Genomic DNA, 55,435 nt, shown 5'->3' on the forward strand with positions numbered 1-55,435 from the left:
AGCTGCCCAGAAGCTGCCCGTCGTCGTGGTTGACCAGGATGGCAGCGCCCTCAGTAGAGCGATGATCGTCGACCTGGACGCGACGCGCGCCATCCGGGTTGCCGAGGTCGTCCCGAACGTGGCCACGGCCAGGCAGATCATGCGAATCGGCAAGGCTGACGGGATCATCCTCATTTCCGATAATCTGGAGCGTCAGCTTCGCACCGGAACGCCCGGCGCCGGCGTCGCCGTGTGGGTCAATGCAACCTACCTCCTGCGCGCCAGCACCATCGGCGAAGCTGTGACGGCTGTCATCCAGAACATCGCCACGTCACGGCTGATCCCCGGAACCCAACTCAGTCGCGGCGGGCTGCCCGTCGCGGTCACCACCGAACCGTTGTTCAATCGGACGGGTGGTTACAAGGGCTATGTCTTTCCGGCCGTAGCGGTGATCATCGTTCAGCAGACGCTGCTCTTCGGCGCCGCTACCTTCATGGGCGGGCGACGCCGCTCCGGCGCATGGCGGATGGGTGTCGCGGAGTTCTGGGGTACGCTGGCGGCGTTCGCGTCGGTGGGCATCCTGGGGTGTTATTTCCTCTTCGGGTTCATCTTCTGGCTCCAGGCTGTGCCCGTCGATGGCGACATTACCGGCATGATGGTGATGGTCCCTGTCTTCGCCACGGCGGTTGCTGCCCTAGGGCTGCTCATCGGCAGCGTGTTCGATTGCGCCGAGCGGGCAACCTACATCCTGGCACCGACCTCGGTGCCGTTCTTCTTCCTCACCGGGACCGCCTATCCGCTCGATCAGATGCCGCGTTTCATCGCCGCTCTCTCTCACTTGATCCCGGCCACCGCCGGCGTCCACACGTTCGTCCCGTTGAACCAGATGCATGCGAGCCTGGGCGAGGTCACGATCCCGGCCCTGACCCTTGCAAGCCTCGCCATCGGCTATGCCATGCTGGCGTATTCGCGCCTCGTCGGCTTCGGCGCGATGGTCGGGACGTCCGCCACCGAGGCCTGAATGGAGGGCAATCCTCGCCAAGGAGCGCAAGCTCCACCGTTTCCGCGGCTGTAGTGTATCGCGCACTCCTTCTAGCCGCTCGTAGTGGCTGCGACCTCGCTTCGCATGGCCACGAGACTTCGTGTCGCTGATCGCTGCCACCTACATCGATAGTTGCCTCACGTAGAGACCTGGTCGAGTCAGCAAGAAAGGGAACCATTCGGTTCCCCTAGTGTTGTTGGTGGGTAATTGCCGGGAAATGGCTGGGCCAAGCGGCGCCGCGACCGGCGTCGGGACATGGGCAACAGACGAGGTCAGGCTTTGAAAGCACCGCTTCTCTATTCGTCCGACATCGAGACGATCGCCGAGGATGAAGAGCGCCTGACGGCCGAGATCGTCGAGCAGATGGCGGCCGGCAACCGCTGCGCTTTCGAGCATCACCGTCACGCGATCCGCGACGCGCATGCCAAGTCACATGCCGTCCTGAAGGGCACATTGACGGTTCACGACGATCTGGCGCCGGAACTGCGGCAGGGTATCTTCGTGCGCCCAGCCACGTATGGTGTGGTCGCACGGCTGTCCTCGGCACCCAGCGACATTCATTCGGACGCGATCCCTGCGCCGCGAGGCTTCGCGATCAAGGTGATCGGCGTCGAAGGAGAGCGGTTGTCGCCCGATATCGGGGGCGCCAACCAGGATTTCCTGATGGTGAACTTTCCCGTCCTCGCCTTTGGCACCATCGCCAAATACAAGCTGATGCTGAGCCTTCTCGAGGCGAATGCGCATGCGCCCGACACCTTCCAGCGGCTGATCGCGGGCACTGCGCGGGGTGCCAAGAAGACAGTGGAGGCGTTCAGGATGACGCCGGGGGCGACACTCGAAGGTTTGGCGCGCGACAACCATCATCCGCTCGGCGAGAGCTACCATACGCAAGGTGCTATCCGCTTCGGTGACCATGTCGCCAAGCTGGCGCTGTCCCCAGCTTCCGATAACGTCCGGGCCTTGACGGGACAGCCGGTGGGCAAGACGGATTTCTCCACGATGCGGGATGTTATGGTGGAGCATTTCGCCGGCCAGGGCGCGGAATATGCCCTGTCGGCGCAGCTCTGCACCGATCTGGCGGAGATGCCGGTCGAGGATGCGGCGGTACGCTGGGACGAGAAGGTGTCGCCGCATCGCCCGATCGCGACGCTGCGGTTCGCAGCGCAGGACGCTTACGCCCCGGCACGCCAGGTGTATGGCGACGACGTCCTGTCTTTCAATCCATGGAACGGCGTAGAGGCGCACCGCCCACTCGGCCAGATCATGCGCATCCGCCGGGCGGCTTACGAACGCTCCACCAGCTACCGCCATCGGATGAACGCGCGCCCCCGGATCGAGCCTGACCGGCTCGATGACATTCCCGATTGAACAAGCAGGAGGTCGTGATGACCACAGACAACAAGGACCCGCGCCTCGCGGATGAGAGCAAGCTTCAGGAAATCCGTCGCCGGGTGGAGGAAGTCGCCGCCGATGCACCCCACCTCGCCAAGATCGCGCTCGAGGCGATGATCCGCAAACATAATCCGGACCTGAAGGGCAGCGCCCGGTCGGCCGGCCGCGCCGGCAAGCAATCCGGCAACGTGTCCGAACTCACCGCCATCGCGACGCTCAAGCCGGGCGGCGCGGAGCGCCTGCGACGGATCTTCGATCTCACCGCCGGCAACATGGACGGCGCCCAGCGCGTCTCCACCCTGCACGACATGCGCTTCGTCTTTTTCGACGATGATACGCGCATCCTGTTCGCGACCGCTTACGACGGCGACTGGGACGCCTACATCAATGACTTTGCGACCAAGATCCCCGAGCTCATGGACCTTCTGTTCGCCAACGTCGAAGGCTGGCCGGGGATCGACAGCCCCAAGGTGAAGGATTTCATCGCCGACCACCAGATCGACGCTGCCGGCTGGTTCGTTGCCAATCCGCAGGTGACGGTGGTCGACGTACGCCGCTTCCAGCGAATGGAGAAGGCGCTCAACGTGTTCCTCGATGCAGAGGCCGCCAACATGGGCATCGACCCGACGACCAAGGCGGCGCTCGACCAACTTACAGACGCCATCTCCAAGCCGGAAGGGGTGGATTACTGACATGAGCGTTCTGGCGAACCTGAAGGCGCGCTTCAGCCGGGAGCGGGTCAAGCTGCAGCTCGACGACATCCAGGCCCTGATCCTGCGATCCCGGCCCGAGCCCTATGTCGGCCTGCACGCGATGCTGCACGTCGATGAGGCGGAAGGCGGTCGCGATCTCGTCCGCCGGCTCGCGCCGCACATCCCCTCGGCCCACGATTGGACGGACGACATGGACGCTTGGACCGGCGTCGCGATCAGCCATGCCGGCCTGAAGGCGCTGGGCGTGCCAGAGGCATCGCTGAAGAGCTTTCCCCTGCCGTTTCAACAGGGCATGGCCGCCCGAGCCGAGCAATTGCGCGACTTCGGCGAGAACGCACCCGACCGGTGGGAAGATGCCTTTCGGCCCGGCACCTGCCATATCGCGCTGACGATTTATGCCCGCGACGAAGCCGCGCTTGAAAAGGCGATCGAAGTTGCCATGACCGAGTTGGAAGCCTCGCATGGTGTCACGCTCGTCGGCACGCACAGCTTCGGGGCGGATGCCGATGCCAAGAATCCTTTCGGATTTCGCGACTCCATCTCGCAGCCGACAGTGGCGGGCGGCGGGGTGGACCCGCGGGGCGACGAGCGCGCGATCGCGGCGGGCGAGTTCATCCTGGGCGAAAACAGCGAGACCGGCGCGCCAGTCGCAATGCCCGAACCGGCCCCGCTCGGCCGCAACGGATCGTTCGTGGTCCTGCGCAAATATCAGAGCGCGGTTGGCGCCTTCAACGATTTCATCCGTGCCAACGCCGATAGCGAAGCCGACCAGGAAAAGCTGGCGGCCAAGATGTTCGGCCGCTGGCGCAGCGGCGCGCCGCTGATCCTGGCACCGGATCGTGACGACGAGGCGCTGGGGGCGGATCGATCACGCAACAACGATTTCAATTTCGCGGAAGATCCCAAGGGACTGGTCTGTCCGCATTCAGCGCACATGCGCCGTCTGAACCCGCGCGACAGCCAGTTGACGATCCTGACCGACGTCAACATCCACCGCATTATCCGGCGCTCTTCCACCTTCGGCCCCAAGTGGACTCCGGACGTGACGGCGGCCGACGATGCGAATGGCGATCGCGGCATCTTCTTCATCTTCATCAGCGCGCGGGCGTACGATACGATCGAGTTCCTCCAGCAGGAATGGATCAACCGGGGTAACTTCATCGATCTTGGCACCGAGAGGGACCCGATCGTCGCGCTGCACGAGGAGCCCGGGACCTTCACCATTCCGCAGGAGCAGGCGCGAAGGCGCGTCAACGGCGTGACCACCTTCAACCGTCTGATGGGCGGCGAATATCTCTTCATGCCGTCGCTGACGGCGCTCCGGTGGATCGGTGAAGCAGGCTGGCGCTGAACCGTCCGGCGGGCCCGGGGGGCGCTCGCAATACCGTTCGCATCGGCATGCCATCACCGTTTCGGCGGACGCGATCGACGAACTGGGCCACGTCAACAATGCTGTGTACCTGCAGTGGGTGCAGCAGGCGATAACCGCGTACTGGCGCGCGGTGGCGAGGAAGGAAGATGTCGACCGGCTTCGCTGGATCGTCGCTAGTCACGAGATCTTCTATCGAAAACCGGCCTTTCTCCGCGATAGTCTCGTCGCAACGGTGCAGCTTACCAAGCACACAGCGTCGCGAGCATGGTTCTCGACGAGTATCGGCAGGGACGGCGAGACGGTCGCCGAGGTGCGCTTGACGCTATGCTGTCTCGATGCGAGTTCGGGTCAACTCGTCCGCCTAACTCCGGACCTTGCGCAGCCGTTCTGCCTGTAACACGCCGGGCCTATGAGGGGCGGTTAACCCTGGCGAGCAGCTTGGGTCGGATGGTGCGGCGCAGCCCGCGAGCAAGCTGCGCCACGGCCGATCATGCTCAGCCTCTGGGCAGCGTCGGAACGGCTCGAGCGGTCGTCGCCGACGCTGACCGGGACCGATCAAAGCTCGGAGCGATGTAAGGAAGAGCCGCGATGGTCGGTGAAAAGAGAATGCCGAAAAGCCAACGCGGTCGGATAGGCCGGCCGAGTGCCGAAGAGGCGGCCAGTCTGGAAGACCGGATCCTGGCCGCCACTTGGGACTTGCTGCTCGCAAAGGGTGCCCGCGAACTCTCGGTCGAACGGATCGCACGTGCGGCTGCTGTCAGCAAGAAGACGATCTACACTCGCTTTCATGGCCGCAGTGATCTCTTGATGCGCCTCCTGCGGCGCAAGCTGGAACTGGAAGAAAGCGGACTTCATGAGGACGTGGATGCGGAAGACTTTCGCGATGCATTCTGCAGCGTCGGGAGGCGTATCCTGGCCTTCTTGATCAGCGCGGAGCGTCAGGCGATCGCAGCGGTGCTGGCGGAACTACCGGACGCGCGGCATGATGCCTGGACCTCTACCTATGCTGTCGGTCTACGCGCAATTGATGCCTTGCTAGCACATCCGGGAGCCGCGATCGCGCTAGCGGATCTCGATCTTGCGACGTTCCGTCATGCTTTGTTGCAATGTCTGATCGGTCGGGCGGAGAACATGCTGCGTGCTCCTGAGTCAGATCAGCCTATGAGCGAGGATTGGATGAAGGCCTTGGCAAAGCTCTTCATACGGCATGATTCGTAACCGCGGTGGTGACTGCCATAGCCAATAGCCTTGGCAGGGTAGAACGGCCTCGCCGCATCGCTCGTCTCCATCTGACGAGCTAAGCTACCAATGGCATGATTTCCGGGGAGCAGGTCATCAGGCTTGAACGCACCCAGATTCTTGAGGTGAACCGAACCCAGCACCAAAACCTGCGTCTTCTCCCCGGCCACCTTGGACTTCCAGGCACGCGGATCAAATGCCGGGTCTCGCGCGATAGCTGCACTTCCCAGCGAAAGGCAGACCAATCCCATTATAAGTGCGCGCATCTGTAGCCCCCTGTGCCCCGCGACCAGTGGCACGTTCTGATCGCCAAACACCAGTCGTTATGCCGAATTAGTGATTTCCGCTGCGACGCCTTCCCGATTGGGAACGTGGATCGGGATGGTCGATGGGAGACCTGCACTATGGGCTGCAGAGTGGGTGCCTTTTCTTAAAATGTGTTCCCAATCACCTATTTCCAACCTGACCATTGGACACGGAAGAACGGGAAAGCCATTGCGCACTCGGCTGCAAGAAAAACGGCCGTTTGTTGCACATTGGTATTCACGTCGCCCGGAAGCGGCCCTTGCCGCGGGTCAACGTTCATCAACCCGTTCGGGAAACAATGTGCAGGAAAGGCTGCCTACGTCAGCTATCCGCACGCAGGCGCCCAATAGCTGACCGACCGCAATGTCCCCAGAATCAGCCGTTCCGGGCGCCAACTCGACCTCGCAGAATTAGGCGATTCACCCAAATGAACGAGTCACCGGTTTCCGGCCCTGAATAAGTCCCGCAGAGCGCCGAAAGCGGAGCGCAGTGGAATTCGCGCGGTTCATGACGTTCGCGGTCGTTCGCGGAGAACCATGCGCAAAGTGGGCGTAGCAGTGGGCAAAATGCGCTGATCCGCAAAAAAGTCAGCGATAACAACGAGATTTGGCGGAGACGGAGGGATTCGAACCCTCGGTACGGTTTCCCGTACGACGCTTTAGCAAAGCGTTGGTTTCAGCCACTCACCCACGTCTCCGGGCCTGGCGGAACGGCGCCTATAGCGGGGAGTGCGGAGCCGATCAACTGGCTGCTGCCGGGAAAGCGCCTTCGTCCTGACGCACCGCCGAGTCGCTCCGGCGCGCCGTTCATTGCCGCGCAAGCCGTCTATCCGTTATGGTGCGGTGAAACCGGGCGTGCCCAGGGGGTAAGTGACAATGCGCAAGTTGATGATCGCGATGGGACTGATCGCCACGATGGTGTCGGGCGTCGCGCCGGCGCAGGTGCGTACCATCGACCCCAACCAACAGATCGACAGCGATCTCGACGGCCCGCGCGTTCCGCCCCCGCCGGCGCGCACGCCAGCGCCCGCCGATCGCGACCAGAGCTATCGTGAGCCGACCTATTCCGACACGGCGCCGGCCGATCAGGACTCCCCGCCATTGGAGGCGCCACTCCCCGCGCCGGCCCCTGCCCCGGCACCCAGCCGCTCGGCACCGACCACGGGCAACGTGGACCCGCAGGCGCAGGCGACCACCGACGCCGCCGCGACGTTCAAGCGTGACGACCTGATCGGTGCGGGCGAGGGCGTGTTCGGCAAGGGCGCCGAAGGCTTTGCCTCGCTGATCGAGAAGATCCTGTCGGAGCAGGGCGAGCCCAATGCCTATATCGCCGGCCGTGAGGCGGCGGGCGCGTTCGTGCTCGGCCTGCGCTACGGCTCGGGGATCATGACCCACAAGGTCGAGGGGCAGATGCCGGTTTATTGGACCGGCCCGTCGGTCGGCTTTGACGTCGGTGGCGATGCCAACAAGGTCTTCGTGCTGGTGTACAATCTGTACGACACGGCGGAATTGTACCGGCGGTTCCCGGCGGCCGAAGGCCGGCTGTACTTCGTCGGTGGCTTTGCCGCGACATACCTGCGGCGCGGCAATGTGGTGCTGATCCCGGTGCGGCTGGGCGTCGGCTACCGTGCCGGTGTCAACGTTGGCTATATGAAGTTCACCCAGAAATCGAACTGGCTGCCGTTCTGATTCCCGCGCGCTGATGAGCTGACCGGCGGCGACGCGAAACGAAGCGTCTCTGTTCGGCAGCTTGGGCGCCCTGTGCGGGAGGCCCATATCGTTCCGTGAACCGCGACCGGCCCTGTCCGGGCCGGCGCGATCGGGATGATAACAATGAAGAAGATCGGATTCCTGTCCTTTGGCCATTGGTCGGCCGCGCCGCATTCCGCGACGCGTTCGGCCAGCGACGTTTTGCTCCAGTCGATCGACCTGGCAGTTGCCGCCGAGGAGCTGGGCGCGGACGGCGCCTATTTCCGCGTCCATCATTTCGCGCAGCAACTCGCCTCCCCCTTTCCGCTGCTCGCCGCCGTCGGTGCCAGGACAAAGCGGATCGAGATCGGCACTGGCGTCATCGACATGCGCTACGAGAATCCGTTCTACATGGCGGAGGATGCCGGCGCGGCCGACCTGATCAGTGGCGGGCGGCTGCAGCTGGGGATCAGCCGTGGTTCGCCCGAGCAGGTGATCGAAGGGTGGCGCCATTTCGGCTACACGCCAGCGCCGGGCGAAACCGATGCGGACATGGGCCGCCGCCACGGCGAGGTGTTCCTGGAGCTGTTGAAGGGCCAGGGGTTCGCCAAGCCCAATCCGCGGCCGATGTTCCCCAACCCGCCGGGGCTGCTCCGGCTGGAGCCGTTCTCCGCCGGGCTGCGCGAGCGCATCTGGTGGGGTTCAGGCGCGGATGCGACCGCCGTCTGGGCGGCGCAAAAGGGCATGAACCTGCAAAGCAGCACGCTGAAGGCCGATGAGAGCGGCGAGCCGTTCCATATCCAGCAGGCCAAGCAGATCCGCCTCTATCGTGAGGCGTGGAAGGAGGCCGGCCATGCCCGCGAGCCGCGGGTGTCGGTGTCACGATCGATCTTCGCCCTGGTGAACGATCGGGACCGGCAATATTTTGGCCGCGGCGAGGACAGCGACCAGATCGGCGTCATCGACAATATGCGCGCCGTGTTCGGCCGCTCCTATGCCGCGGAGCCCGACCGGCTCGTCGAGCAGCTGCGGCAGGATGAGGCGATCGCCGAAGCCGACACGCTGTTGCTGACCGTGCCCAACCAGCTGGGCGTCGATTACAATGCGCACGTGCTGGAAAGCATCCTGACGCATGTCGCGCCGGCGCTGGGCTGGCGCTGACCCGATCGGTCCGCGCGCCCCGTAACGACCGTCAGGTCCGCCCATGGGCGGACCTGACAGGCGGTTGATCAGATCTCGACCTCGTCGAGCTTCGCCAGTTCGCGATATTTGGTGCGCAGGCTGACCTTGTCGATCTTCTCCGTGCCGAGGCGAGGAAGCGGATCGTCGGCGAGCCAGATGCGCTGCGGCACCTTGAATGCCGCAATATGCTGCGCGAGAAATGCCCATAGATCCTCGATGGCCACCGCGCCCACCTTGCGCAGGTGGACGACCGCGCCGGGCACTTCGCCATATTTCTCGTCCGGCAGCCCGAACACCGCCGCCTCGGCCACGTCGGGATGCTGGTACAGTGCGTCCTCGACCTCCTGGCAGCTGATATTCTCGCCGCCGCGGATGATGATGTCCTTCTTGCGGTCGACGATGAAGAGATAGCCGTCCTCGTCGAGGTAGCCGATGTCGCCAGTGCGGAAATAGCCGTCGGCGGTGAAGGCCGCGGCGGTCGCTTCCGGATTGCCCCAATATTCCTGGAAATTGGCGACCGAGCGGATCGAGATTTCGCCGCGTTCGCCCTGCGGCACCGGCTTGCCGGCATCATCAAGGATCGCGAGGTCGACGAGCGGCAGCGAGGGCCGGCCGGCCGAGTTCGGCTTGGCGAGGTAATTGGTGCGCCAATTGCCGGTGCCGATGCCGTTCGTTTCGGTCAGGCCATAGCCGATCAGCGGCTTGCCCTCCATTTCCTGATCGATCCGCTTGACGTGTTCGACCGGGCGCGGCGCGCCGCCCGCGGCGATGTCCGCGACGCTCGACAGGTCGTATTTGTGCCGGTTCGGGTGGTTGAGCATCTCGAAGCTCATCAGCGGCACGCCGACGAAATAGGTGATCTTTTCCTTTTCGATGAGGCGCATCGCCTCCTCGGCGTCCCACTTGGGCATCAGCACCAGCTTACGCCCGATGGCGAACGACTGGAGGAACACCGGCACTTCCGCCGTCACGTGGAACAGGGGCACGTTGAGCAGCGTCGAGGGCTGAAGATCGCTCGGTGCCGTTCCGTCCTGCGCGCTGATCGCCAGCATCATCAACGCGGAGCCGAGATAGTTGAACACGCCCTGGGTCACCTGGCGATGGGTCGACAAGGCGCCCTTCGACTGGCCGGTCGAGCCGGAGGTGAACAGGATCGTGGCATTATCGTCCGGGCCGATCTCCGGCATCGTCGCATTGCCCGTGCCGCGATCGAGGATCGGCGCGAGCGCCGCATCGATCGGCTGCAGGTCGTCGAACTCCACGACGGGGGCCGACAGGTTCGGCAGCGCCGCGAGACGGCGGCAGCGCGGCGGATCGGCAAATACCAAAGAGCAGCCGACATCATCGACGCCTGCCTGAAGCTCCTCGGCCTGCCACCAGCCGTTCAGCAAGGTGGCGACGCCGCCCGCGATCAGCACGCCCATGTAGATGATGATCCACGACGGCGAGTTGCGCGCGGCGATGCCGATCCGGTCACCCTTCTTCATGCCAAAGCCGCTTACCAGCGCATCGGCCACCTTCTGCGCGCGGCCATAAACGTCGGCATAGGTGAGCCGCTCATCCCCGGCGATCAGGAACTCCGTGCCGGCATGCTGCTGCGCATAATGAGCGAAATAGGCCGGCAGCGTCGGCGGTGCCGCAGCGATGATGGGCAGTGTCTGGCCGAAACGTTCGATCGTGCCGAGCGCAAGCGGACCGCCCTCTCCCGTCAACGCGGCCATGGTCGCGTCCATCTTGAGGTCCAGTTCGGTCTTCATGCGTCTCTCCGCTTGGTCTTGGTCTTGAGGGCCCTTATGCAGACGTGAAGCCAGAGGGAAAAGCCTTGATCCTGCCCATCTTCGCCGCCGCAGCGAGCCATATCCGGTTCGAGGACCTGGGATTGCACCCGGACGTCTTCTCGATCGGGTTTTTCACGCTGCGCTGGTACAGTCTCGCCTACATCGCCGGAATCGTCATCGGCTGGTGGTATCTGCTGAAGCTGCTGGACCAGCCGGGGGCGCCGATGGCGCGCCGGCATGCCGACGACCTGGTGTTCTACGCCACGCTGGGCATCATCCTGGGCGGGCGGATCGGCTACGTCCTGTTCTACGCGCCCGACATGCTGCTGCACCCGCTGCGCATCCTGCGATTGTGGGACGGCGGCATGAGCTTCCACGGCGGGGTTATCGGCACCAGCCTGGCCATCATCCTGTTCGCGCGGCGCAATGGGCTGAACTGGCTGCGCATCCACGATTATGTCGCGTGCGTGGTGCCGTTCGGGCTGTTCTTCGGCCGGCTGGCGAATTTCGTGAACGGCGAATTGTGGGGCAAGCCGACCGACGTGCCCTGGGCGATCGTCTTCTCCCGCACCGTGCCGGCGGGCGTGCCCGAGCCGGCGCGCCACCCGAGCCAGCTGTATGAGGCGGGGCTGGAGGGCGTGGCGCTGTTCGCGCTCCTCTACTTCTTCTTCTGGCGCACCAATGCACGGTACCAGCCGGGCAAGCTGACCGGGCTGTTCCTGCTCGGCTATGGCACGGCGCGCTTCGTCGTCGAATTCTTCCGCGAGCCGGATTCGCAATTTGCCGGCACCTTCTTCGCCACCACCATCCACATGGGGCAGGTGCTGTGCCTGCCGATGATTGCGGGCGGGCTCTACCTGATCCTGACCGCGCCCGGGCGGCGCCAGCGGGTGGAACCGATCGCTGGCGGGCAGAGCGTCGCCTGATCGCGCGGCGCGCGTGGCAGCACCGCGCGCGCTGGCGAAATGATCGGCAAATGGTGGCGGGGATAGCCAGAGGGACGGGGAGCAGCGGGCTGCCCCCACCCCACGCGCCGGTCAGGCGGTGCGCACCAGCAGCTTGTCGATCCGGCGGCCGTCGAGATCGACCACCTCGAAGCGCCAGCCCTGTTCGACGAAGCTTTCGCCCTCGACCGGCAAGTGGCGGAAGATCGCCAGCGCCAGGCCGGCGGCGGTCGCATAATCGCGGTCCTCGGGAAGCTCGATGCCCAGCCGCTCGGCCAGCGTGTCGGCCGAGGTGGTACCCGCGACCAGCAAGGAGCCGTCGTCGCGCTCGACGATGTTGGGGGCCTCACCCGGTTCGGCATCGGATGCAAACTCGCCCGCAATTGCCGCGAGCAGATTGGCCGGGGTCACGATCCCTTCAAAATGGCCATATTCGTCGTGAATCAGCGCCATGGGCACATCAGCGCGGCGCAGCGCGTCGAGCGCGTCCATCGCGTCGATCTGATCGACCACGAACGGTGCCTTTCGCACCAGCTGCTTCAGGTCGAGCGAGTCGCCGCGGGCGAGCGCCGCCGCCACATCGCGCGCCTGGATCACACCGATCACCGCATCGATCGACCCGTCCGCAACGGGCAGGCGGCTGTGCGGCGTCGCCAGCAGCTTCGCGCGGATCGCGGCATCGTCGAGCCCCGAATCGAGCCAGTCGACCTCAGTGCGCGGCGTCATCACCTCGCGCACCGGGCGATCGGCGAGCCGCACCACGCCGGAGATGATCGAGCGTTCATGCTCCTCGATCACGCCCGACTTGCTCGCCTCGGCGACGATCAGGTGCAGTTCCTCCGCCGTGACATGCTCCTCCGATTCGCGGTTCAGCCCCAGCAGGCGGAAGATCAGGATGCTGGACGCATCGAGCACCCAGACGATCGGCTTGGTCAGGACGGCGAGCCACGTCATCGGCAGCGCCAGCCAGCTGGCCACCGGCTCCGGATTGCGCAGCGCGATCTGCTTGGGAACCAATTCGCCAATGATCAGCGAGGCATAGGTCGTAAGCCCGATGACCAGCGCCACCGCGACATTGTTCGCCAATGCCGTCGGCATGCCCAATGCCTCCAGCCTGGCAGCCGTGGGGGTGCCAAGGCTGGCACCCGAATAGGCCCCGGTGCCGATACCGATCAGCGTGATCCCGATCTGCACTGTGGAGAGAAATTTGCCCGGGTCGGCGGCCAGCGCCATCGCGGCCCGCGCACCGGGCTTGCCGCTGCGCACCATTGCTTCGAGACGGGCCTTGCGGGACGAAACGATCGCGAGCTCGCTCATCGCGAAGACGCCGTTGAGGGCGACCAGCGCAAGAATGATGAGGACGTCGATCCAGGGGAACGGCGGTAGCATGATGTGGAACTCTCTTGGCGGGATTCGCCGCGCTCCACAACCATTCGCGTCATTTGCGGTTCAGCCCGGATACGGAACAACCCGTAGCGGGGCCGGGTTTCAGCCCCGGACACGGAACAAAGGGGTTTTATGATGCGAGTGAAGTCTGCGCTGGTCGGATTGATTGTGAGTGGCGCGCTGGTGACCACGGCGGCCTGCACCACCGACCCGGAAACCGGTGAGCGGCGGATCTCGAAGGCGGCGATCGGCGGCATCGGCGGCGCATTGGGCGGCTATCTGCTGGGCGACCTTGTCGGTGGCCGGCGCGACCGGACGGAGAAGATCGTCGGCGCAGGGATCGGCGGCATCGCCGGCGCGGGGATCGGCGCCTATATGGACAAGCAAGAGCGCGATCTGCGCGCCCGCACCGCCGGCACAGACGTGCAGGTGATCCGCCAAGGCGACGATCTGCTGCTGAACATCCCGAGCGGCATCAACTTCGCGTACAATTCGGCCGCGGTGCAGCCGCAGTTCCAGCAGACGCTGGACCGGGTGGCGAGCGTGCTGGGCGAGTACAACCGCACCTATATCGACGTGTACGGCCATACCGATTCGACCGGCAGCGACGCCTATAACCAGGGCCTGTCGGAGCGGCGCGCGACGGCCGTTGCCGATTATCTGTCCAGCCATGGCGTGCAGCGCGCGCGCATCGGTATTCGCGGCTTTGGCGAGACCCAGCCGATTGCGACCAACGAGACCGAGGAAGGCCGCGCAGCCAACCGCCGCGTCGAGATCAAGATCGTGCCGATCTCGGAGAACGAGCTGGGTTACCGCCAGTAAGCAGATGCGGACCGCGGTCGCCGGTGCGGCCGCGGTCGTCGCTAGCGACGGGCGACGAAGAAATCGCGCAGCAGGTCACCGGCCTCGCGCGCGCCGATCCCGCCATAGACGTCCGGGCGGTGGTGGCAGGTTGGCTGCGAGAAGAAGCGCGGGCCATATTCGACGGCCCCGCCCTTCGGATCGGATGCGCCATAATAGAGCCGCCTGATCCGGGCATGGGCGATGGCGCCGGCGCACATCGCGCACGGTTCCAGCGTCACCCAGAGATCGCAATCCTCCAGCCGGTCGCGCGCGAGCAGCCGGGCGGCGGCGCGGATGACCTGCATCTCGGCATGGGCGGTCGGATCGTGGAGGCGGCGCGGCGCATTGGCGGCGACCGCGACAATCTGTCCTTCCAGCGTGATCGCCGCGCCGACGGGCACTTCGCCCTCCAGGGCCGCCTCGCGTGCGGCAGCCAGGGCGCTGGCCATGGGATCAGGGAGAGGGAACATCGCCGCCGCTATGCCCCGCCGGCGGGGCTCAGGCCATCGCCGATTACAACGCCAGCGACGGAGTCAGCGCGCCGGGCGAATCATTGCGCCGGCGTGGGCGAGGCACCCGGGCGCTGGACCTCGACCTTGGGCACTTCGATGACCTTCCGTTCGGTACCAACGTCGATCTTGCCAACGTCGGCCTTGAATTCAGGTGCCTGCCCGCCCTCGATTCGGGGAAGCTGCGCGGTCTGGGTCTGATCGATATTGATGAAACCCGTCGCCATCCCTGCCAGAATCACGAGTGCGACAATGCCCAGAATGACGAGAATGGCACGCATGATCCTGATCTCCAGTCGTATCGGTGGTGCAACAACGATCAGGTGATCCACTAGGTTGCATGTAGCGATGCTTGACGATTCGGCGGGGTACCGCTAGTGGCGCCGACTTTCCGGGCCAACCCGAAACTCAGGATCTGAACCATGTCGCGCATTTGCGAGCTGACCGGCAAGGGCCGGCAGGTGGGTAACAACGTTTCCCACGCCAACAACAAGACCAAGCGTACCTTCCTGCCGAACCTGCAGAATGTGACGCTGATGTCGGACTCGCTCGAGAAGAGCGTGCGTCTGCGCGTTTCGACTCACGGCCTGCGCTCGGTCGAGCACAATGGCGGTCTCGACAACTGGCTGGTCAAGACCAGCGACGAGAAGCTGTCGCTTCGTGCACGTCGCCTGAAGCGCGACGTGAAGAAGAAGCGCGCTGCCGCGGTTTCCACCGCCGCCTGATCCAGCGGACAGGAACGCGACCATGGCCTGCCGTCCTTCGGGACGGCGGGCCTTTGGTCGTTCAGGGGAAGCGGTGCTACTTTTCTCGTTCTGATCGCGGCCAGCGCAGTTTCAGCAGATAGGTCGGCCGGAGCACCATCGCGTCATTGTCGGTGACGATCCACACCATCGTCTCGCCCCGTTCCTGCGTGATCGCCAGCCCCTCCGCATTCTCACCCAGCACCGGCGGAGCGAGGGTCGCGACCGTCTTCCCCGACACCACGGCATTCGGCTGAATGTCGGCGCGGCTGATCCGGACAAGCTTCGCAGTGAAGCGGAACGGATATTGGAAGCGGCGTGTGAGGACGAGCAGGTCGCCGTCAGGAAGCTCGGCCGCGTCGCTCGGGTCGTAGCGATTGGGCGGCTGGAACAGAAAGCGTATTGGCTTCGCCCCAGGCACGGTCGGATCGCCAGTGAACAACAGTCCGTGGCGGGTGCGGCGATTGGGCTTTCGCTCCGCAAAGGTGAGGAACACGCCGTCGCGTAGCCGGACCAGTGATTCGGCGCCAAGGTTCGGCTCCCAGCGGCGCATCGCAGCGGGGGCGCTGTGACGCTCGGCACGGGCATAACCGGGGGCGTAGCGCCAGATCTGGTTGTGCGTCTCATAGCCGACCCAGGCGTGCCCCGTACGGGGATCGAGCGTCAGCGATTCGCTGTCGCGATCCCGCCGGTCCCACCCCACCCCTGGCCCTTGGCGCAGGACGTGACCCCGCGGTTCACGCACCGTGCCGCCCCGAAGGGCGAGGGTGACGAGATTGCCCCCATCGCTGAGCAGATGCGCACGCCCATCGTGTAGCGCCAGCGCAGAAAAGCCGCCGAACGCCGGATCGCTGCTCGACAAGGTCAATCCGCCCACGGGCGCCAACGCGCCGATGCGATCCGGCCAGCCACCAGCGGGCACGTACGGGTTGGCGGTGACCATCGGGCGATCGCGGATCGTCGGCAGCCGCTCTGCACCATCATAGCGTGGCACGACCAGCAGCACCGCAGCGACGGAGAGGAGGAAGGACGTGGAACGGCGCACCGCTGTGCCCATAGGACCAACGTACCTGAACCGTCGATAACGAGCGCATTCAGGGTCGGCTCAATGCGAATCGCGCAAAACCATGGTCATCGGGATGGCATCAGCCTTCCCGGACGGATTTTGAAACGGGAGTCGAACCCATGTTTAAGAAGCTTTCGCTCGCTGGCGCCGCTCTCGCGATGAGCACGGTTGCTCTGATCCCCGCCGAGGCATCGGCCCAGCGCTGGGGTGGTGATCGTTACGACCGTTATGAGCGTCAGTATCGCGGCTATGACAATCGTCGCAACTATCGCGGCTACGATCGCCGCTATCGCAACCAGCGCTGCAACAACGGCACGACCGGCGCCATCGTCGGCGCGATCGCCGGCGGCCTGCTGGGTCGCACGATCGACAGCCGCGGGGACCGCGCGCTGGGCACCGTCCTCGGCGGCGTCGGCGGGGCAGTGGCCGGCAACGCGATCGAGAAGTCGAACAATCCGCGGTACTGCCGCTGACGAAATGGCCGTTTCGGCCTGCGTATCCCTCGCGTAGCGTATTGAGGGCGCGGGTCCGCCTCTCCTTCGGGAGGGCGGGCCCGTTGTTGTATGTGCGGATGGCGGCGCTTGTTCGCCCGCGGCCTGAACGCTATATTCCGCTCATGCTGCACGATCGTGCCACGACCACTACCACCACCCCGGGCATCCGGGGGCGGTCGGTCACGCGCTGATGCGCTGACGGCCTGCTCACCCGGAACGGGTGGGCCGGCGTCCTCCACTTCGTTCCTGCCAGATACCGGACGCTCTTTTCGTCGCGTTCGCGCTCGCCTAAGCGCATCGGCATTGCAGGAAAGCCTCTCATGACCATGCTCTCGATCACGCTTCCGGACGGTTCGGTACGCGAGGTACCGCCGGGATCGACGCCCGCCGACATTGCCGCCGCCATCGGGCCGGGCCTCGCCAAGGCGGCGATCGCCGCGCGGGTCGATGGCGAACTGCGCGACATCAACCGCCCGTTCGAGGGCAGCTCGCACCTCGCGCTGGTGACGAACCGCGATGAGGCGGACGCGCTGGAACTGGCGCGGCACGATTACGCGCACGTCCTGGCCGAAGCGGTGCAGGAGCTGTTCCCCGGCACGCAGATCACGTTCGGCCCGTCGACCGACGATGGTTTCTACTACGATTTCGCCGCGCCGGCGGACCACGGCCCGTTCACGGAAGAGGACCTGCCGCTGATCGAGGAGCGGATGCGCAAGATCATCGCCGCGGACAAGCCGCTGCGCCGCGAGGTGTGGACGCGCGAGCAACTGATCGAACGCTGGAAGCAGCAAGGCGAGACGTTCAAGGCCGAGTGGGCGGCCGAGCTTCCCGATGACGAGGAGCTGACGGTCTATTGGTCGGGCGGCGACTGGCTGGACATGTGCCGCGGGCCGCACCTTGCCTCCACCGGCAAGCTCGACCCTCAGGCGTTCAAGCTGACTCGCGTTTCGGGCGCTTACTGGCGCGGCGACCAGAAGAACGCGATGCTGAGCCGAATCTATGGCACGGGCTGGCTGAACAAGAAGCAGCTCGATGCGCACCTCCACATGCTGGAGGAAGCGGCGAAGCGCGATCACCGCAAGATCGGGCAGGAGATGGACCTGTTCCACCTCCAGCAGGAGGCGCATGGCAGCGTCTTCTGGCACCCCAAGGGCTATATGATCTGGCGGCAGCTGGAGGCGTATATGCGCCGCCGGCTGGACATGGGCGGCTATGAGGAAGTGAAGACGCCGCAGGTGATGGACGCGCGCCAGTGGGAGCGCTCCGGCCACTGGGGCAAGTATCGCGAGAACATGTTCGTCATCCCGGACGAGGTGCCGAACATCGAGGACGAAGGCGCTCTGGTGTCCGACGACGCCGACTGGATGGCGCTGAAGCCGATGAACTGCCCGGCGCACGTGCTGATCTTCCGCCAGGGGATCAAATCGTACCGCGACTTGCCGATCCGCATGGCGGAGTTCGGCTGCTGCCACCGCAACGAGCCGCATGGCGCGCTGCACGGCATCATGCGCGTGCGCCAGTTCACGCAGGACGATGCGCATATCTTCGTGCGCGAGGACCAATTGGTCGAGGAGGTGGCGAAGTTCATCGACCTGCTCGACGTGGTCTACAAGGACCTCGGTTTCGAGAAATATGCCATCAAGCTCGCGCTGCGCCCCGAAAAGCGGTTTGGCAGCGAGGAGATGTGGGACTGGTCCGAACAGTCGCTGCGTGACGCGGTCGCCGCGACGGGACGCAACACGCCGGAATATGGCTGGGAGGAGCTGGAGGGCGAAGGCGCCTTCTACGCGCCCAAGCTGGAATTCCACCTGACTGACGCGATCGGGCGGACGTGGCAGGTCGGGACGATCCAGACCGACACCGTGCTGCCCGAGCGGCTCGACGCGAGCTATATCGGCGAGGATGGCGAGCGGCACCGGCCGATCATGCTTCACCGCGCCATTTTGGGCTCGTTCGAGCGCTTCATCGGCATCCTGATCGAGCATCATGCGGGACGTTTCCCGCTGTGGCTGTCCCCGGTGCAGGCGGTGGTCGCGACGATCGTGTCCGAGGCCGATGATTATGCGCATGTCGTGCGCGACAGGCTGGCCGCGGCCGGGCTGCGCGTCGAGACGGATCTTCGCAACGAGAAGATCAACTACAAGGTGCGCGAGCACAGCCTGGCGAAGGTGCCGGCGCTGCTGGTGGTCGGCAAGCGCGAGGCGGAGGAAGGCACGGTCGCCGTCCGCCGGCTGGGCAGCCAGGGGCAGGAAATCGTCTCGCTGGACGAGATCGTCGCGCGGCTGGTGAAGGAAGCGACGCCGCCCGATCTGGTGTGATCGGATACCGGCCCGCCCGCGCGATCAGCGGGGGCGGGTCCACAGAATGCGGTCGCGCGGCGTATCGGCGACCGGCCGGCGCACCGCCACCGCTGCCTTCGCCACCCACGCCAGCTTCGCGCCCTTCGACGTGGTGACACGGTGATCCCAGGCGTGCGCGCCGCGCTTCGCCACTTCGCGCGCGATATCGCCATAGATGCCGGCCGCCGCCAGCACTGCCCAGCGCGCGCGTGGCGGCAGCTTCGCCGCGCCGACACGGGCGCTGGCCTCATGCAGCGCAGCGCGATCCGCCAAGCGGCGCGCGAGCACCACCAGGCGATCACGGAACGGCGGCTTCATGTGCTGGCCGGGCGGAATGTCCATCTCCGCCAGCCATTCGTCGGGCAAATAGCAGCGGCCGATCCGATCATCCTCCTCGATATCGCGCGCGATATTGGCGAGCTGGAACGCCAGTCCCAGATCGCACGCGCGGTCCAGGGTATCGTCATCCGCCGGATCGACCCCCATGATCACCGCCATCATGCAGCCGACGGTGCCGGCGACATGGTAGCAATAACGGTACAGATCGTCCTCGCTGCGCGGCCGCCAATCTTCCGCATCGAGCCGGAATCCGGTGACCAGATCATGCGCGAAGCGCGCAGGGAGCCGCGTCTCCGCCGCAACGACGCGCAGTGCATCGAACGGCATGTCGCCGACGCTGCGACCGGCAAGCGCCGCCGTGGTCTTTTCCGCGATGATCGCGACGCGCGCCTCGGCATCGTCGACGGTGGTGGCGTTGTGGCCGTGATCCTGCCCGTCGACGATATCGTCGCAGGCGCGGCACCAGGCGTAGAGCAGCCACGCGCGTTCCCGCGTCTCGGGATCGAAGAGGTTGCTGGCGAGGGCAAAGCTCTTCGACCCGCGCGCGATCGATTCGCGCGCCGCCGCCACCAGCGCGGCGCGATCGGAAGCCGGAGCGGCCATGCTCAGATCACCTTCGCGAAGGGCATCGCACCGCTCAAAGATCGTCCGCGGTCATGCGCACGATCGGCTGGCTCGGCTGATGCGCGGCCATGCGGTCGAGCAACACGTCCAGCGTATCGGCGATAATCAGCAGATCCTCATGCTGTGGGCGGAGGAAGCCCACTTCGCTCATCTTATGCCAGAAGGCGATGAGGTGATCGTAATAGCCAGCGGCGTTGAGCAGCCCGACCGGATCCTCGTGATAGCCGATCTGCGCCCAGCTGAGCGCCTCCCACAGTTCGTCCATCGTGCCGGTGCCGCCGGGGATGGTGACGAAGCCATCAGCCAGATCGGTGAACGCCCGCTTGCGGTCGTGCATCCCCTCCACGACGTGGAGTTCTGTCAGGCCGCGATGTGCGACCTCTGCGTTGACCAGCGCCTGCGGGATGATGCCGATCACTTCGCCGCCGGCCGCCAACGCGCCATCCGCGACGGCGCCCATCAGGCCCAGCCGACCGCCGCCATAGACGACGCCAATGCCACGCTCCGCCAGCGAGCGGCCGACATCCCATGCCAGTTCCATATATTGCGGGTCGCGCGGCGTCGCCGATCCACAGTAAACCGCCAGACGCTTCATCACTTTCCCTTCCCTACTACGGAAGGGATCACACCGACTGTCACCTTCTCACTCCCTCAAGCATCAGTGCCGCCGTTGCCTTCGCACTGCCGACGACACCGGGGATGCCGGCGCCCGGATGAGTCCCGGCACCGACGAAATACAGGTTCGAAATCTTGTCATCACGATTGTGGACGCGGAAATAGGCGCTCTGCGTCAGCACCGGCTCCAGGCTGAACGCGCTGCCGAGGTGCGCATTGAGATCGCGCGAGAAATCGGCCGGCGTGTAGCTGAACTTGGTCACGATCCGGTCGTGGATGTCGGGGATCAGCCGGCGGCCGACCTCATCCAGGATCCGCTTCTCCAGGATTGGCGCGACACGGTCCCAATCCTCCGGGAACTTGCCCTGATGCGGCACGGGGGCAAGCGCGTAGAAGGTCGAGCAGCCCTCCGGCGCCAAACTGGGATCGGTGACGGTCGGATGGTGCAGGTAGAGCGAGAAATCCTCGCTCAGCACGCCATGATCGTAGATGTCCGCCAGCAGCCCCTTATAGCGCGGGCCGAACAGGATCATGTGGTGCGGGATGCCCGGCCACGTGCCCTTGATCCCGAAATGGACGACGAACAGTGAGGGCGAGTATTTCTTACGCTCCAGCCGCGCTGCCGTGCGCGCCGCGGACCGCGAGGTGCCCAGGAGATCGCGATAGGTGTGGACGATGTCGCCGTTGGAGGCGACCATGTCGGCCTCCTGCCGCCAGCCGCTCTGCGTGCGTACCGCGGTGACCCGGTCGCCCAGCGTCTCGATCTCCGCCACCGGATCGTTGAGCCGGATGGTGCCGCCTAGCCGCTCGAACAAGGTCACCATGCCGGCGACCAGCCGGTTGGTGCCGCCCTGCGCGAACCAGACGCCGCCGTCACGCTCCAGCTTGTGGATCAGCGCGTAAATGGCGCTGGTGGTCATCGGATTGCCACCGACGAGCAGCGTGTGGAAGGACAAGGCCTCGCGCAGTTTCTCGTTCTTCACGAACGAGGACACCATCGAATAGACCGACCGCCACGCCTGATATTTCGCCAGCGCCGGCGCCGCCTTGATCATCGAGGCGAAGTCGAGAAACGCGACATGGCCGAGCTTCTCATACCCCTCGCGATAGACGCCGGCGGAATATTCGAGGAAGCGGGCGTATCCGGCGACGTCATCGGGATCGAGCCGCGCGATCTCGCCACGCAGCAACGTGTCATCGTTGGTGTAATCGAAATTGGTGCCGTCGGGCCAGTTCAGCCGGTAGAATGGCTTCACCGGCTCCAGCGTCACGTCGCGCGCCATGTCCTGGCCGGTGAGCGCCCATAGTTCCGACAGGCAGGCGGGGTCGGTGATGACGGTCGGGCCAGCGTCAAAGGTGAACCCGTCGCGCTGCCAGACGTAGGCGCGGCCACCGGGCTTGTCGCGCGCCTCGACGATGGTGGTTTCCACGCCCGCCGACTGGAGACGAATGGCAAGCGCCAGCCCGCCGAAGCCGGCACCAATAACGATCGCGCGCATCAATTCGCCTTTCGGATGACGCGCAGCGCGCGGAAAAGGGGCACCGGGGGCTTGCCCGACAGCACGCGCAGCTTGTCCTTGCCGGTTGAGCGCGCGGCATAGAAGCGCGCGATCAGATTGGGGTGCAGCCGGTAAAAACGCTCGAGCACCTTGTACCGAGCGTCCGGCTCCGCCGCGCGGAACAGCATGGCGTCGAGCATGCGGTAGAAGCGCCGCTCGTTCCAGCGCGCCTGGGCATAATCATGGGTCAAGTCGTGCAGCCCTTCGCCACTTAGATCCGTTGCCTCTGCGATGCGGATGGCGAGCCGCACCGCATCCGGCAGGGAGTAACCCGTGGTGGGATGAAAAAGTCCCGCGCGCGCGCCTGCCTTCGCCACTTTCGCGCCGCCCCAGCGCCAATAGGCCTCGAAATCGCCGCCGATGACGACCGGCAGCGCGCCCTTTTCCTCGCGCCCGGCGGGAGTCGCCGCCCAGCCCTTTGCCTCGGCATAGACATCGATCCGACGATTGAGCGCGCCGACGTTCAGCGTCGCGCTGTCGCTGTAATAGGTGTCCTCAACGAACAATTGAGTGGGTGAAAAGGGCAGCAGATAGACGAAGCGATAGCCGTCATATTGGGCGATGGTCGCGTCCATCACCATCGGATGCGCGACGCCATGCCCGGCGGGGATGTCGAGTAACCGCCCGACGAACTTCTGCCAGCCGACCTCCAGCATCGACAGGTCACCCGGGCCGCGCGCGTCGATCACGCCCTTTGCCTCGATCCGCTCCCCATCGGCGAGGACAACGGCGGTCGGGCTGCAGGCCAGCACCTTGCACCCGGTCATGATCGACCCGGCGGGAAGCGCCTTTCGCACGACTTGGTCGAGGCGTTCGGACTCGATCGAATAATAAGGCTGGTTGATGGTGCGGCGATGCGCCGGGAAAGCCACGTCGTAGCTCGGCCAGGCATGGCAGACGAGCGGGGTCAGCAGCCAGCGATCCTCGCGCGAGACGTCGGCGTCGAAGAAGGACCAGAGGTGATTGCCCCCCAGCACGTCACCCGCCTCGACAATGCGGATCGAAAGATCCGGGCGCCGCGCCGCCAGTGCCAGCGCGATGAGCCCGCCCGCCAGCCCGCCGCCGACAATGGCGAGATCGCATTCATGGGTAACCGGCATACCGCTCGCGTAGCGGATCGCCGCCAAAACCGGAAGCGGGGATCACCCGATTGCCCTTGTGTGCAGCCAACGCCACCTGTCGCGGCGCGGGAGCGGGCATGATCGCTTTCCCCGCATCACCGGAGGCCGTACAAGCGGAGCCATGTCGATCGTGCTGGCCATCATCCTTTCCGCCGTGGCGATGACGTTGATCGTCGGCGTGCGGTACCTGATCACCAGCGGCGCCTTCGCCATGGCGACGCGCGCGAGGCATCCGGCGCTGTACGCCGGGCTTGATCCGCAGATCCGGCGCGAGATCTGGTGGAGCCTCGCCTCCGCCGCGATCTATGGCGTGCCGGCGGGGATCGTGGCCTGGGGCTGGCAGAACCGCGGCTGGACGCAGATCTACGAGGACGTCCACGCCTATCCCCTGTGGTATCTGCCGCTGTCGGTGCTGCTGTACCTCTTCGCGCATGACACCTGGTTCTACTGGACGCATCGCTGGATGCACGAGCCGCGCGCGTTCCGCATCGCGCATGCCGTCCACCACGCCAGCCGCCCGCCGACCGCCTGGGCGGCGATGGCGTTTCACCCGATCGAGGCGCTGACCGGCGCTGTGGTAATTCCGCTACTCGTCTTCCTCATTCCGATCCACGTCGGTGCGCTTGGACTGGTCCTGACCATCATGACAGTTATGGGTGTCACCAATCACATGGGTTGGGAGATTTTCCCGCGGTTCATGTGGAAAGGCCCAGTGGGGGCATGGCTGATTACCGCCAGCCATCACCAGCGGCATCATGAGCGTTACGGGTGTAATTATGGTTTGTATTTCCGCTTCTGGGACCGGCTGTGTGGCACCGACGACGGGCTCGGCGATTTCACGCGCAGCCATGAGCGGAGCCGGGCGCGCGCTGCTGCTGGCGCTCGGGGCGGGAATGCTGATCGGGGCGGCGCCGATCGCGCGGCTTGATGTCGGGTTCGATGCCGTCCGGTCGAACAAGGGGATGCTGCGCATCTGCCTGACCGGCGATCCCGCCAATTTCCCCGATTGCGTCGATGATACGAACGCCACTACCCGTTCGGTGTCCGCCGATATCCGGAAGGTCCGCTTCGAAGGACTGCCCTATGGCGACTATGCCGTTGCGGTTATCCATGACGAGAATGGCAATGCCAAGCTGGACACGTTCGCCGGCATCCCGCGCGAAGGGTTTGGCTTCTCGCGCAATCCGCCGATCCGCTTCGGCCCGCCCAAGTTCGACGCCGCCCGTTTCAGCATCAAGGATGATGCGGAAAAGCAACAGGTGAAGATGCGTTACATTCTGTAAACGGGCGCGCCGGAGCCAAATCGCGAGGCGAGTGTTACGGTGCGGACCATTAGGGGACGTTTTCCGTGACCGCCAAATGCCTGTTCGGCCTTGCTGCCGCTCTTTCCATGTTCCCGACCATCGCTGCCGCGCAGGACAGCGCACCCGCCGCGGACCCCGCTGCCGCGCTCGCCGATCGTGCAGGGGGCGATGCGATCACCGTCGGTCTCGGCGCCGGCTACATGCCGGATTACGAAGGCTCCAACGATTATCAGTTCACCCCCGTCCCCGGCGTGATCGGGACGGTGAGCGGCATCAATTTCCAGGTGCTGGGCAATCGCGCCAATGCCGATCTGATCCCGAGCCAGCCCGGCCCAAGCTGGGACTTTCAGGCCGGACCCATCGGCGTTTTGAACTTCATGCGCACCAAGCGGTCGAGCATCGATGACCCGCGCGTCCGCGCGCTGGGCACGCGCGCCACGGCGCTTGAGCTCGGCGGGTTCGTCGGCGTTGGCAAGACGGGCGTCATCACCAGCCCGTACGACAAGATTTCGCTGTCGGTCAGCTACCGCCACGACGTCACCGGCGTGCACAAGAGCGGCATCTGGCAGCCGACGATCAACTATTTCACGCCGCTGTCGACAAGGGCGGCGGTGGCGCTGTTCGGGTCGGCCGAGCGGGTCGAGACCAAATATCTTAGCACCTATTTCGACGTCGCGCCCAGCCAGGTGGCGGCGAGCGGCCTTCCCGCCTTCCGTGGTCGCGGCGGCTGGAAGAGCTGGACCGTCGGCGCGGTCGGCACCCATTCCATCACCGGCGACTTGCTGAGCGGATTCAAGGTGGTAGGCGGCGTGACCTATCGCAAGCTGATCAACGATGTGGGTGACAGTCCGATCGTCAGCATCGCGGGTTCGCGCAATCAATGGCTGGGCGTGCTGGGACTGGCCTACACGTTCTAAAACTTGCCTGAGCCGCCGCGCCACCCGTTGATCCGCCGCTGCCGGTGGCGCATAGGGTGGCAATGGTTCACCTTTCGTTCGGCGGGCATGACCTGACGCCCCTGCCCCAAGGTGCGATATTCTGGCCCGCGCGGCGCGCCCTGCTGGTCGCCGATCTGCATTTGGAAAAGGCGAGCTGGTTCGCGCGCGCCGGGCAGATGCTGCCGCCGTACGACAGCTTCGTCACATTGGCGGACCTGACCGCGCTGGTGGAAGAGACCGGCGCGCGGGAGGTCTGGTGTCTGGGCGACAGCTTCCACGATCCGGAAGGATGCGCGCGATTGCCGCAGCGGGCGCAGGACATGCTGCGGTCGCTGACCAGCGCGACGCAATGGACGTGGATCACCGGCAATCACGATCCGCACGGCGTTGATCGCTGCGGCGGCGAGGTGATGGACGAGGCGGTGGTGGACGGGCTGGTGCTGCGGCACGAAGCGACGCTGAGCGAGACGCGACCCGAGCTGTCGGGCCACTTTCACCCCAAGCTGCGGATCCGGATCCGTGGCAAATTGGTGTCGCGACGCTGCTTCGTCGCGGCGAGCCACAAGCTGATCCTGCCGGCCTTCGGCGCACTGACCGGGGGGCTCGACGTTGACCATCCGGAGATCGTGCGGGCGGTGGGGCGTTCGGCACAGGCGCTTATTCCGGTCGAGAACCGCCTTCTTCGCTTTCCGCTGGCGGCGTAAACGAGCCCAGCGCGAAACGGGCCGCGCTGGCGCCGATCAAGCGGACCAGATCGACTTGGCCGCGCGTGCGCGTCTTGGCGAACAGGCGCTTGGAATAGTTACGCGTCGTTTCGATCGTCAGGCCGAGCTGCGCCGCGGCGTCGGACAGGGTGGCGCCCGCGGCGATGGCGGCCGCCAGGCGCGCCTCGCTGCCGGTGAGGCCGAACAATGCCGCGAGCAGCGCCGGTTGGGCATCATCCCCAGGTCCTGCGTTGAGCGCCATTAGGCCAAGCGCCACGGGGGCGGTGGCGAGCGGCGTCCGGGGCAGATCGAGCGGAATGAGCAGCATCGCCGCGGCCTCCTTTGGCCGCAAACTCACGACCATTGGCCTGCGTTCGGCCACGCAGGCGGCAACGTCGGCCGCTATTGGCCAGAAGGAACCGCCGCGCGCCGCAAAGACCTCCGAGCGCGCAAGCGGGCGTCCATCGGCGCCGAACGACGCCCAGGCGATCCGGCCGGCGGAGACCGCCCGCTCGACCACCGACGCGGTGGTGGCGGCATGATCGAGTGCCGCACGCGTGCGCAGCGCGATCGCGAGATGCGGTGCGAGGCGGGCAAGAAGGGCGCCGTCGGCCGCACTGAAATCGGACTGCGCACGGCGAATCACGAGCACCGCGGCGGCACCGCCGGGTTCATCGACGCGGATCAGCCGCGCGTAGCCGCCTTCCTCCTCCGCATAGACGCGGTGCGCCCGCAAGGCGGTGAGATGATCCTGATCAGGCGGCGGGGCGATTCTAGAGTCGAGCCAGCGCCATTCCCCCTGCCCCGCACGCACCGCCAGCACGGCCTGATCGGCGCGTACGCGGCGCTTCAGTCGCTGGAGGAAGAGCGCGAACGGTGCCTGCTCATGCGCGCCGTCGTGCAGCGGCAACAACAGGTCGGTCTCGTCGGGGCGGGTGATCGCCATATAGCACCACTCCCATATGGGAGGTGCCGTGTCACCCCGGCGCGGCCATGTTGCAGATCAGCCGGATTGGCGTTGCGGGGATTTTTCGATGACGGCGCGGACACTGACCCACCTCGAGCGGCTGGAGGCCGAATCGATCCACATCATGCGCGAGGTGGTGGCGGAGAGTGAGCGGCCGGTGATGCTCTATTCGGTCGGCAAGGATTCGGCGGTCATGCTGCATCTCGCGCGCAAGGCGTTCCACCCTGCCCCGCCGCCGTTCCCGCTGCTGCATGTCGACACGACGTGGAAGTTCAAGGCGATGTACGCGCTGCGCGATCGCATGGCGCGCGAGAGCGGCATGGAGTTGCTGGTCCACCGCAATCCCGAGGCGGAAGCACGCGGGATCAATCCGTTCGATCACGGCCCGCTGCACACCGACATGTGGAAGACGGAAGGGTTGAAGCAGGCGCTGGATCAATATGGCTTCGACGTCGCCTTTGGCGGCGCGCGGCGGGATGAGGAAAAGAGTCGGGCCAAGGAGCGGGTCTTTTCCTTCCGCTCGGCCAACCATCGCTGGGATCCGAAGAACCAGCGCCCCGAGCTCTGGAACCTCTACAACACCCGCAAGGCACGCGGTGAATCGATCCGGGTCTTTCCGATCTCCAATTGGACCGAGCTGGATATCTGGCAGTACATCCAGCTGAACGATATTCCGATCGTGCCGCTCTATTTCGCCGAGCGACGACCCACCGTCGAGCGCGACGGCATGCTGCTGATGGTCGATGATGATCGCTTTCCGCTGCGCGATGGCGAAGTGCCGGTCGAACGATCGATCCGCTTCCGCACGCTTGGCTGCTACCCGCTGACCGGCGCGGTGGAGAGCGAGGCGGCGACGCTGGAAGAGGTGATCCAGGAGATGCTGCTGACCACCACCAGCGAACGGCAGGGACGCGCGATCGACAAGGATGGCGGCGCGGCCAGCATGGAGAAGAAGAAGCAGGAGGGGTATTTCTGATGGCGTCGCCGTCAGTGGCGCCGGCGGCGCCTTCCTATCAGGCGGATCGGCTGATCGCCGACGACATTCATGCCTATCTGGCGCAGCATCAGAACAAGTCGCTGCTGCGCTTCATCACCTGCGGATCCGTCGATGATGGCAAGTCGACGCTGATTGGGCGGCTGCTGTACGATTCGAAGATGATCTTCGAGGATCAGCTGGCCGCGCTGGAACAGGATTCACGCAGCGTCGGGACGCAGGGCGATGCGATCGATTTCGCGTTGCTGGTCGATGGGCTGGCGGCGGAGCGCGAACAAGGCATCACGATCGACGTCGCTTACCGCTTCTTCGCGACCGAGAAGCGCAAGTTCATCGTCGCCGACACGCCGGGGCATGAACAATATACCCGCAACATGGTGACAGGTGCCTCCACCGCCGATCTGGCGGTGATCCTAGTCGATGCGCGCAAGGGCGTGCTGACGCAGACCAAGCGGCATTCCTATCTCGCGCATCTGATCGGCATCCGGCACCTGGTGCTAGCGGTGAACAAGATGGACCTGGTCGACTATGACCAGTCGGTGTTCGACGCGATCGTTGCGGATTATCAGGCGTTCGCGACGACCATCGGCATCGATGGGTTTACTGCCATTCCAATCTCGGGCTTTCGTGGCGACAATATCACCGCCGCATCCGACCAGACGCCTTGGTACAGCGGGCCGCCGCTGATCACGCATCTGGAGGCGGTGCCGATCGATGCTGAGGCGGACCAGGCGCGGCCGCTCCGCCTGCCGGTGCAATGGGTCAACCGGCCCAATCTCGATTTCCGGGGGTTCGCCGGGCAGATCGCCGCGGGCGTTGTGCGACCGGGTGATCCGGTACGCATTCTTCCGTCAGGCAAGACGACGACGATTGCGCGGATCGTGACGCTGGACGGTGATCTGGGCGAAGCGGTCGCCGGCCAATCGGTCACGGTGACGCTGGCCGACGAGGTGGATTGTTCGCGCGGCGACGTGATCGCCGCCGCGGGTGATCCGCCGCAAGTTGCCGACCAGTTCGAAGCGACGATCGTCTGGATGGCGGAGGAGGACATGCTGCCCGGCCGCGCCTATTGGCTGAAGCTGGGCACGCAGACCGTCAGCGCAACGGTGCAGGCGCCTAAATATCAGGTCAACGTCAACACGCTGGAGCAGCTGGCGGCCAAGACGCTGGACCTGAATGCGATTGGGGCCGCGAATCTTTCCACCGACAAGCCATTGGTATTCGAACCCTATGCCGACAGCCGCGCGCTGGGCGGGTTCATCCTGATCGACAAGCTGAGCAACGCCACGGTGGCGGCGGGGATGCTGCACTTCAGCCTGCGGCGATCGCAGAACATCCATTGGCAGCCGACCGACGTCAGCCGCGAGACGCTGGCCGCGCTGAAGAACCAGAAGCCGGTGGTGCTGTGGTTCACCGGCCTGTCCGGAGCGGGCAAATCGACCATCGCCAATCTGGTCGAGAAGAAGCTGGTACGGATGAATCGTCACACCTTCCTGCTCGACGGTGACAACGTCCGCCACGGGCTGAACAAGGACCTGGGGTTTACCGACGCCGACCGGGTGGAGAATATCCGCCGGGTGGGTGAAGTCGCGCGGTTGATGACCGATGCCGGGTTGATCGTCGTCACCGCCTTCATCTCCCCCTTCCGCGCCGAGCGGGAGATGGTGCGCCAGATGATGCAGCCGGGTGAGTTCATCGAAGTGCATATCGATACGCCGCTGGCGGAGGCCGAACGGCGCGACGTGAAGGGGCTATATGCCAAGGCGCGCGCCGGGCAGCTGGCGAACTTCACCGGCATCGACAGCCCCTATGAGCCGCCGGAGGATCCCGAGATCCGCATCGACACGACGGCGATGACGCCCGAAGAAGCAGCGGACCTCATCATTGCCAGGATCATCCCGTGACCAACGCCATGACCGACGCCGCGCTCGCCGCCCACCTTGCCGAGACGGCCGGGCAGATCCTGCTGGCGGTGCGCGGTGCCACGGTGTTCAGCCCGCAGGCGCTGGGCAAGGCAGGCGACCAGACCGCCAATCAGTTCCTTGTCCAGGCGATCCGCCATGCGCGACCCGACGACGGCCTGCTGTCCGAGGAAATGAGTTGCGATGGCGGTCGCCTGACCAAGCGGCGGACCTGGATCGTCGATCCGGTCGATGGCACGCGTGAATATGGCGAGGCGCGGCATGACTGGGCGGTGCATGTCGCGTTGGCAATCGACGGGGTCGCGACGGTCGGTGCAGTCGCGCTACCCGATGCGGGATTGGTGCTGCGGTCGGATCAGCCCGGCACGCTATCCGGGCCAGCCAGCCCGCTGAGGATGCTGGTCAGCCGTACCCGTCCCGCGCCGGAAGCGATTGCCGTCGCCGAGCGGCTCGGCGCGACATTGGTGCCGATGGGATCCGCCGGGGCAAAGGCGATGGCCGTGGTGCTCGGAGAAGCGGACATCTACCTGCATTCCGGCGGGCAATATGAGTGGGATTCGGCCGCGCCGGTGGCTGTGGCGGCCGCTTTCGGCCTGCATTGTTCGCGCATCGACGGCAGCCCGCTGCGGTACAATCAGGAGGATGTGTACCTGCCCGATCTGCTGATCTGCCAGAAAGAACTGGCCGGCGAGGTGTTGGCGCTGGTCCGCGAGATCAACGCCCGCTGAGCGAAAGGCGCCTCCCCCGCGCGTGGCGGAGGAGGCGGGTGCCGATTACTTCAGATGTTCGGCGAAGAAATCGGCCGTGCGTTGATCCGCGAGATCAGCAGCAGCCGGCGAGCGGCGGTCGCCCATTTCGGTCGCGAAGCCGTGATCCTCACCCGGATAATCGTACAGCGTGACCTTGGGGTGATCGTCCAGCCCCTCGTGCATCTTCTGCTGGGTGGCCTTGTCAACGAAGCCGTCTTCGCCGGCGATATGGAGGAGAACCGGGTTGGCGATGGCGTGCTTCTCACCCAGCAGGCCATCGATGCCGACGCCATAATAGCCGACGCTGGCATCGATATCGGTGCGGCAGGCGGTCATGAACGCCAGGCGCCCGCCGAGGCAATAGCCGACCGCGCCGATCTTGCCCGACCCGCCGAGCAGCGACCGGGTTGCGTGGATGGTCGCTTCGATGTCGCGAATGCCAGCGTCCTGATCGAACTGGCCGAACAGGTCGAGTCCGCGCTGCAACTCTTCGGGAATGTCCGGGTTCAGCTCGACGCTCGGCGCGATGCGCCAGAACAGATCGGGCGCGATGGCGAGATAGCCCTGCTCTGCCAGGCGATCGCACTTTTGCCGGATGCCCGGGTTCACGCCAAACACTTCCTGGATGACGATGATGGCGGCCGTCGGCGTGCCAGCCGGATCGGCGCGATAGGCCTTGAAGCTGCCCTCATTGTTCAGCGCGGTGATGTCGATCATCTGACCCATGAAAATCCTTCTCCTTGTGATGCAGCCCGCTCCCGCAGTTGCGACGGCAGCGGCAGAGCGGGCATAGATGGTGCACGGGTGACGCTATCGCTCCCCACAGCACGGCTCAAGCGGAGGCGGCCATGAAGATCAGCATTGAGGTGGATTGTTCTCCGGAAGAAGCGCGCCGCGCCATGGGGCTGCCGGACCTGTCGCCGCTGCACGACCGCTACGTAGCGTTGTTGCAGCAATCGCTGGAGCAGAAGGCCGTGGCGCCGGAGGTGCTGGAGGGATTGATGCGCAGCTGGGCGCCCATGGGTGAGACCGGGGCCAATTTCTGGCGCAGCATGTTCGAGGCGGGCTCCAAGCCCGGCGGCTGATGGACACGATCTTTGCCGTATCGAGCGGCCGCCCGCCGGCCGCCATCGCCGTGCTGCGGGTCAGCGGGCCGAGCGCCATAGCGGCAGCAACGCCGCTTGCGGGCCCCCTGCCCGCCCCTCGGACCGCGGGATTGCGCACGCTGCGCCATGAAGGGTTGGTGCTGGATCAAGCGCTGGTCCTGGTGTTTCCGGGACCACGGACCGCCACTGGGGAGGATCTGGTCGAGCTGCACCTGCATGGCGGGCGAGCGGTCGTTGCAGCGGTAGAGCGCGCGCTCAGTGAGCAACCGGGACTGCGGCCGGCGGAGGCTGGCGAGTTCACGCGGCGGGCGCTGGCCAATGGTCGGATCGACCTGATCCAGGCGCAGGGGATTGCCGATCTTCTCGAAGCGGAAACCGAGCAGCAGCGGCGGCTGGCGATGGACAGCGCCGATGGTGTGGTCAGCCGATTGGTCGCGCAGTGGATGGCAGAGCTTGCGCGTATCGGCGCGCTGATCGAGGCGACGATCGACTTCGACGATGAGGATGATGTCGAGGCGGTCGATACCGTTCGGATTGATGCGGAAACCAGAGCGCTGGCGGATAAGCTGGCGGGGGTTCTCGCCCGTCCATCGGTCGAGCGATATCGCGATGGTATTCGCATCGTTCTGGTCGGCCCGCCAAATGCGGGCAAATCATCGCTGCTCAACGCGCTGATCGGGCGTGAGGCGGCGATCGTCTCGCCGATTGCCGGGACGACGCGCGACCGGGTTGAGGCGCAGGTCGTTCGTCGTGGGCGGGCCTATACGCTGATCGATACGGCCGGGTTGCGGGAGGAGACGGATGATCCGATCGAGCGGATCGGGATCGAGCGCGCACGCGCCGCGCTGGCTTCGGCGGACATCATTCTGGACCTCGCGGGGACTGAGGACAGCGAACGTGCGATCCGTGTCTTCGCTCAGGCCGACCGCCAGGGCGACACGCCCACGGGCGCCATACCCACGTCGGTCTATGATCCGGCGACCATTGACGGTCTGTGGGGTGAAATCGAGCGCCGCGGGGATGCTGTGTTGGGCGGTGGAGCGGAGGCGACGTTCCACGTGGAACAGCGCCGCGCGATTGACGCCGCGCACCGCGCGCTTGTCGCTTCACTAAACAGCGACGACTTGCTGTTGCGCGCAGAAGAGGTACGAACGGCAACGCGCGCGCTCGCCGGTCTGCTTGGGGTCGACGCCACCGAGACCATGCTCGATGCACTGTTCGCGCGCTTCTGTGTTGGGAAGTGATGTTTCACGTGGAACAATCCATGGATGTTATCGTCATCGGGGGTGGACACGCCGGGACAGAAGCCGCGGCCGCGGCTGCCCGACGCGGCGCCCGGGTCGCGCTGGTCAGCCATGATCCTGGCAAAATCGGCGCCATGTCGTGCAACCCGTCGATCGGCGGGTTGGGCAAGGGTCATCTTGTTCGCGAGGTAGACGCCTTTGACGGCCTGATGGGACGAGCGGCCGATGCTGCGGCCATCCACCATCGGATGCTCAACCGCAGCAAGGGACTGGCGGTTCAGGGACCGCGAATTCAGGCCGATCGTAAGCTCTACTCCGCCGCCATCCGGACGATGTTGGCGGACCAGGCCGGCGTAACGATCGTTGGTGGCGACGCGGTCGCGCTTCGCCTGGAGGGTGACCGCGTGACCGGCGTTACGCTTGCCGACGGCACGACCATTTCAGCCGGCGCGGTCGTCCTGGCGACCGGCACGTTCCTTGGTGGGCGGATCTTTCGTGGCGAGGTGCAGGAAACCGGTGGTCGCGTCGGCGAGGCGGCAGCACTGCCGCTGGCTACGCAGCTTCGCGAATTGGGGCTGCCGATGGGGCGGCTGAAGACCGGCACCCCTCCCCGCCTTGACGGCCGCACGATCGACTGGGCGCGGCTCGAACCACAGCCATCGGACGTCGATCCCTGGACGATGTCGCCCATGACGCACGGCCGCCGCCTTCCGCAGCTTGCCTGCGCCATCACCCGTACCACCGGTGAAACGCATGCGATCATCGGTGACAACCTGCATCGCTCACCGCTGCAGACCGGTGCGATCGAGGGTCAGGGCCCGCGCTATTGCCCGTCGATCGAGGACAAGATCCGGCGCTTTGGCGATCGCGACGGGCATCAGATCTTCCTTGAGCCCGAGGGACTCGATGATGCCACCGTTTATCCCAACGGCATCTCCACCTCGCTCCCGACCGATGTGCAGGACGCGTTCATTCGGAGTGTGCCGGGGCTTGAAGACGTGCGGATCACCATGCACGGCTATGCGGTCGAATATGATCACATCGACCCACGCGCGCTCGACGCCACGTTAGCGCTGCCGCAGCTGAAGGGCCTGTTCCTGGCTGGCCAGATCAATGGCACCACCGGCTATGAAGAGGCCGCCGCACAGGGACTGGTGGCGGGGGCCAATGCGGCCGCTGCTGCGCTTGATCTAACGCCTTTCCAGCCGGATCGGACCGCCAGCTATATCGGCGTCATGATCGACGATCTGGTCCTGCAAGGCATCAGCGAACCCTATCGCATGCTGACGGCGCGGGCCGAATATCGTCTTGCACTGCGCGCCGACAATGCCGAGGCGCGGCTGAGCGGGGAAGCGGAGCGGCTGGGGCTGCTGTCCCCACGGCGGCATCGTCATGTCGCGACACGCATGGCGCAGCGCGCTCAGCTCCGCAGTGGCGAGGCAGACGCAGACGGCGCGATCGACGCTGACCTGATCCGCGAGCATGAGGAGGACGTTCGCTACGCCCCCTATCTCGAACGGCAGGCGGCGGAGATTGCGCGGATGAAGAAGGACGAGAAGATCGTGATCGCCAGCGATGTGGCGCTGGACCGGATTGCCGGCCTGTCGAACGAGATGCGCGAGCGGCTCCGGGCAGCGCGGCCGCGTACGCTGGGTGAGGCGTCGCGCGTGCGCGGGGTCACCCCTGCCGCCCTCACCGCCTTGTGGCTTGATGCGAAGGCGGCGCAGCGATGAACGAGGAAGAAGCACGCGCCGCGGTCCGTGCGATCGTTGGTGACCCAGCGATGCCGCGGCTTGAGCGGTTTGCCGATATTGTCCGCGCGGAGAGCGAGCGACAGAATCTGGTCGCCCGGCCGACGCTCGACTCCTTGTGGAACCGGCATTTCCTCGATTCCGCGCAGCTGCTTCCCTTGGCCGATAAGCATGACGGGACGTGGATTGACGTCGGCACGGGCGCGGGTTTCCCAGGCATGGTCGTCGCGCTGGCGAGTGATCGGCCCGTCGTCATGATCGAACCCCGCCGGATGCGGGCAGACTTCTTGCGGGGCGTGATCGAGCAAGAGGGTCTGACAGCGCGCGTCACGGTTCAGCAGGCGAAGGTCGAGCGCGTCGCCGAGCCCAAAGCCGCGGTGATTTCTGCGCGGGCGGTCGCCTCGTTAGCGGAATTGTTGCAATCCACGGCGCATCTGGCGTCGATGAGCACGCTTTACTTGCTACCCAAGGGACAATCGGCCACCACAGAGGTCAAGGAAGCGCAGCGCCGCTTCGCGGGATTGTTCCACGTGGAACAGAGCATCACCGACCCTGCCTCCGGCATCGTCGTCGTGACAAATGTGAAGGAACGGCGATGATCCGCATCGCAGTGGCCAACCAGAAGGGCGGGGTTGGCAAGACAACGTCGGCGATCAATCTGGCGACCGCGCTGGCCGCGACGGGCAAGCGCGTCCTGCTGATCGACCTTGATCCGCAGGGTAACGCCTCGACGGGGCTGGGGATCACTCAGGCGCAGCGCGCTGCATCGAGCTATCATGTGCTGGTGGATCAGGCGCCGGTGGAAAGCGCCGTCGTCGCGACGGGCGTTCCGCGGCTCGACGTGCTGCCGGCGACGGTTGACCTGTCCGGCGCAGAGATCGAACTGGTCGAGCTGGAAAACCGGACTCATCGCCTGCACCGCGCGCTCGACGCAGCGCCGCCGCGCTGGGACATTGCGTTGATCGACTGCCCCCCCTCCCTCGGGCTGCTGACGATCAATGCGATGGTGGCGGCGGATTCGCTGCTGGTGCCGTTGCAGTGCGAGTTCTTCGCGCTGGAGGGTCTCAGCCAGCTGTTGACGACCGTCGAGAGGATCCGTGCCAGGTTCAATCCGGCACTGGCGATCATCGGCGTCGCGCTGACGATGTATGATCGGCGTAACCGGCTGACCGAGCAGGTATCGGCGGACGTGCGCGCCGTGCTGGGCAAGGTGGTGTTCGAGACGGTGATCCCGCGCAACGTACGACTGTCCGAAGCGCCCAGCCACGGCCTGCCCGCGCTGATCTACGATCACCGGTGCAGCGGATCGCAAGCCTATATTGCCTTGGCGCGGGAGTTGATTGCCCGGTTGCCGCATGCCAGCGAGGTGGCCGCATGACCGATACCAAGCGCGCCCGCGGCGGGCTGGGCCGGGGTCTGGGGGCCCTGCTCGGCGATATCGCCCGTGATGATTCCCCGACCGCGACCGAGGGCGGGCCGCCCGCGGGCGTGCGAATGATCCCCGTCAGCGCGATCGCCCCCCACCCGGAGCAGCCGCGGCGACATTTCGACGAGGATGCGCTCAACGAACTGGCCGCGTCGATCGCGGAACGCGGCATCATCCAGCCGATCGTGGTGCGGCCACATGGCCATACCTATCAGATTGTCGCGGGTGAGCGGCGCTGGCGCGCGGCGCAGCGTGCACGGCTGCACGAAGTGCCGGTGGTCGTCCGCGACTATACCGACAGTGAAACGCTGCAGATCGCGCTGGTGGAGAATATCCAGCGGCAGAACCTGAATGCCATCGAAGAGGCAGAGGCGTACAGCCGGCTGGTCGACGAATTCGGCCATACACAGGAAGTGCTGGCGCAGACGGTGCACAAGTCGCGCAGCCATGTCGCAAACCTCCTGCGGCTGCTGGACCTGCCGAAGACCGTCCAGGCGCGCGTGGTCGATCGTACGCTGAGCATGGGCCACGCCCGCGCGCTGATCGGCGCGCCTGACCCCGAGGCGCTGGCCGATCAGGTGGTGACCAAGGGGCTGTCGGTTAGGCAGACCGAGAAACTGGCGCAATCGGCCAAGCCAGCGACGACGCGCAAGCCCGGCAACCGCGCGAGTGCTGGTGGCTCCTCGGCGAGCGGTGATGCCGATGTGGCCGCGCTGGAGCGGCAATTGGGCGACCTGCTGGGTGTGCGCGTGCGGATCACCTACAGCCCCAATGGCGGGTCGCTGACGATCGATTATTCGACGCTCGATCAGCTGGACATGATTTGTCAGCGGTTGAGCGGCGAGCCGATCTGATCCTGTGGGTACGCAGGCACTGCCCTGCCCCGTGACTAGCCGCGAAGGCGCTGTGCGAGCGTAAGCATCGCCTGGCTGGCGACCACGTCGCCCGCACTGCCGCCGCCCGCCATCACGGCACGCTCGGCCTCGCGTACCAGCACCATCGCCCGCGCGAGCGCCGCAGGCGACCATTGGCGCAACGCCGCGCTGGTGGCCGCCTCTTCCTTGAAGAACACGCGGTGCCGCTTCATCACGCTGCCGACGTCATCGCCTCCCGCAACCTCGGCCTTCATTTCGGCGAGCGTGGCCAGCCGGCGGGCAAGCGCACGAAGCCAGGGGATTGACGATATGCCGGCCTCGTCAAGCTGACGGAGCGCCTCGCCAAGCTCCGCCGGTCGCCCGGCGACGAGCGCCGCGACCACGTCGCCCATGTCGGCATCGCCGAGGTCAGCACCCACGGCATCGAGCGCGTCCTGCTCGCAGGCGGCGGGACGATCGGGAGCGGCGTCGAGGTACAGGGCGAGTTTCTCGATCTCGCGCGCGATCACCGCCCGGTCACCTCCCCCCGCGGCTGCGAGGCGGCGCGCGACGCCCGCGCCGAGCCGTAACCCGACCTCACGCGCGAGGTCATTGGCGATCGACTCCATCTGATCGGCGCCGGGGACGTAGCAGGCGAGTGCCAGAGCAGCGGGTGAGTCGAGCGCGAGCTTGCTGAGCTTCGAACTGGCCTTCAGCGCGGGGGCGATCATCACCACGGGGTTGGCGACGCGATCGGCCTCCAGCAGCGCCGTAGCGGCCGCCAGGCTCTCCTCGCCAGCGGCGCTGACCCGAATATGACGCGGCGTGCCGAACAGCGACAGCGAGGCGGCTTCGTCGACCAGTCGCGCCGGGTCGCTGCGCAGCGTGGCGCCGTCGAGGTCGATCCGCTCGGCATCCGGGCCGAGCGCGCGGGGAAGCCGGTTGGCGAGCGCGATCGCCCCCGCCTCGTCCGGGCCGAACAGGAGATAGAGCCGGATGTCGGCAGGCGGGCGATCCAGGGCCGCCTTGAGGCGGGCTTCGGTCGCCTTCATTGCTTGGCGGCGTTCTGCCCCACGGACACCGAAATCCGCGTGATGATCTGATCCGCGACCACATCGGCCAAGCGTTCAAGCGCCGTGGCCTCCGCGGCAATCGTGGCATAGTCCGAACCGACGACGTCAATGCCTGCGTCTGAGGCGGCCGTCGCATCGAGCACCACGCCGTCGTTGCCGACCTCCACCAGCTGGTAGCGCGCACGCAGCGTGCGCCGCTCCCGCGCGACCGAATCGTCGCGGCGGATGGCGAGGCCGGTGATCTGGTCGTCGAGCGCGATCTGCAGCCGGTAGCGCGGGCTGGCTGATGCCGGCACGACGCTCATCCGTTCACGCAGCGCATTGGCCAGCAGCCAGCCGGCGCGCCCCTCCATCGGCACGATCTCGATCTCGCCCAGGACCTGTGCGGCCGGGCTGGCGCTGCCGCCGGAGTAGAGCGGCTTGAGGCCGCATCCGCCCAGCATCATGAGCGCCGCAGCGAGGGGCAGCAGCCGCTTCATGCGACGATGTTCACCAGGCGATCGGGCACCACGATCACCTTGCGCGGCGGCTTGCCCTCGAGCAAGCGGGCCACCTTTTCGGAGGCGAGCGCCTGAGCCTCAGCCTCCTCGCGGGCCATGCCCTTGGGGAGCAGGATCGTATCGCGCAGCTTGCCGTTGACCTGAACCGCCACGGTCACCTCGTCATCCACCAGCAGCGCGGGATCGACCACCGGCCAAGCGACGTCGGCGATCAGCCCCTCGCCGCCCTGCGCCGCCCACGCCTCTTCGGCCAAATGCGGCACCATCGGCGAAACGATGCGCAGCAGCGTTGCAACCGCGGCAGTGCGATCCTGCGACGGCTGCGCCTTCTCGATTGCGTTGGCGAGGGTGTAGATGAGCGCCACGGCCTTGTTGAACTGAAGGCCCTCGATGGCGTCCGCAACGCCCTTTACCGTGCGATGCGCGGTTTTGCGCAGGCCGATGTCCTCGCCACCCTCAGCGGCGCTCCCAGCGCCCTCTGAGGCGACCAGACGCCACAGTCGCTGGATGAAGCGCCACGCGCCCTCGATGCCGTTCTCGCTCCACTCCAGATCGCGCTCGGGCGGCGAATCCGACAGCATGAACCAGCGCACCGCGTCGGCGCCATATTGATCGACGATCGGTTCGGGATCGACGGTGTTCTTCTTCGACTTGGACATCTTCTCGACGCGGCCCACCGTGACCGGCTGCCCCGTCGATACTTCGATCCCGTCCTCGATCTCGCCCGGCGACAGCCAGCGACCGTCGGAAGACTTGTAGGTCTCGTGCGTCACCATGCCCTGGGTGAACAGGCCGGCGAATGGCTCAGCGAGATCAATCATTCCGACATGCTGTAAGGCGCGCGTCCAGAAACGCGCATAGAGCAGGTGGAGGATCGCATGTTCCACCCCGCCGATATACTGGCCGACCGGCAGCCACTGCTCGGCTACCGCCTTGTCGAACGGCTTGTCGTCGGGCTGGCTGGCGAAGCGGATGAAATACCAGGACGAATCCGCGAACGTGTCGAGCGTGTCGGTCTCGCGCACAGCATCCTTGCCGCACGAGGGGCAGGCCACATGCTTCCACGTGGGATGGCGATCAAGTGGGTTGCCGGGAATCGCGAAGCTGACATCCTCGGGCAGCTTCACCGGCAGCTGATCGAGCGGCACCGGCACGGCGCCGCAGTCGGCGCAATGGATGATCGGGATCGGCGTGCCCCAGTAACGCTGGCGGCTGATGCCCCAGTCGCGCAGGCGGTAGACCGTGGTCCCCTCGCCCCAGCCGCCAGCCTCGGCGCGGACGATCACCTCACGCTTCGCATCCTCGATGTCCATGCCGTCGAGGAAGTGCGAATTCACCAGCGTACCCGGGCCGGTATAGGCCTCCGCCTCGTGGAACTCGGGCGAGTCCTTCGTTCCTTCGGAGACGACGCGGCGGATCGGCAGCTTGTACTTGGTAGCGAATTCGAAATCGCGCTGGTCGTGCGCGGGAACGCCGAACACCGCGCCGACGCCGTAATCCATCAGCACGAAGTTCGCGATGTAGACCGGCAGCTGAATCGTCGGATCGAAAGGATGCGCGGCCTTGTAGCCGGTGTCGAAGCCCTTCTTCTCCTGCGTTTCCAGCTCCGCCGCGGTGGTGCCGCCGCGGCGACATTCCTCGATGAACGCCTGCGCGGCGGGATCGCCAGCCGCCACCGACTGCGCCAGTGGGTGATCCGCCGCGACCGCGACGAAGCTTGCGCCGAAGATCGTGTCCGGGCGGGTGGTATAGACCTCAACGACGCCCTCGCCCGTGCCGGCGGCATCGGTCAGCGCGAAGCGGAAGGTGAGCCCCTGGCTCTTGCCGATCCAGTTTTCCTGCATCAGCCGGACCTTGTCGGGCCAGTCCTTCAGGTCGGCGAGGCCGGAGAGCAGATCCTCGGCGAAATCAGTAATCTTCAGGAACCACTGGTTCAGCTTGCGCTTCTCAACCAGCGCGCCCGAGCGCCAGCCGCGCCCGTCGATCACCTGCTCATTGGCGAGCACGGTCATGTCGACCGGATCCCAGTTCACCGCGCTTTCACGGCGATAGACCAGCCCCGCCTCAAGGAAGCGGAGGAAGATCGCCTGTTCGTGGCCGTAATATTCGGGATCGCAGGTGGCGAATTCGCGCGTCCAGTCGAGCGCGAAGCCCAGCCGCTTCAACTGCGCCTTCATGGTGGCGATATTGTCACGCGTCCAGCCGCCCGGATGCACGCCCTTTTCCATGGCGGCATTTTCCGCCGGCATGCCGAAGGCGTCCCATCCCATCGGGTGGAGCACTTCCATGCCGTTCATGCGGCGGAAGCGGGCGAGAACGTCGCCCATCGTGTAATTGCGCACATGGCCCATGTGGATGCGCCCCGACGGATAGGGGAACATCTCAAGAACATAGCTCTTGGGCTTCGGCGAGGAATCGTTGGCGGCAAAAGTGCGACGCTCATCCCACACCCGCTGCCAACGGGCGTCGGCGGAAAGCGCGTTGAAACGCTGGCTCATGATGGCTGGATCAGTTCAGCGAGGACGCACGCCGCAAGTCGCGCGCCCGGGTCAGGATGATGTCTTCCAGTTTCTGCGTGGTGGCCGCGGTGACGGGTGCCGCCACCCACTCTCCACCCTGGTTGACCTCCTTCAGCGCCGCGACGCGCACTGCATCGGCGCGCAGATCCTGGTCGAGGATCGTGACCGTCACCTTCATCCGCTCATTGGGCGTCTGCGGGTTCACATACCAGTCGGTGACGATGACGCCGCCGTTGGAGTCGGTCTGCAGCAGCGGCATGAAGCTGAGCGTGTCGAGCGAGGCGCGCCACAGATAGCTGTTCACGCCGATCGTGGTGACACGGCTGGCAGCAAGATCGGTGGAAACCTTCTGCCGGCCACCGCCACAGCCCACGACGGCAAGGGCAGCGCAAACGACCAGCGCGGAACGCAACGGGCGGAACATGGGCATCGTCCTGATGGAAAACTGGTGACATCGACCTCTACAGAGGCGACCCATTGCCCGCAAGTTCACGGAACCGACGCATCGCCGGGTCCATTCGTCCCGCATAGTGTGGAAAGCGTGCAACACTCGCCCCAAAAGCAACAAGCCAGCATGGCGGCGTGCGAACGAATCGTGTTAGTTGCGTTGCAAGGGTCGGAGGGATTCGTGATCGCTGTTCGTGCGCTAATTGGTGGGTCTGTCGTGGCGCTTGTCGCCTCGGCGCTCGTCGTTGCGCCGGCGATGGGTGCGTCCGAGCTTGATCGCACCACGACCAAGCGTCCGTCGGCGACCCGTTCGGTGGGTGGCTTTACGCCTGCCGCGGCCGATCCGCGCCTTGCCGCGGCCTTTGCGCGCAGCGGCCTTGCCGATGGCCAGTTCCGGTTCACCCCGTCCGAGAATCGTCAGGGCAACCGCCCGGTGACCGTGGCGGTGCGTGCCCGCTCGACGCAGGTTGCCGATGCCGCGCGGACCACCGCGGCCGCGCCGACCGTCGGCCTGGTGCCGGTCGCCTACAACCTTGGCGTATCGGTGGGCTGGAAGCGGTTCGCCGTGACGGGAGACGTGGCGAAGATCGATCTGGCCGGACAGCCGGGCAGCCGCGAGGCGGCCGATCTGTCAGTCAGCTATTCGATGCCGCGCTTCACCGGCCGGGTGAAGGCAGCGGCGGATCGTCCGCTGCCGGGCACCGCGACGCAGATGGTCGAGGAAGCGCCGAGCTACTCGCTGGATGTGGGCGGCTCCTATTCGCTGACCCGCAACATCGATCTGACCGCCGGCGTGCGTTACAAGTCGGAACGTGAGCGGCTCGCCCGCTTCAACGACGATCGCCGCGACAGCCAAGCCGTCTACCTGGGCACCGCCTTCCGCTTCTGACGATCGCGCGGCGTGGGTTACGTCGTGATGACTCGCTGATCAGTCCAGCCAGGCGTCGATCGCCGCCCAGCCATCGAAATTAGCGCTTTGTCGGAAACGGCGCGCGTCCATGCCGCCAAGCGCGATCCGCCGCATCGGCAAGGCGCGGGCGAGCGCTGCCGCACGCGCCATCCCCAACCCCCGCGCGCCCGGGTGGGAGCGCGTGGCGAAGACCGGCGATACGAAGGCGATTGCAGCGCCAGCGCGGCGCGCGGCGCGTGCTTCGTGCCGATTATGGACCGGCCAGGTGACGAACGCCCCGGACGTGCCGCGATGCACCCCCATCTCGCCCGGCAATGCCACCTCGCCGGCGCGCACCAGTACAAGCCCGCGCGACCGCGCCAGCCGCAGCAGGCGGGCGAACAGCCGCCGCCGCTGCGCCAGCGGGGTGCGATGATGGCGAAAGACGATCCCTGCCCCGCGCGGCAGGCGTTGGACGGCGTGCCACAGCCGCTTCCCCATCCGCTCGTCCGTCATCAACCAGATGCTGGGAATCGGCCGGGTGGTCGGGACAGGCTGGCGGCGCGGCATCCGCCTGCCTATAGCGCGGGCGATGCACGCCGACGACCGTCTCGCCGCGATCACCACCCGCATCGCGCACGCCGCCAAGCTCGCCCGCCGCAGGGCGAGCGATGTGACGCTGATCGCCGTTTCCAAGACGCATGGGGCCGAGGCCATCGTGCCACTGCTGGAGGCCGGCCAGCGCCATTTCGGTGAGAACAGGGTGCAGGAGGCGGCCGCCAAATGGCCGGCGCTGCGCGAGCAATTTCCCGACGTCACGCTGCACCTGATCGGCCAGCTGCAATCGAACAAGGCGGCCGATGCCGTGGCGCTGGCCGACGTGATCCACGCCGTCGATCGGCCCTCACTGGTCGGCGCGCTGGGCCGCGCGATGGATGCGCAGGATCGTCGTCTGCCCTGCTTCGTTCAGGTGAATATTGGCGAGGAGCCGCAAAAGGGCGGGTGCGCGATCGACGACCTGCCCGCGCTGCTTGCCGAGGCGCGGCAGGCGGACCTGCCGGTCGCCGGGTTGATGTGCATTCCCCCGGTCGGGGTCGATGCCGCGCCTTATTTTGCGCTCTTGGCGAAGCTGGCGCGTGAGGAAGGACTAACGGGCCTCAGCATGGGGATGTCGGATGATTTCGAGACAGCGGTGATGATCGGCGCCACACATGTGCGCATCGGGTCGGCACTGTTCGGCGCCCGCACCCAGCCGGAGGCGGCCGCATGATCGATTTTGACGCGCTGCTTTTCGATTTCGATGGCGTGCTGATCGAGAGCGAGTTTCTCGGCAACAAGCATATCGCCGATTTTCTGTCCGCAAACGGCCATCCGATCACGCCGGAGGAATCGATGGCCCGCTTCATGGGGCTGGCCGGCCAGGACTTCCTCAACCGTGTGGAGGATTTCATCGGCGGCCCGCTGCCCGCCAATTGGAACGAGGCGCGCCTCGCCGAGAATGAGCGCGTCCTCCTGGAAGGCGTCGAAGAGGTCGTGGGGGCGGTTGCCTTTGTTCGATCGCTGCCGGCCGACCTGCCCAAAGCGATCGTCTCTTCCAGCTCGACACGGTGGATCAGCACGCACCTGCGCCACCTGGGGCTGGAAGACGTGTTCGGCGATCATCTATATTCCGGGGGAGAGCATGTCGCCCGCGGCAAGCCGGCGCCTGACCTGTATTTGCATGGCGCGGCGCAGCTGGGCGTGCCGATCGAACGCTGCGTGATCCTGGAGGATTCGCCCGTCGGGGCCACCGGCGCGGTTGCCAGCGGTGCACATGTGATCGGCCTGTGCGCCGGCAGTCATTGCGCGCTTGGGCATGACGAGCGGCTGCGCAAGATTGGCGTCCACACGATCGCGCACGATTTCGAGGGCGTCCGCCGCGCGCTCGGCCTGCCGGCGAGCGCGTAACCCCGCCAGCACCGCGGCGCGCCTACCCCATATCGGTCAGAGCTGGTGGCCGGTCCGGTCGCGCTTGGTGGCGAGATAATGCTCGTTGTGCGGGTTGGTCGGCAGGAAATGCGGCACCCGCTCCACCACATTGATGCCATGCGCCTCCAGCCCCTGCACCTTGCCGGGGTTGTTGGTCAGCAGCCGGATGTCGCGCTGGCCGAGCAGGTCGAGCATCCGCGCCGCAACGCCGAAATCCCGCGCGTCGATCGCAAAACCAAGACGGGTATTGGCGTCGACCGTGTCGAAGCCCTGATCCTGCAGCGCATAGGCGCGCAGCTTGTTGACGAGGCCGATTCCCCGCCCCTCCTGCCGCAGGTACAAGAGGATGCCCCAGCCGGCCTGAGCGATCGCCTTCAACGCGGCGTCGAGCTGTGGCCCGCAATCGCATTTCAGGCTGCCCAGCGCGTCGCCCGTCAGGCATTCGCTGTGCAGCCGCACCAGCGGCGGCTGACCGTTGGGCGCGCCGATCAGCAGCGCGACGTGTTCGCCCGGCCCCTCCGGGGTGCGGAAGGCGACGATCTCGGCATCTTCGGCATGGGCGACCGGCAGGCGGGCGCGCGCGGCGATGCTGAGGCGTATCGCGTCCTCGTGCGCATCGATATCTGCTGCGGTCAGCGTGACCTCGGCCGGGCCATCCGGGCGGACGAAGAAGGCCGGCAGCATCCCCGCGACCCGCGCGAGCCGCAGCGCCGCGCGTGCGTCGTCGGGGGAGACCACCTCGATTGCACGGAACGGCCCTTTCAGCGGCGTCGCGAGATCAAGCTGCGGATCGGCCAGCGCAGTGCCGCCGGCAAAATCAATCCATGGCGCACGATCGACCAGCACCGGCGCGTCGGGCACGGCAGCCTCGCGCTGATTGGCGAGCTTCAGCGTCTCCGCACGGCCAGCGGAGAGCAGCACGGGCGCCTCAGCCGTGGGATCGAAGGCCTCCAGCCGCAGCGGATCGGCAGTTTCGATCGGCAGAAGCGCAAGCGCACCGATACGGATCGGCCACCCGCGTCGGAGGGCGTCAATCGCCCGCGCCGCCGCCTTGGGATCGGGCTGGCGCGCGCCGGTCAAAAGTCGAACTCCGTCATGATCGGTACGTGATCGGAAGGCTTGAGCCAGCTGCGGCACGCCTCGAACACCTGATGCGATCGTGCCGCCTCAGCCACGTCGCTGGTCGCCCACATGTGATCGAGGCGCCGGCCGCGATCATTCTTGGTCCAGTCGGGCGAGCGATAGCTCCACCAGGTATGGAGCCGCGCCGGGGCGGGGTAGAAATGCCGGCCAAGATCGACCCAGCTGTTGGATTGCTGCAGCCGGCCGAGCGCCTCGACCTCCACCGGGGTATGGCTGACCACCTTGAGCAATGCCTTGTGGCTCCACACGTCGGACGGCAGCGGCGCGATGTTGAAATCGCCGGTCAGGATAGTTGGGCAGTTGAGCGAGGCGGACCATTCGGTCATGCGCTGCACGAAATCGAGCTTCTGGCCGAACTTCGGGTTCACCTCCCGGTCGGGTACGTCGCCGCCGGCCGGCACATAGACATTTTCCAGCCGTACCCCGTTAGGCAAGCGAACGCCGATATGCCGGGCCTCGCGATTGGCCTGCCAATCGAAACGATCGTCTTCGGCCAGCGGCACGCGGCTGATGATCGCGACGCCGTGATGCATCCGCTGCCCGTGGATCAGGACATGATCATAGCCCAGCGCGCGGAAGCTGGCGGCGGGGAAATCCGCATCGATGACCTTGGTTTCCTGAAGGCACAGGATGTCTGGCGCCGCCTCCCGAAGGAATTGCTCGACAATGTCGAGACGGAAGCGAACCGAATTGATGTTCCAGCTGACGATCTTCACGCCAGTGGCTGTAGCGGGAGGCTGCGCCGCTCACAACCGATCGGCCGATACCCCGTAGCGCGCCGCGAGAGTAGAACCCGCGGAAAAGGAAAGGCCCTCGCTCCGGGGGCATGGAGCGAGGGCCGACCTGGCGTTCGTCACGCAGGGGGAGTGTGGAACATTGTCCGGGCAACAGGGGGAAAATCCCGGATCGCCCCACATCCGCACCTCATGTTCTAGAATCACATACCTGTCGCCTAGATGAACGGAATCTATCTAAATCAATCAGCTGCGCGGGCTGGTCCTCCGTGGATCGTTCCAGCGGAACGTTCCATCGCTCACCGGCACGTTGAAGCGCTGATTATCGAGCCGGATGGTCGTGCGATTACCCTGGCTGTCGAGCGTCACCCAGCCCTGCAGCATGAGCCCACCCGGGGCTGACGCGTCGCGCGCGAAGACCATGGTGATACGACCATATTCAGGGTGTTTGGGGTCATAGCCCTCCACCGACAGCACGCGGGGGTCCGCGCCCGGGATCACCTTGGCATAACGGCTGATATCGCGATCCGGGTTGATCAGCACGCCGAGCGGCGAATTGGTGATCGGCCAGCGCTGCACCTGACGCACCGAATAGTCGATGAAGGTCAGCGCCTTACCGTCGCCGACGACCAGGATCGGTACGCTCTTTTCATATTGGAAGCGGATCTTGCCCGGCTTCTTGAGCGACAGCGTGCCGGTCACCGTCTTGCCGGCGCGGTCGGTCTGCGTGAAATTCGCCGTCATCGTGTTGACCGCGCGCAGATGGTTCTGGACCTGCGCCAGATCACCCGATTGCGCGGCTGCGGGCGCAGCGATGACGACCGCAACAGCAAATGGCACCACAAATTTCACCATGACTCTCCCGTTGGTCACTGCGCGGCGTATCGGCCGGAGGGGTTGAACGCGTGGTGAACCCCCTCCGGTTCCCGTCAGCCGAAGCGATCGCGGCTCAGAACAGGGTGATGATGCCGACCGTCTCGCCCGTGCCGACCCAGCCTTCGTAGATCATCTTGAACGCAACGAAGACGATCACGGCGAGGCCGATATAGGCGATCCAGCGATAGCGGCCGATGATGCGGGCGATGAAATTCGCGGCCAACCCCATCAGCGCGACCGACAGGATCAGGCCAACGACGAGGATGCCGGGATGCTCGCGCGCGGCACCCGCGACGGCGAGAACGTTGTCGAGGCTCATCGACACGTCGGCAATGGCAACCGCCCAGGCGGCCGACGCGAACGACCGCGCGGGCGCGAGGCCCGACCGCTCGTCGCCCTCGATCTCTTCCGAGCCTGCGTTGATGTGCGAATCGGCCCGTAATTCACGCCAGAATTTCCAGCTGACCCACAAGAGCAGCAGGCCGCCGGCAAAGATCAGGCCGACGATCCCCATCAGCCATGTCACCACCAGCGCAAAGGCGATGCGCAGCACGAGGGCGGCGATAATGCCGATCAGGATGACCTTCTTGCGCTGTTCGGCGGGCAGGCCCGCGGCGAGCGCCCCGACGACGACCGCATTGTCGCCGGCCAGCACCAGATCGATCATCAGCACCTGACCGAAGGCGGCCAGCGCCGCAGGCTCGGAGAGGTTCGAAAAATCGGCAAGGATATGCTGCCAGATGTCACCCAGCGAGCCGGGCCCCTGTATGGCAGCAGCCGCTTGAGCAAGAAGAGTGAGGATCAACGCAAAGGCTCCGGCATGGCTGGTGGTGGAACGGTCCTGAACCGCCCCGGTTGCGCCACGTCGTTATCCCAGCGCAACAGCGTCCGCCAGCGTCGGCTGATATCCGCCGATCAGGAGGCACTCCGCCCGCCTCGAACGAACAAAGCCGCGCTTGGCGTCAGTCACGCCCGGTCAGCGCGCGCTCCGGATCGAGCAGGCTGAGGCGAGCGCCCTCTCCTGCGGCGGCCGCGTCGTGCCAGCGCCACAACACGAGGTTACGGCCACCGCGATGCTGCGCCGAGGGAACCAGCGCGCCTTGCGCCCCTGCGGCGATCAGCTTGCTCGCGAGCGCCCAGCTTGGCGGCGTCTTGCGGTCGATCATGTGGATCTGCCGCCACAAGGCAAGGGTGATGGCCGGATCTGCGTCACCGAGGTCAGCGATTGAATCCGCCGCGACGTCAAAGGCGACGAGCGTTCCGGGGCACACCAGATCCTGGTGCATCTCCTGAATCGCGGTGTTGTAATCCGCCGACAGATACAGCGCCGGCGTGCCGACCGGATTCCAGCGGCCACCGGTCAGGTGCGATCCACTGTCATAGGGGCGCCGCTGCCACCGGACCCCCAGCATGCGCCAGAAGCGTCCGGTGAGCGGGAGAAGCGGCTGGTGCGGCACGGGAGCGTCCGATCGCCCGGGCGAGATCAGGCGTAGCTACCCTGATCCATGCTTTCGAGCGTCCACATGACCGCATCGGCACGGCCGGCCTCCACCAGTTCCTCCGCCGTCTTGCCGAAGCCGGCGATCGGCTGATGCTTGAACCAGATGATCGCCCGCCCCTCGTCGCCCGCCAGTTCCGCGGCGCGCGCGATGATGCGGGCAATCTCGCCCAGCTTCGTCTGCACGGCGGGGCTGTCGGGACGGGCCGCCATGGTGTTGCGGTTCAGATGTGCCAGCTTCGCCAGACGCGACATCGGCAGGCGCAGCCGCTCCGCCATGCGGCGGGGGGCAATCAGGTCCTGGTCGCGGATGTCGTCGAGGAAAGCGGCAAGCATGAGTGCACTCCTTGCCTCATATATGCATCACTATGTGCCTCGGTTCAATGAACCCGGAGATTTCGGGCGGGCGCCGGTCAGGCGTCCACCGCGCCGATGCGCCAGCCATCCCATGTCTGCAGCAGCGCCTGACCATCATCATAAGCGGCGCCCGCCGCCTCACGCGCGGCGCGGCTCGTGCGACTATGCTCGATCATCGACAGCCAGCGTGCGCGCACCGTCGGCACGCGGTCAGGAAGCAGATAGCGGTGCCACAGCCGGGCCACGCGCCGTTCCCGCCACAGCCGCTCCAGCACCGGGCCCACGAGTTCCACGCGCAGCATCGGCGCACGACGACGCAGTTCACTGACGAGATACGGCGGATAGACCTCCGACCGCTCGGCCAGGATCCCAAGGATGGCGAGTTCGACGAGCTGGTCGTCCATCGCGGCGTCTCCGCCGAATGACGTGACGGATCCGGTCATCGGGTCAGCGCGATCAGCTGCGCGAGGCCGTTGACCCCGGTCTTGGCCATCACGGCAGCGCGATGATCCTCGATCGTCTTGGGCGACAGGCCGAGCTGGTCGGCGATCACCTTGTTGGGGTGGCCCAGCACCAGCAGGTCGAACACCTGACGCTCACGCGCGGTCAGCTGTGCGGTCCGCGCGTGCGTCTCGCGGCGCTGGCGGCTCCACGCCACCCCCTCGGCCACGGCCGCGACCAGGCGATCCTCGTCGATCGGCTTTTCCAGATAATCGAGCCCGCCATAGCGGCGCACGGAATCAACGGCGTTGGCGGTGGTCGGCCAGGCGGTCATGAAGACGATCGACGTCGCCGGATCAATCGCGCGCACGCGATCGGCAAAGGCAAAGCCGTCGAGATCACCCATCATCACGTCGGTCACGATGCATTGGGCAGGTGCCGCGGCATAGAGGCCCAGCAGCGCGGCGGGATCGACAAACGCCTGCGCAGCAAAACCGTGCCGACCGAGCAGGCGCGCCACGCTGGCGCCGAGATCAGCGTCATCATCGACGACATAGACCGGCGTTTCCTTCATTCCGGAACTCCGATCAGCGGCAAGGTGATGGTCGCGCGCACCATCGCATCGCTGCCCGTCTCGCGGGTCAGCGTGCCGCCATGTGCCTCGAGGATCGCACGGGCGACCAGCGTGCCGACCCCCATGCCGGGCTGCGGCGGCAGGTCAGCGCGATGCCGGTTGGCGACGGTGATGATGGCCACCGCGCCCTCCTTGCGCGCGGACAGCACCACCTCCCCGCCCCGGCCGCAGGCCTGGGCGGCGTTGCGGACCAAATTGACCAGCGCCTGGGCAAGCTCGACCTCCTGCCCCTCGATCAGGATGTCCGCGTCCAGCGGCTCAATGGTGATCCTCGCGCCCAGGGCGGTAACCTCCGGGCCGGCGAGCGGCAGGACGCTGTCGAATAGCGCGGTGAGCGGCAGCGGGGTTGGTTGATCGACGACACGGCCGCCGTAGCGGCGCAGGCGGCGCACCAGATCGGACAATTGCGTCGCCTTGGCATGAATTAGCGCCGCGGTTTTCTCGACCTCCGGGGAGGCGCCCTGTGCGGATTCATGCAGATGCCGCGCCTCGATCGACAGCGTCGACAGCGGCTGCGAGATTTCGTGAATCACCGCGACCGACATGGCGCGCAGCGTCTTCAGGCGCTCGGCCTGGAAGAGCAGCCGATCACGCCTGGCGAGATCCTCGCGCGCCTGGATCTGCGCGTCGGCGAAGCTGCCGGCGAGATATCCCGCGACCGCGATCGTTGCGAGGCCGAGGTGGAGTTGCAACCGATCGCCGGTGTCCATCGCGCCGGCCGAGAGCGGCAGGACGATCGCCGCCACGCACAGCAGCGCCGCCCAGGCCGCCACACGCCCGAACCGCAGGCCAACCCAGGCAATCGCCACCAGCGCCGGCGCCGGCTGCAGACCAAGGCCGATCCACGCGAGACCGCCGGCCACGCCCAGCCCTGCCAGCAACACCCCGAAGGCCTCGACCAACAGAGCAGGCGACGGTCGTCGCACCGGACGCGCGCTCGGCGCGAGCACGGCGTCGGCCACCCAGAGCAAGGCAGGCGCGACCAGCAGCACGCCAAGAAGATCACCAATGGTGAAGGCGCTGAGCGACAGCACGACGCCGCGCACGTCCGCCACCCCGGTCAGCTCAGGCCGCAACAGCGCCTGCGGCAGGGCGGCAAGGGCGGCCGCGAACGGCGCAGCCACGCTCGCCAGCGCAAACGGCATCGGCGGCGCAAAAAAGGCGTCATCCGCCTTTGCCCCGCGGGTCAGCCACTGGACGGCATAGATCGCCAAGCCATAGGCCAGCGCCGGGCGGATGACGCTCAGCACCACCAAGGCCCCGTCCTCGCCGCGAAGAACGACCGCGCCCGTCGCGAGATTGGCTGCAAGCTCGACCGCCGCGACCGGCAGGGTGAAACGCACCCCTGCCCGCCAGAGCAACGCGAAGCGCAGGCCGGCGGCAGGGAACCATAGCGAATAATAGCCATCGCCACCCCAGCGAACCGCGATGGCATGGGCCAGGAGGAACCCGGCCGCGTAGAGGGCGAGAAGCAGCGCATCGGTGCGCAGGCGCGACGCGGTGGGATGCAGGCCTGCCAGCACCGGGGCGCGCCTGTCACCCGGCGCGAAGGAGAGCAAGCGGCTTGCCATTGCCCTTGCCTTGCGCCGGCAGCGAGCGGTTCGCCACCCGGAAAATTCCCGGAGATGAGCGTCTTACCGGGTTTTTCCCGGATGGTGTCCGACGCGCATCAGCGCTGAATGGCGCGGCATGCTCGCTTCATGCGGTGGAGGCGCGTCGCCAACAGGGGGACGGCGCGTATCCGCGGGCGCGGTGCCGAGGGGGAGCGGCACCGCGCCACACCGACATGTTCGGTCGGAGGCTGGCGCACGGCACCTGTAATCTCGCAACCAGGACGGGCGGCCGACAGGCGCCTGCCGCCCCGCCCTGACGGAACCCTTACTGGTTCATACTCGCGAAGAAATCCTCGTTGGTCTTGGAATCCTTCATCTTGCCTAGCAGGAACTCCATCGCATCGACGGTGCCCATCTGCATGAGGATGCGGCGCAGTACCCACATCTTGCTGAGCTTGTCCTTCTCGACCAGCAGCTCTTCCTTGCGGGTGCCGCTCTTCGATACATCGATCGCCGGGAAGATGCGCTTGTCCGAAACCTTGCGGTCGAGCACGATTTCGGCGTTGCCGGTGCCCTTGAACTCTTCGAAGATCACCTCGTCCATGCGGCTGCCGGTGTCGATCAGCGAGGTCGAGATGATGGTGAGGCTGCCGCCTTCCTCGATGTTGCGTGCGGCGCCGAAGAAGCGCTTTGGACGCTGCAGGGCATTCGCGTCGACACCGCCGGTCAGCACCTTGCCCGACGACGGCACAACCGTGTTGTAGGCGCGGCCGAGGCGGGTGATGTTGTCGAGCAGGATCACCACGTCCTTCTTGTGCTCGACCAGGCGCTTGGCCTTTTCGATCACCATTTCGGCCACCGCGACGTGGCGCGTCGCCGGCTCGTCGAAGGTCGAGGACACGACCTCGCCGTTCACCGTGCGCTGCATGTCGGTGACTTCTTCCGGGCGCTCGTCGATCAGCAGCACGATCAGGAACACTTCGGGATGGTTGAGCGAAATCGCGCGGGCGATGTTCTGCATCATCACCGTCTTGCCGACGCGCGGCGGGGCGACGATGAGGCAGCGCTGACCCTTGCCGATCGGCGAGACAAGATCGAGCACGCGGCCGGTCTTGTCCTTCAGCGTCGGATCCTCGATCTCCATCTTCAGCCGCTCTTCGGGATAGAGCGGAGTGAGATTGTCGAAGTTCACGCGGTGACGCACCGCGTCGGGATCATCGAAATTGACGCGAACCAGCTTGGTCAGCGCGAAATAGCGTTCGCCGTCCTTGGGCCCGCGGATCTCGCCCTCGACCGTGTCGCCGGTGCGCAGGCCATGCTTGCGGACCTGGTTAGGCGAGACGTAGATGTCGTCGGGACCGGCGAGATAGTTCGCCTCTGGCGAGCGCAGGAAGCCGAAGCCGTCGGGGAGCACCTCGATCGTGCCCTCGCCCATGATCTGCTCGCCTTCCTCGGCCTGGACCTTGAGGATCGCGAACATCAGGTCCTGCTTGCGCAGGGTGGAGGCGCCCTCGACGCCAAGCTCCTCGGCCAGCTGGACCAGCTCTGCCGGGGCTTTCTTCTTGAGATCTTTGAGATGCATGTTTGAGTCCGATGTGAATCGGTTGGGGAGAAAGCCCGGTCGGCGGAAAAGACGTTCGCGCGGCAACGAGACTGCAAGGAGGCAGCGGGCCGAAAGGCCACACCGTAAGCCGCGACGTAGGAGCGCGTCAGGGCATAGTCAAGCGCGTCCTGCGGCCTCCATCACACCGCGCCCGGCCTGTATCCGGGCGACCAACGGCCTGATTCCGGCCGCTGCCGGCCAAATGTCACGCCAACGGGATCAGAACGGCTTCACCACCGCCAGAATCACGATGATGATGACGGCGAGCGCAGGCACCTCGTTCATCATCCGCAGCCGGCGGCCGGGCCAGGGCGCCTTGCCCACGGCAAGCTTCTTGGCATAGCCGACCATGACCGCCTGATAGCCGGTCAGCAGATAGACGACGAACAGCTTGGCATGGAGCCAGGCGAGGCCCTGGATCGTCACCAGGAGGCCGATGTTGATCGCCAGCGCGAGGCCGATGACCCAGACGGCGATCATCGCGGGCGTCAGGATGATGCGGCGCAGGCGGCCTTCGCGCAGCTTCCAGCGGTCCTCCTCAGCGGGGTCGCCGAGGCCATCCTGATGATGGACCAGATAGCGCGGCAGGATGAACAGCCCCGCCATCCAGAAGATGACGAAGATGACGTGCGCGGCCTTCACCCAAAGGTAGTATTCGCCGAGAAATCCTACACCCATCAGCCGTGCGCTCCCGACCCGCCTGCCTCTGATCCGCGTACCCTGGCGATCACCTGCTCGACATGCGCGATCGGCGTGTGCTGATCGATGCCGTGGCCGAGGTTGAAGATATGCGGACGGCGGGGGAAGGCCGCAAGGATGCGGTCGACCGCTGAATCGAGCGCTGCGCCCCCGGCGATGAGCGCGAGCGGATCGAGATTGCCCTGCACCGGCAGCATCTCGGGCAGGTTGGCGTCGGCCCAGGCCGGATCGACGGTTTCATCGAGCCCCAACGCATCGACGCCCGTCTCGCGGGCATAGGCCGGCAACTTGCCCCCTGCCCCCTTCGGAAAGCCGATGATCGGCGTGTCGGGATGGCGCGCCTTAAGCGCCGAGACGATCGCGGCATTGGGCGCGATGACCCAGCGTTCGAACTGTGCGGGCGAGAGCGTGCCGGCCCAGCTGTCGAACAGCTGCACCGCCTCCACCCCGGCGTCGATCTGCGCCGCGAGATAGTCGACCGTGCTGGCGATGATCGCATCGATGATCGCGCCGAACGTGGTGGGATCGCGATAGGCCATGCTGCGCGTTTCGGCCTGGTCGCGGCTGCCCTGCCCGGCGACCATGTAGGTCGCGACCGTCCAGGGCGAGCCAGCAAAGCCGAGGAAGGTGGTTTCGGCCGGCAGCGCGGCGGCGACACGGCGCACGGTGGCGTACACCGGGTCGAGCCGTTCGGGAACCGGTTGCAGCGAAGCGAGCGCGTGATCGACCAGCCGCGGGGTGAGGCGCGGCCCCTCCCCCGGCCCGAAGGTCAGGTCCTGGCCCAGCGCCCAGGGCACCATCAGGATGTCGGAGAAGAGGATCGCGCCGTCGAAACCGAAGCGGCGGATCGGTTGCAGAGTCACCTCGGCGGCTGCCTCCGGATCGGTGGCGAGCGCGAGGAATCCGCCCTTTTCGGCCCGGAGCGCGCGATATTCGGGCAAATAGCGGCCCGCCTGGCGCATGAGCCACATCGGTGGCCGCGCGCGGCGCTGCCCTTTCAGGACATCCAACAGCGGTTTGGAATCGGTTTGGGCGTCCATGCTTCTACTCAAAAGTAAGATTCACAGGGTTGTGAGATGATGTTGGCGCGTTGGTGCCGGGGCTTATGCGTTCGTCCCCTGATTGCCAACAGGTTGACCCACGCAGAGTCGCGGACTCCCGGGGATTCGATTCAGCTGTCCCCATTATCCACAGCCTGTGGGGGAAACCATCCGGCGTGGACGGGATTGTGGATAAATGATCGGTTTTCCACGATCGGGTGTCCCGCTT

General features: G+C 65.9%; 57 protein-coding genes and 1 tRNA gene. 29 read left to right on the forward strand and 29 right to left on the reverse strand.

Annotated features, from left to right (window positions below; genetic code table 11):
• The 6 genes from L8F96_RS13795 to L8F96_RS13820 all read left to right on the forward strand — a co-directional run.
• Positions 1-1,000, forward strand: a 1,000-nt coding sequence (locus tag L8F96_RS13795) for an ABC transporter permease (protein ID WP_334656299.1), incomplete at its 5' end; no start/stop codon positions are given.
• 300 nt (positions 1,001-1,300) lie between these two features.
• The gene (locus L8F96_RS13800; RefSeq protein ID WP_239436748.1) at positions 1,301-2,389 is read left to right on the forward strand and encodes a catalase family protein; all 1,089 of its coding nucleotides are present in this window, start codon (positions 1,301-1,303) and stop codon (positions 2,387-2,389) included.
• Between the two features lie 17 nt (positions 2,390-2,406).
• Positions 2,407-3,105 (forward strand): hypothetical protein, encoded by a 699-nt coding sequence (locus tag L8F96_RS13805; protein WP_125944062.1) that lies wholly within the window; start codon positions 2,407-2,409, stop codon positions 3,103-3,105.
• A 1-nt stretch (position 3,106) separates the two neighbouring features.
• Positions 3,107-4,477 (forward strand): Dyp-type peroxidase, encoded by a 1,371-nt coding sequence (locus L8F96_RS13810; RefSeq protein ID WP_239436749.1) that lies wholly within the window; start codon positions 3,107-3,109, stop codon positions 4,475-4,477.
• Complete coding sequence (locus L8F96_RS13815; RefSeq protein WP_334656300.1) at positions 4,458-4,895, forward strand: acyl-CoA thioesterase; 438 nt, start codon at positions 4,458-4,460, stop codon at positions 4,893-4,895. Before L8F96_RS13810 ends, L8F96_RS13815 begins: the two co-directional genes overlap by 20 nt.
• A gap of 191 nt (positions 4,896-5,086) precedes the next feature.
• The gene (locus tag L8F96_RS13820) at positions 5,087-5,716 is read left to right on the forward strand and encodes a TetR/AcrR family transcriptional regulator (protein ID WP_334656301.1); all 630 of its coding nucleotides are present in this window, start codon (positions 5,087-5,089) and stop codon (positions 5,714-5,716) included.
• A gap of 934 nt (positions 5,717-6,650) precedes the next feature.
• On the opposite strand, the gene L8F96_RS13825 is transcribed toward L8F96_RS13820, so the two are convergent.
• Positions 6,651-6,740 (reverse strand) — tRNA-Ser (locus L8F96_RS13825).
• 178 nt (positions 6,741-6,918) lie between these two features.
• On the opposite strand from L8F96_RS13825, the gene L8F96_RS13830 reads away from it, so the two are divergent.
• Both L8F96_RS13830 and L8F96_RS13835 read left to right on the forward strand, forming a co-directional pair.
• Positions 6,919-7,731, forward strand: coding sequence for a DUF1134 domain-containing protein (locus tag L8F96_RS13830; RefSeq protein WP_334656302.1), 813 nt, complete (start codon positions 6,919-6,921; stop codon positions 7,729-7,731).
• Between the two features lie 144 nt (positions 7,732-7,875).
• On the forward strand, positions 7,876-8,892 hold the full coding sequence (locus L8F96_RS13835) for an LLM class flavin-dependent oxidoreductase (RefSeq protein WP_125945355.1): 1,017 nt from the start codon (positions 7,876-7,878) through the stop codon (positions 8,890-8,892).
• Between the two features lie 68 nt (positions 8,893-8,960).
• Here L8F96_RS13835 and L8F96_RS13840 read toward each other — a convergent pair whose 3' ends face one another.
• Positions 8,961-10,670, reverse strand: coding sequence for a class I adenylate-forming enzyme family protein (locus L8F96_RS13840; protein ID WP_334656303.1), 1,710 nt, complete (start codon positions 10,668-10,670; stop codon positions 8,961-8,963).
• Between the two features lie 65 nt (positions 10,671-10,735).
• On the opposite strand from L8F96_RS13840, the gene lgt reads away from it, so the two are divergent.
• Complete coding sequence (gene lgt / locus L8F96_RS13845) at positions 10,736-11,617, forward strand: prolipoprotein diacylglyceryl transferase (RefSeq protein ID WP_125945353.1); 882 nt, start codon at positions 10,736-10,738, stop codon at positions 11,615-11,617.
• Positions 11,618-11,728: 111 nt separating this feature from the next.
• On the opposite strand, the gene L8F96_RS13850 is transcribed toward lgt, so the two are convergent.
• The gene (locus tag L8F96_RS13850; RefSeq protein ID WP_046409390.1) at positions 11,729-13,024 is read right to left on the reverse strand and encodes a hemolysin family protein; all 1,296 of its coding nucleotides are present in this window, start codon (positions 13,022-13,024) and stop codon (positions 11,729-11,731) included.
• A 132-nt stretch (positions 13,025-13,156) separates the two neighbouring features.
• Here L8F96_RS13850 and L8F96_RS13855 point away from each other — a divergent pair, with 132 nt between their 5' ends.
• Positions 13,157-13,843 (forward strand): YiaD family glycine zipper/OmpA-like lipoprotein, encoded by a 687-nt coding sequence (locus L8F96_RS13855; protein WP_136450932.1) that lies wholly within the window; start codon positions 13,157-13,159, stop codon positions 13,841-13,843.
• A gap of 41 nt (positions 13,844-13,884) precedes the next feature.
• On the opposite strand, the gene L8F96_RS13860 is transcribed toward L8F96_RS13855, so the two are convergent.
• Both L8F96_RS13860 and L8F96_RS13865 read right to left on the reverse strand, forming a co-directional pair.
• Positions 13,885-14,313, reverse strand: coding sequence for a nucleoside deaminase (locus L8F96_RS13860; protein ID WP_046409394.1), 429 nt, complete (start codon positions 14,311-14,313; stop codon positions 13,885-13,887).
• 101 nt (positions 14,314-14,414) lie between these two features.
• Positions 14,415-14,654, reverse strand: coding sequence for a hypothetical protein (locus tag L8F96_RS13865; protein ID WP_046409396.1), 240 nt, complete (start codon positions 14,652-14,654; stop codon positions 14,415-14,417).
• A 141-nt stretch (positions 14,655-14,795) separates the two neighbouring features.
• On the opposite strand from L8F96_RS13865, the gene rpmB reads away from it, so the two are divergent.
• On the forward strand, positions 14,796-15,098 hold the full coding sequence (rpmB, locus tag L8F96_RS13870) for a 50S ribosomal protein L28 (RefSeq protein WP_046409398.1): 303 nt from the start codon (positions 14,796-14,798) through the stop codon (positions 15,096-15,098).
• Between the two features lie 76 nt (positions 15,099-15,174).
• On the opposite strand, the gene L8F96_RS13875 is transcribed toward rpmB, so the two are convergent.
• Positions 15,175-16,161, reverse strand: a complete 987-nt coding sequence (locus tag L8F96_RS13875) for an esterase-like activity of phytase family protein (RefSeq protein ID WP_334656305.1) — start codon at positions 16,159-16,161, stop codon at positions 15,175-15,177.
• A gap of 140 nt (positions 16,162-16,301) precedes the next feature.
• On the opposite strand from L8F96_RS13875, the gene L8F96_RS13880 reads away from it, so the two are divergent.
• Both L8F96_RS13880 and thrS read left to right on the forward strand, forming a co-directional pair.
• A complete protein-coding gene (locus L8F96_RS13880; protein WP_334656306.1) occupies positions 16,302-16,655 on the forward strand; it encodes a glycine zipper 2TM domain-containing protein in 354 nt (117 codons plus the stop codon).
• A 347-nt stretch (positions 16,656-17,002) separates the two neighbouring features.
• Positions 17,003-18,994: a threonine--tRNA ligase gene (gene thrS / locus L8F96_RS13885; RefSeq protein WP_136451071.1), complete on the forward strand. Its 1,992-nt coding sequence runs from the start codon at positions 17,003-17,005 to the stop codon at positions 18,992-18,994.
• A 24-nt stretch (positions 18,995-19,018) separates the two neighbouring features.
• Here thrS and L8F96_RS13890 read toward each other — a convergent pair whose 3' ends face one another.
• The 4 genes from L8F96_RS13890 to crtY are packed head-to-tail and all read right to left on the reverse strand — an operon-like array spanning position 19,019 to position 23,252.
• Entirely contained in the window at positions 19,019-19,957 is a 939-nt protein-coding gene (locus L8F96_RS13890; protein WP_125945349.1) for a phytoene/squalene synthase family protein, read from the reverse strand.
• A gap of 34 nt (positions 19,958-19,991) precedes the next feature.
• Entirely contained in the window at positions 19,992-20,573 is a 582-nt protein-coding gene (locus L8F96_RS13895; protein WP_125945348.1) for an LOG family protein, read from the reverse strand.
• 40 nt (positions 20,574-20,613) lie between these two features.
• Positions 20,614-22,092 (reverse strand): phytoene desaturase, encoded by a 1,479-nt coding sequence (locus L8F96_RS13900; protein ID WP_334656307.1) that lies wholly within the window; start codon positions 22,090-22,092, stop codon positions 20,614-20,616.
• On the reverse strand, positions 22,092-23,252 hold the full coding sequence (gene crtY, locus L8F96_RS13905) for a lycopene beta-cyclase CrtY (RefSeq protein ID WP_334656309.1): 1,161 nt from the start codon (positions 23,250-23,252) through the stop codon (positions 22,092-22,094). Before crtY ends, L8F96_RS13900 begins: the two co-directional genes overlap by 1 nt.
• A 142-nt stretch (positions 23,253-23,394) precedes the next feature.
• On the opposite strand from crtY, the gene L8F96_RS13910 reads away from it, so the two are divergent.
• The 4 genes from L8F96_RS13910 to pdeM all read left to right on the forward strand — a co-directional run bounded on the left by L8F96_RS13910 (position 23,395) and on the right by pdeM (position 26,219).
• Positions 23,395-24,201, forward strand: coding sequence for a sterol desaturase family protein (locus L8F96_RS13910; protein WP_334656310.1), 807 nt, complete (start codon positions 23,395-23,397; stop codon positions 24,199-24,201).
• Entirely contained in the window at positions 24,167-24,556 is a 390-nt protein-coding gene (locus L8F96_RS13915; protein WP_125945344.1) for a DUF2141 domain-containing protein, read from the forward strand. The genes L8F96_RS13910 and L8F96_RS13915 overlap by 35 nt, the downstream gene beginning before the upstream one ends.
• 65 nt (positions 24,557-24,621) lie before the next feature.
• Positions 24,622-25,494, forward strand: a complete 873-nt coding sequence (locus L8F96_RS13920) for a MipA/OmpV family protein (RefSeq protein ID WP_052742548.1) — start codon at positions 24,622-24,624, stop codon at positions 25,492-25,494.
• A gap of 62 nt (positions 25,495-25,556) precedes the next feature.
• Entirely contained in the window at positions 25,557-26,219 is a 663-nt protein-coding gene (gene pdeM / locus L8F96_RS13925; protein WP_334656311.1) for a ligase-associated DNA damage response endonuclease PdeM, read from the forward strand.
• On the opposite strand, the gene L8F96_RS13930 is transcribed toward pdeM, so the two are convergent.
• On the reverse strand, positions 26,173-27,165 hold the full coding sequence (locus L8F96_RS13930; protein ID WP_334656312.1) for a hypothetical protein: 993 nt from the start codon (positions 27,163-27,165) through the stop codon (positions 26,173-26,175). The genes pdeM and L8F96_RS13930 overlap by 47 nt on opposite strands.
• A gap of 88 nt (positions 27,166-27,253) precedes the next feature.
• On the opposite strand from L8F96_RS13930, the gene cysD reads away from it, so the two are divergent.
• From cysD to L8F96_RS13945, 3 genes are read left to right on the forward strand one after another with little or no spacing between them, the layout of a single operon-like run.
• The gene (gene cysD / locus L8F96_RS13935; RefSeq protein ID WP_334656313.1) at positions 27,254-28,162 is read left to right on the forward strand and encodes a sulfate adenylyltransferase subunit CysD; all 909 of its coding nucleotides are present in this window, start codon (positions 27,254-27,256) and stop codon (positions 28,160-28,162) included.
• Positions 28,162-30,084: a sulfate adenylyltransferase subunit CysN gene (cysN, locus tag L8F96_RS13940; RefSeq protein WP_334656314.1), complete on the forward strand. Its 1,923-nt coding sequence runs from the start codon at positions 28,162-28,164 to the stop codon at positions 30,082-30,084. Before cysD ends, cysN begins: the two co-directional genes overlap by 1 nt.
• Positions 30,085-30,092: 8 nt before the next feature.
• The gene (locus L8F96_RS13945; RefSeq protein WP_334656378.1) at positions 30,093-30,830 is read left to right on the forward strand and encodes a 3'(2'),5'-bisphosphate nucleotidase CysQ; all 738 of its coding nucleotides are present in this window, start codon (positions 30,093-30,095) and stop codon (positions 30,828-30,830) included.
• 45 nt (positions 30,831-30,875) lie between these two features.
• Here the strand turns inward: L8F96_RS13945 and L8F96_RS13950 are convergent, their stop codons facing one another.
• A complete protein-coding gene (locus L8F96_RS13950) occupies positions 30,876-31,577 on the reverse strand; it encodes a dienelactone hydrolase family protein (RefSeq protein ID WP_334656316.1) in 702 nt (233 codons plus the stop codon).
• Between the two features lie 122 nt (positions 31,578-31,699).
• On the opposite strand from L8F96_RS13950, the gene L8F96_RS13955 reads away from it, so the two are divergent.
• Genes L8F96_RS13955 through L8F96_RS13980 form a run of 6 tightly spaced genes read left to right on the forward strand, consistent with a single transcriptional unit; the run spans position 31,700 to position 37,232 of the window.
• A complete protein-coding gene (locus L8F96_RS13955) occupies positions 31,700-31,936 on the forward strand; it encodes a DUF6489 family protein (RefSeq protein WP_046409420.1) in 237 nt (78 codons plus the stop codon).
• A complete protein-coding gene (gene mnmE / locus L8F96_RS13960; RefSeq protein WP_417158989.1) occupies positions 31,933-33,201 on the forward strand; it encodes a tRNA uridine-5-carboxymethylaminomethyl(34) synthesis GTPase MnmE in 1,269 nt (422 codons plus the stop codon). The genes L8F96_RS13955 and mnmE overlap by 4 nt, the downstream gene beginning before the upstream one ends.
• Before the next feature lie 20 nt (positions 33,202-33,221).
• Positions 33,222-34,934: a tRNA uridine-5-carboxymethylaminomethyl(34) synthesis enzyme MnmG gene (gene mnmG, locus L8F96_RS13965; RefSeq protein WP_334656318.1), complete on the forward strand. Its 1,713-nt coding sequence runs from the start codon at positions 33,222-33,224 to the stop codon at positions 34,932-34,934.
• A complete protein-coding gene (gene rsmG, locus L8F96_RS13970) occupies positions 34,931-35,551 on the forward strand; it encodes a 16S rRNA (guanine(527)-N(7))-methyltransferase RsmG (RefSeq protein WP_334656319.1) in 621 nt (206 codons plus the stop codon). Before mnmG ends, rsmG begins: the two co-directional genes overlap by 4 nt.
• Positions 35,548-36,330: a ParA family protein gene (locus L8F96_RS13975; RefSeq protein ID WP_136450919.1), complete on the forward strand. Its 783-nt coding sequence runs from the start codon at positions 35,548-35,550 to the stop codon at positions 36,328-36,330. The genes rsmG and L8F96_RS13975 overlap by 4 nt, the downstream gene beginning before the upstream one ends.
• Positions 36,327-37,232, forward strand: a complete 906-nt coding sequence (locus tag L8F96_RS13980; protein ID WP_145117667.1) for a ParB/RepB/Spo0J family partition protein — start codon at positions 36,327-36,329, stop codon at positions 37,230-37,232. The genes L8F96_RS13975 and L8F96_RS13980 overlap by 4 nt, the downstream gene beginning before the upstream one ends.
• Positions 37,233-37,267: 35 nt before the next feature.
• On the opposite strand, the gene holA is transcribed toward L8F96_RS13980, so the two are convergent.
• The 4 genes from holA to L8F96_RS14000 are packed head-to-tail and all read right to left on the reverse strand — an operon-like array spanning position 37,268 to position 41,748.
• Positions 37,268-38,284 carry a DNA polymerase III subunit delta gene (holA, locus tag L8F96_RS13985; protein WP_334656320.1) on the reverse strand — a complete coding sequence of 339 codons (1,017 nt, stop codon included), beginning with the start codon at positions 38,282-38,284 and terminating at the stop codon, positions 37,268-37,270.
• Positions 38,281-38,784, reverse strand: coding sequence for an LPS assembly lipoprotein LptE (gene lptE, locus L8F96_RS13990; protein ID WP_334656321.1), 504 nt, complete (start codon positions 38,782-38,784; stop codon positions 38,281-38,283). The genes holA and lptE overlap by 4 nt, the downstream gene beginning before the upstream one ends.
• Complete coding sequence (gene leuS / locus L8F96_RS13995; protein WP_334656322.1) at positions 38,781-41,303, reverse strand: leucine--tRNA ligase; 2,523 nt, start codon at positions 41,301-41,303, stop codon at positions 38,781-38,783. Before leuS ends, lptE begins: the two co-directional genes overlap by 4 nt.
• 10 nt (positions 41,304-41,313) lie before the next feature.
• The gene (locus L8F96_RS14000) at positions 41,314-41,748 is read right to left on the reverse strand and encodes a DUF3576 domain-containing protein (protein ID WP_334656323.1); all 435 of its coding nucleotides are present in this window, start codon (positions 41,746-41,748) and stop codon (positions 41,314-41,316) included.
• Positions 41,749-41,952: 204 nt separating this feature from the next.
• On the opposite strand from L8F96_RS14000, the gene L8F96_RS14005 reads away from it, so the two are divergent.
• Positions 41,953-42,660: a porin gene (locus L8F96_RS14005; protein WP_241212585.1), complete on the forward strand. Its 708-nt coding sequence runs from the start codon at positions 41,953-41,955 to the stop codon at positions 42,658-42,660.
• Between the two features lie 39 nt (positions 42,661-42,699).
• Here the strand turns inward: L8F96_RS14005 and L8F96_RS14010 are convergent, their stop codons facing one another.
• Complete coding sequence (locus L8F96_RS14010) at positions 42,700-43,176, reverse strand: thiamine phosphate synthase (protein WP_136450914.1); 477 nt, start codon at positions 43,174-43,176, stop codon at positions 42,700-42,702.
• Positions 43,177-43,252: 76 nt separating this feature from the next.
• Here L8F96_RS14010 and L8F96_RS14015 point away from each other — a divergent pair, with 76 nt between their 5' ends.
• Both L8F96_RS14015 and L8F96_RS14020 read left to right on the forward strand, forming a co-directional pair.
• On the forward strand, positions 43,253-43,930 hold the full coding sequence (locus L8F96_RS14015) for a YggS family pyridoxal phosphate-dependent enzyme (protein WP_136451069.1): 678 nt from the start codon (positions 43,253-43,255) through the stop codon (positions 43,928-43,930).
• Positions 43,927-44,607 carry an HAD family hydrolase gene (locus L8F96_RS14020; RefSeq protein ID WP_334656326.1) on the forward strand — a complete coding sequence of 227 codons (681 nt, stop codon included), beginning with the start codon at positions 43,927-43,929 and terminating at the stop codon, positions 44,605-44,607. The genes L8F96_RS14015 and L8F96_RS14020 overlap by 4 nt, the downstream gene beginning before the upstream one ends.
• A gap of 36 nt (positions 44,608-44,643) precedes the next feature.
• Here the strand turns inward: L8F96_RS14020 and ribA are convergent, their stop codons facing one another.
• The 12 genes from ribA to hemE form a co-directional block, all read right to left on the reverse strand.
• Positions 44,644-45,708 carry a GTP cyclohydrolase II gene (gene ribA, locus L8F96_RS14025; RefSeq protein WP_136450912.1) on the reverse strand — a complete coding sequence of 355 codons (1,065 nt, stop codon included), beginning with the start codon at positions 45,706-45,708 and terminating at the stop codon, positions 44,644-44,646.
• Positions 45,705-46,487 (reverse strand): exodeoxyribonuclease III, encoded by a 783-nt coding sequence (locus tag L8F96_RS14030; RefSeq protein ID WP_046409446.1) that lies wholly within the window; start codon positions 46,485-46,487, stop codon positions 45,705-45,707. The genes ribA and L8F96_RS14030 overlap by 4 nt, the downstream gene beginning before the upstream one ends.
• 264 nt (positions 46,488-46,751) lie before the next feature.
• On the reverse strand, positions 46,752-47,360 hold the full coding sequence (locus L8F96_RS14035; protein ID WP_046409447.1) for a LolA family protein: 609 nt from the start codon (positions 47,358-47,360) through the stop codon (positions 46,752-46,754).
• A gap of 94 nt (positions 47,361-47,454) precedes the next feature.
• Positions 47,455-48,186, reverse strand: coding sequence for a TerC family protein (locus L8F96_RS14040; RefSeq protein WP_417158988.1), 732 nt, complete (start codon positions 48,184-48,186; stop codon positions 47,455-47,457).
• Positions 48,187-48,343: 157 nt separating this feature from the next.
• Entirely contained in the window at positions 48,344-48,793 is a 450-nt protein-coding gene (locus tag L8F96_RS14045) for an RES family NAD+ phosphorylase (RefSeq protein WP_334656327.1), read from the reverse strand.
• Between the two features lie 71 nt (positions 48,794-48,864).
• A complete protein-coding gene (locus tag L8F96_RS14050; protein ID WP_046409449.1) occupies positions 48,865-49,215 on the reverse strand; it encodes a hypothetical protein in 351 nt (116 codons plus the stop codon).
• A gap of 77 nt (positions 49,216-49,292) precedes the next feature.
• Entirely contained in the window at positions 49,293-49,640 is a 348-nt protein-coding gene (locus L8F96_RS14055) for a hypothetical protein (RefSeq protein ID WP_125945326.1), read from the reverse strand.
• A gap of 35 nt (positions 49,641-49,675) precedes the next feature.
• Positions 49,676-50,251 (reverse strand): response regulator transcription factor, encoded by a 576-nt coding sequence (locus L8F96_RS14060; protein WP_046409452.1) that lies wholly within the window; start codon positions 50,249-50,251, stop codon positions 49,676-49,678.
• Positions 50,248-51,882 (reverse strand): ATP-binding protein, encoded by a 1,635-nt coding sequence (locus L8F96_RS14065; RefSeq protein ID WP_334656328.1) that lies wholly within the window; start codon positions 51,880-51,882, stop codon positions 50,248-50,250. The genes L8F96_RS14060 and L8F96_RS14065 overlap by 4 nt, the downstream gene beginning before the upstream one ends.
• 307 nt (positions 51,883-52,189) lie before the next feature.
• Positions 52,190-53,446 carry a transcription termination factor Rho gene (gene rho / locus L8F96_RS14070; RefSeq protein ID WP_046409453.1) on the reverse strand — a complete coding sequence of 419 codons (1,257 nt, stop codon included), beginning with the start codon at positions 53,444-53,446 and terminating at the stop codon, positions 52,190-52,192.
• Positions 53,447-53,686: 240 nt separating this feature from the next.
• Positions 53,687-54,145 (reverse strand): CopD family protein, encoded by a 459-nt coding sequence (locus L8F96_RS14075; protein WP_334656329.1) that lies wholly within the window; start codon positions 54,143-54,145, stop codon positions 53,687-53,689.
• The gene (gene hemE, locus L8F96_RS14080) at positions 54,145-55,206 is read right to left on the reverse strand and encodes a uroporphyrinogen decarboxylase (protein WP_046409456.1); all 1,062 of its coding nucleotides are present in this window, start codon (positions 55,204-55,206) and stop codon (positions 54,145-54,147) included. The genes L8F96_RS14075 and hemE overlap by 1 nt, the downstream gene beginning before the upstream one ends.
• Positions 55,207-55,435: the final 229 nt, after the last annotated feature.

The organism is Sphingomonas panaciterrae (assembly GCF_036890205.1).
In the GTDB taxonomy this organism is placed as follows: Bacteria; Pseudomonadota; Alphaproteobacteria; order Sphingomonadales; family Sphingomonadaceae; genus Sphingomonas; species Sphingomonas panaciterrae.

What these genes read in the sequence shown, in the direction of transcription:
- leuS (WP_334656322.1), bottom strand. Translation starts at nt 41,303, where the DNA reads ATGAGCCAGCGTTTCAACGCGCTTTCCGCCGACGCCCGTTGGCAGCGG.
- pdeM (WP_334656311.1), top strand. Translation starts at nt 25,557, where the DNA reads ATGGTTCACCTTTCGTTCGGCGGGCATGACCTGACGCCCCTGCCCCAA.
- L8F96_RS13975 (WP_136450919.1), top strand. Translation starts at nt 35,548, where the DNA reads ATGATCCGCATCGCAGTGGCCAACCAGAAGGGCGGGGTTGGCAAGACA.
- L8F96_RS13980 (WP_145117667.1), top strand. Translation starts at nt 36,327, where the DNA reads ATGACCGATACCAAGCGCGCCCGCGGCGGGCTGGGCCGGGGTCTGGGG.
- rpmB (WP_046409398.1), top strand. Translation starts at nt 14,796, where the DNA reads ATGTCGCGCATTTGCGAGCTGACCGGCAAGGGCCGGCAGGTGGGTAAC.
- L8F96_RS13865 (WP_046409396.1), bottom strand. Translation starts at nt 14,654, where the DNA reads ATGCGTGCCATTCTCGTCATTCTGGGCATTGTCGCACTCGTGATTCTG.
- L8F96_RS13835 (WP_125945355.1), top strand. Translation starts at nt 7,876, where the DNA reads ATGAAGAAGATCGGATTCCTGTCCTTTGGCCATTGGTCGGCCGCGCCG.
- L8F96_RS14060 (WP_046409452.1), bottom strand. Translation starts at nt 50,251, where the DNA reads ATGAAGGAAACGCCGGTCTATGTCGTCGATGATGACGCTGATCTCGGC.
- L8F96_RS13855 (WP_136450932.1), top strand. Translation starts at nt 13,157, where the DNA reads ATGCGAGTGAAGTCTGCGCTGGTCGGATTGATTGTGAGTGGCGCGCTG.
- L8F96_RS14050 (WP_046409449.1), bottom strand. Translation starts at nt 49,215, where the DNA reads ATGCTTGCCGCTTTCCTCGACGACATCCGCGACCAGGACCTGATTGCC.
- L8F96_RS13840 (WP_334656303.1), bottom strand. Translation starts at nt 10,670, where the DNA reads ATGAAGACCGAACTGGACCTCAAGATGGACGCGACCATGGCCGCGTTG.
- rho (WP_046409453.1), bottom strand. Translation starts at nt 53,446, where the DNA reads ATGCATCTCAAAGATCTCAAGAAGAAAGCCCCGGCAGAGCTGGTCCAG.
- rsmG (WP_334656319.1), top strand. Translation starts at nt 34,931, where the DNA reads ATGAACGAGGAAGAAGCACGCGCCGCGGTCCGTGCGATCGTTGGTGAC.
- L8F96_RS13950 (WP_334656316.1), bottom strand. Translation starts at nt 31,577, where the DNA reads ATGGGTCAGATGATCGACATCACCGCGCTGAACAATGAGGGCAGCTTC.
- L8F96_RS13910 (WP_334656310.1), top strand. Translation starts at nt 23,395, where the DNA reads ATGTCGATCGTGCTGGCCATCATCCTTTCCGCCGTGGCGATGACGTTG.
- L8F96_RS14020 (WP_334656326.1), top strand. Translation starts at nt 43,927, where the DNA reads ATGATCGATTTTGACGCGCTGCTTTTCGATTTCGATGGCGTGCTGATC.
- L8F96_RS13820 (WP_334656301.1), top strand. Translation starts at nt 5,087, where the DNA reads ATGGTCGGTGAAAAGAGAATGCCGAAAAGCCAACGCGGTCGGATAGGC.
- L8F96_RS13830 (WP_334656302.1), top strand. Translation starts at nt 6,919, where the DNA reads ATGCGCAAGTTGATGATCGCGATGGGACTGATCGCCACGATGGTGTCG.
- L8F96_RS14055 (WP_125945326.1), bottom strand. Translation starts at nt 49,640, where the DNA reads ATGGACGACCAGCTCGTCGAACTCGCCATCCTTGGGATCCTGGCCGAG.
- L8F96_RS13915 (WP_125945344.1), top strand. Translation starts at nt 24,167, where the DNA reads ATGCTGATCGGGGCGGCGCCGATCGCGCGGCTTGATGTCGGGTTCGAT.
- holA (WP_334656320.1), bottom strand. Translation starts at nt 38,284, where the DNA reads ATGAAGGCGACCGAAGCCCGCCTCAAGGCGGCCCTGGATCGCCCGCCT.
- L8F96_RS14010 (WP_136450914.1), bottom strand. Translation starts at nt 43,176, where the DNA reads ATGACGGACGAGCGGATGGGGAAGCGGCTGTGGCACGCCGTCCAACGC.
- L8F96_RS14075 (WP_334656329.1), bottom strand. Translation starts at nt 54,145, where the DNA reads ATGGGTGTAGGATTTCTCGGCGAATACTACCTTTGGGTGAAGGCCGCG.
- L8F96_RS13805 (WP_125944062.1), top strand. Translation starts at nt 2,407, where the DNA reads ATGACCACAGACAACAAGGACCCGCGCCTCGCGGATGAGAGCAAGCTT.
- L8F96_RS13930 (WP_334656312.1), bottom strand. Translation starts at nt 27,165, where the DNA reads ATGGCGATCACCCGCCCCGACGAGACCGACCTGTTGTTGCCGCTGCAC.
- L8F96_RS14045 (WP_334656327.1), bottom strand. Translation starts at nt 48,793, where the DNA reads ATGCTGGGGGTCCGGTGGCAGCGGCGCCCCTATGACAGTGGATCGCAC.
- mnmG (WP_334656318.1), top strand. Translation starts at nt 33,222, where the DNA reads ATGGATGTTATCGTCATCGGGGGTGGACACGCCGGGACAGAAGCCGCG.
- cysN (WP_334656314.1), top strand. Translation starts at nt 28,162, where the DNA reads ATGGCGTCGCCGTCAGTGGCGCCGGCGGCGCCTTCCTATCAGGCGGAT.
- crtY (WP_334656309.1), bottom strand. Translation starts at nt 23,252, where the DNA reads ATGCCGGTTACCCATGAATGCGATCTCGCCATTGTCGGCGGCGGGCTG.
- L8F96_RS13860 (WP_046409394.1), bottom strand. Translation starts at nt 14,313, where the DNA reads ATGGCCAGCGCCCTGGCTGCCGCACGCGAGGCGGCCCTGGAGGGCGAA.
- L8F96_RS14000 (WP_334656323.1), bottom strand. Translation starts at nt 41,748, where the DNA reads ATGTTCCGCCCGTTGCGTTCCGCGCTGGTCGTTTGCGCTGCCCTTGCC.
- L8F96_RS13945 (WP_334656378.1), top strand. Translation starts at nt 30,093, where the DNA reads ATGACCGACGCCGCGCTCGCCGCCCACCTTGCCGAGACGGCCGGGCAG.
- L8F96_RS14035 (WP_046409447.1), bottom strand. Translation starts at nt 47,360, where the DNA reads ATGGTGAAATTTGTGGTGCCATTTGCTGTTGCGGTCGTCATCGCTGCG.
- L8F96_RS13880 (WP_334656306.1), top strand. Translation starts at nt 16,302, where the DNA reads ATGTTTAAGAAGCTTTCGCTCGCTGGCGCCGCTCTCGCGATGAGCACG.
- L8F96_RS13895 (WP_125945348.1), bottom strand. Translation starts at nt 20,573, where the DNA reads ATGAAGCGTCTGGCGGTTTACTGTGGATCGGCGACGCCGCGCGACCCG.
- hemE (WP_046409456.1), bottom strand. Translation starts at nt 55,206, where the DNA reads ATGGACGCCCAAACCGATTCCAAACCGCTGTTGGATGTCCTGAAAGGG.
- L8F96_RS13900 (WP_334656307.1), bottom strand. Translation starts at nt 22,092, where the DNA reads ATGCGCGCGATCGTTATTGGTGCCGGCTTCGGCGGGCTGGCGCTTGCC.
- L8F96_RS13890 (WP_125945349.1), bottom strand. Translation starts at nt 19,957, where the DNA reads ATGGCCGCTCCGGCTTCCGATCGCGCCGCGCTGGTGGCGGCGGCGCGC.
- L8F96_RS14015 (WP_136451069.1), top strand. Translation starts at nt 43,253, where the DNA reads ATGCACGCCGACGACCGTCTCGCCGCGATCACCACCCGCATCGCGCAC.
- lptE (WP_334656321.1), bottom strand. Translation starts at nt 38,784, where the DNA reads ATGAAGCGGCTGCTGCCCCTCGCTGCGGCGCTCATGATGCTGGGCGGA.
- cysD (WP_334656313.1), top strand. Translation starts at nt 27,254, where the DNA reads ATGACGGCGCGGACACTGACCCACCTCGAGCGGCTGGAGGCCGAATCG.
- L8F96_RS13810 (WP_239436749.1), top strand. Translation starts at nt 3,107, where the DNA reads ATGAGCGTTCTGGCGAACCTGAAGGCGCGCTTCAGCCGGGAGCGGGTC.
- L8F96_RS13955 (WP_046409420.1), top strand. Translation starts at nt 31,700, where the DNA reads ATGAAGATCAGCATTGAGGTGGATTGTTCTCCGGAAGAAGCGCGCCGC.
- thrS (WP_136451071.1), top strand. Translation starts at nt 17,003, where the DNA reads ATGCTCTCGATCACGCTTCCGGACGGTTCGGTACGCGAGGTACCGCCG.
- L8F96_RS14065 (WP_334656328.1), bottom strand. Translation starts at nt 51,882, where the DNA reads ATGGCAAGCCGCTTGCTCTCCTTCGCGCCGGGTGACAGGCGCGCCCCG.
- L8F96_RS13850 (WP_046409390.1), bottom strand. Translation starts at nt 13,024, where the DNA reads ATGCTACCGCCGTTCCCCTGGATCGACGTCCTCATCATTCTTGCGCTG.